The sequence below is a fragment of the Micromonospora sp. NPDC003241 genome, from assembly GCF_053589795.1.
Genome location: NZ_JBSFSO010000036.1, coordinates 1 through 57,333 on the forward strand (window position 1 = coordinate 1; position 57,333 = coordinate 57,333).

Sequence of the window (57,333 nt, forward strand, 5' to 3'; positions counted from 1 at the left end):
GCAGCTCCCACCCCGTCTCGGCGCGTACCTGCTCGACGGTGACCCCCTGGTGCAGTTGGGTGAGGGTCAGTTCGCGGACCGCCGCGTTGCGCCGGACGGTCGCCCCGGCGGGTCGGGTGGCGTCGGGCCGGACGGAACCGCTACCGCGGCGGGTCGGGTCGGGCGCCGTGGTCAGAGCCACGAACTGCTCCTCTCCGGGGTAGCGCGGCGGGTCAGGATGCGATCGCTGCCTTGCTGGCCTCGACGAACTGCGCCGCGGCCTCGGCGGGGGTGGCCCGCCCGTACTGGGCGTTCTCGGCAGCCTTCGTCAGTTCGGCGCGGAGCTTGCTGTGGCCCTTGATCGGCACCTGCGGCGCCTCACCGAACGTCTCGGCCAGCTTGTTCTCGACCTCGATGGACTGCTTCATCGCCGGGTCGGTGGTGTCGTCGCTGACCACCCGACGCAGGTCCATGTTGGACGGCAGACCCCGGTCGGTGCCGAGCAGCTTGACCACCTCCGGGTCGTTGGCCAGGAAGTTGATCACGTCCACCGCGACGTCGGCGTTCTTGCTGCCGCGGAAGACCGACCAGTACATCGAGGCGCGGGCCCACTGCGCGCTCGGGTCACCCGGGTACGCGATGACGCCCAGCTCGTCGGCGGTGTTCTTCTTCAGCTCCGGCATCTGGTTGACCCAGACCCAGGAGGTGCCCGACTTGCCGGTCACCACGAGCTGCTTGGTGATGTCGGTGGCGTTGCCCTCGTGGATGATGTCGGCGGTGGGGGTGGCGCCCCGGTCCCGGGCACCCTTCCACAGCTCGAACCACTTGGTCACGTCCTCGGCGGTGAAGCCCAGGTCGTTGCCGGAGTAGAGGTCCTTGCCCTGCTGGCGCAGCCAGACCCAGAACGCCTTGTAGTCGGCGCTGGGGTCCTGGGTGCCGGGGACGCCGGCCTTCTTGCTGACCTCTTCGGCCCAGGCGATGTGCTCCTCCCAGCTCATCCCGGTGGTCGGCTCGGGCAGCCCGTTCTTGGTCAACAGCGTCTTGTTGTAGACCAGGCCCTGGGTGTTCTCCCCGGCGGCCAGGCCGGCGAGCTTGCCGTCGACCTCGCCGTACTGGAGCAGGCTGGGCGGGAACTTGCTGGTGTCCAGGTCGCCGGAGTCCTGGTACTTCTTCAGGTCCAGGGTGGCGTTGCGGGCGGCGTACTCGGCGAGGAAGTTGTCGTCGATCTGGAAGATGTCCGGCGGGTTGCCGCCGGCGGTGAGCGTGGCCAGCTTGTCGAAGTAGCCCTGGTTGGCCTGCCACACCTTCTCGAACGTGACGTCCGGGTTCTTCTTGGTGTAGAGGTCGAGGGCCTGGTTGGTGAGATCGGCCCGGGCCTCGCCGCCCCACCAGAAGATGGAGAGCTTGACCTTGCCGTCGGAGCCGGCGTCGTCACCGCCGCAGGCGGCGGCCGCGCCGACCAGCGGCAGGGCCACGACCGCGGCGAGCATGCCGCGCAGCAACCGGCGGCGGAGCAGAGGGGTACGGTAGGTGCGCCCGTCGGACGCGTTCGCGGTGGGGTGCGTTGCGGGGTGCATGTGCGCTCACTCCTTGGCGTTAGGAGGCGACGACGTCACCGGCGGCCACGATCGGGTTGCCCGGGTCCGCACGGCGATGCGGGCCCGGGCCTACGGCAGCGGCGCCGGGACGTTCCCGGCCGGCGTATGGTCCCGGCGCGGTGGAGTCGCGGATGACCAACTCGGTCTGGAGCATTACCTGTGCGGTGGTACGACGGACGCCGACTGTCGCCCCGGCACCGCCGCCCCGCCCGGTGCGCGGGAGATCGGTGTCCTGTTGCAGCAACATGTCGACGGCCGTCCGGCCGGCGGCCGCGGTCGGCGTGGCCACCGTCGTCAGCTTGGGGCGGGTGAGCCGGCTCAGGCTGATGTCGTCGACCCCGACGACACTGACCTCCTGCGGCACCCCGACCCCGAGTGCGTCGAGCCCCTCCAGGAGCCCGATCGCGATCAGGTCGTTGTAGGCGAGCACGGCGGTGACACCGGCCCGGCGGACCTGCTCCGCCTGGGCGAGGCCGCCGTGTTCGGTGGGCGGGTTGGGGCCGAGCACGGTCAGGTCCGCGCCGGCGGTCCGGGCCGCCGCGCTGGCGGCGCGTCGGATCTCCCGGCTGGTCCATGAGCCGCGCGGCCCCCCAAGCAGGGCGATCTGCCGGTGGCCCAGGCCGGCGAGATGCTCGATGGCGGTACGCGCGCCCTGCCCGACGTCCATCAGGACGCAGGGCAGACCGGCCAGTTGGCGGTTGACCACGACCAGCGGCACCTCGCGGCTGAGCTGCTCGATCAGGCTGTTGCTCATCCGTGGGCTGCACAGCAGCACCCCGTCGACCTGCTTGGCCAGGGCGTGCACCAGTTCCTCCTCCGCGGCGGCGTCCTCGTTCGTGTCGGCGACGAAGACGTGGTAGTCGCGGTGGCGGGCCTGGCTCTCCGCCGCCTTGATCAGCGGCGGGAAGAACGGGTTGGCGATGTCGGCGATGATCAGGCCGATGTTGTGCGTCCGGCCGGTGATGAGGGCCCGGGCGGCGCGGTTGGGCCGGTAGCCCAGGTCCTCGGCGCAGGCCAACACCCGTACCCGGGTCTCCGGGTTGACCAGATGTGGTGCGGAGAAGGTGCGGGAGACGGTGGAGATGTGCACGCCGGAGGCCCGTGCGACGTCCCGGATGGTGACTGGCACTCAGGCCCCCTTCATCGATGTGTCGGCGGTCACGGTGCCGCCAATTAATGCAAACGGTTGCTCCACTGTCAACGGCGCATGGTTACAGCTCTGTTTCGGCCGGACTCCTGCCATGCACTCCAAGCCCCACGAATGCGGTCAAAAGACGCCGATTCTCGGCCGCTCGTTGACTCTGGCCGATCGATCGTGGTTACTTCACTGCAAAGGTTTGCACAAAGATCGAGGAGGATCGGTCTGTGTCACCGCAACCCGGCAAGCGCGCCCGGTACGCCGTGGTCGGCACCGGCGCCCGCGCCGAGATGTTCGTCCGGGCCCTGGTCCGCGACCACGCGGACACCGCCGAACTGGTCGCGTTCGCCGACGTCAACCAGGCCCGGATGGACGCCCACAACCGGTGGCTCGGCGAGCTGGGCCACGCTCGGCTGCCGACCTACCACGCCGACGACTTCACCACCATGCTGGCCAAGGAACGGGTCGACGTGGTCCTGGTGACCTCGGTCGACGTCACCCACGACGAGTACGTGGTGGCCGCGCTGGACGCCGGCTGTGACGTGGTCACCGAGAAGCCGATGACCACCGACGCGCCCCGCTGCCAACGCATCCTCGACGCGGTACGCCGCACCGGCCGACGGGTGACGGTGGCGTTCAACTACCGCTACAACCCGTTGCACGAACAGATGCGGCGGCTGCTCGCCGAGGGCGCGGTCGGCGAGATCGGCTCGGTGCACTTCGAGTGGCTGCTCGACGTCCGCCACGGCGCCGACTACTTCCGGCGCTGGCACCGCGACAAGGCCAGCTCCGGCGGGCTGATGGTGCACAAGGCCAGCCACCACTTCGACCTGGTCAACTGGTGGCTGGACGCCACTCCGGTGCAGGTGTACGCGGCCGGCCGGCTGTTCTTCTACGGCGACGACGGCCGCCGGCACGGCTACGCCCGCGACTACGACCGGGCGCACGCCGCCCCCGCCGCCGCCGACGACCCGTTCGCGCTGCGCCTGGCCGAGCACCCCCGGCTGCGCGAGCTGTACCTCGACGCCGAAGTCGAGGACGGCTACCACCGTGACCGCAACGTCTTCGCCCCCGGCGTGACCATCGAGGACGACATGGCGGTGCTGGCCACCTACTCCAGCGGCGCGACGATGACCTACCACCTCACCGCGTACGCGCCGTGGGAGGGCTACCGGGTGATGGTCAACGGCAGCCGGGGCCGGCTGGAGCTGGAGGTCACCGAGAGCGAGTTCGTCAGCCCGGCCGCCGCCGGTGCGCTCAAGGGCGCCGCCCTGCACGGCACCGAGGCCGCCGCCGAGGGCGGTCAGGCCACGTTGACCCTGCGCCCGTTCTGGTCCCCGCCCCAGCGCATCGAGGTCGACGGGTACACCCGGCACGGCCACGGCGGGGCGGACGCCCGGATGACCCAGGTGCTGTTCGGCGGCGTACCCGATCCGTTGGACCGCGCGGCGAGCGCCCGCGACGGCGCGCTGGCCCTGCTCACCGGCCTGGCCGCCAACCGGTCCTTCGACACCGGCGCCCCCGTGCGGGTCGCCGACCTGCTCACCCTCGACTGACCTCGACCCCAGGAGCCGAACCCCGTGCCCACCTCGACCCGTCCCGACCTGCTGTTACCCGCCGAGCCCGGCCAACGCGCCCTGGCCCGGGAGCTGTACGCGCTGGTGGCGCGGCTGCCCGTCATCTCGCCGCACGGGCACGTCGACCCGGGGCTGCTCGCCGACGACGAGCCGTTCCCCGACCCGTCCCGGCTGCTCATCGTGCCCGACCACTACCTGACCCGGATGCTGTTCAGCCAGGGGGTGCTCCCGGCCGAGCTGGGCGTGCCGACCCGCGACGGCAGCCCGGTGGAGACCGACGGGCGGCGGATCTGGCGGCGCTTCGCCGAGCACTGGCACCTGTTCCGGGGCACCCCGTCCCGGCTCTGGCTGGAGCAGACCCTCACCGAGGTCTTCGGCCTGGACGCCCGGCTGTCGCCGCAGACCGCCGACGAGGTGTACGACGCACTCGCCGCCCGCCTGGCCGAGCCGGACTTCCGCCCCCGGGCGCTGTTCGAGCGGTTCAACATCGAGGTGCTGGCCACCACCGAGTCGCCCCTGGACGACCTGAGCCGGCACGCCAAGCTCGCCGCCGACGGGTGGGGCGGCCCGGGCGGCCGGGTGGTCACCACCTTCCGGCCGGACAACGTGGTGGACCTGGAGTTCGAGGACTGGTCGGCCAACGTCGACCGGCTCGGCGAGATCACCGGTGCGGACACCGGCACGTACCAGGGCTACCTGGCCGCGCTGCGCGCCCGCCGGGAGGCGTTCATCGCCGCCGGTGCCACCTCGTCGGACCACGGGCACCTCACCGCCCGCACGCTGGACCTCGGCGCGGACGCGGCGGCGCTGTTCGACCGGGCCCGCCGGGGCCGGGCCGAGCCGGGCGACACCGAGGCGTTCCAGGCCCACATGCTGCTGGAGTTCGCCCGGATGTCGCTGGACGACGGGCTGGTCATGCAGTTGCACCCGGGCGCGGTGCGCAACCACAACCGGTGGCTGCACGCCCGGCACGGACGCGACGTGGGCGGCGACGTCCCGCAGGCCACCGAGTTCGTGCACGCGCTGGCCCCGCTGCTGGACGCGTACGGCAACGACCCCCGGCTGCGGGTGGTGCTCTACACGCTGGACGAGGACACCTTCACCCGGGAACTGGCACCGCTGGCCGGCGGGTACGCCGCCCTGGTGCTCGGCGCGCCCTGGTGGTTCCTGGACTCCCCCGAGGTGCTGCGCCGGTTCCGCGAGACGGTCACCGAGACCGCCGGCTTCTACAACACCGCCGGGTTCGTCGACGACACCCGCGCGTTCTGTTCCATCCCGGTCCGCCACGACGTGGCCCGCCGCGTCGACGCCGGTTTCCTGGCCCGGCTGGTCGCCGAGCGCCGACTGCCCATGGACGAGGCCGCCGAGACCATCGTCGACCTGGCGTACCGGCTGCCGAAGCAGGTCTTCAAATTCGGGGAGAAGCAATCATGACCACCATCACCGACGTCACCGTGCACGACGTGCGGTTCCCGACCGCCGCCAGCGGCGACGGCTCCGACGCGATCAACCGGGGCGACTACTCGGCCACCTACGTGGAGCTGCACACCGACGACGGGCCGACCGGCGCCGGGTTCACCTTCACCAACGGACGCGGCAACGAGATCACCTGCGCCGCCGTGCAGGCCCTCGCCCACCACGTGCGGGGACGCACGGTGGAGGAGATCACCGCCGAGCCGGTGGCGTTCTGGCGCTCGCTCGTCGCCGACGTGCAGTTGCGCTGGCTCGGCCCGGAGAAGGGGGTCATCCACATGGCCACCGGCGCGCTGGTCAACGCGGTGTGGGACCTGCGCGCCAAGCTCGCCGGCAAGCCGATGTGGCGCTACCTGGCCGAGCTGTCCACCGAGGAGCTGGTGGCCAACGTCGACTTCCGGCACATCACCGACGCGCTCACCCCGGACGACGCCGCCGCCATCCTGGACAAGGGACGCGACGGGCTCGCCGACCGGCTGGCCCTGCTGGAGCGGGACGGCTTCCCCTCGTACACCACCTCGGTGGGCTGGCTGGGCTACCCCGACGACAAGGTCCGGGCGCTGACCCGGGACGCGTACGCGCAGGGGTGGCGGGCGATGAAGATGAAGGTCGGCGGCCCGCCCGAGGACGACCTGCGGCGGGCCCGGATCATCCGGGCCGAGATCGGCCCGGACGCGCTGCTGATGATGGACGCCAACCAGGTGTGGGACGTCGACGAGGCGATCACCAACATGACGGCGCTGGCCGAGGTCGACCCGTACTGGATCGAGGAGCCGACGCACGCCGACGACGTCCTGGGTCACGCCCGCATCGCCCGCGCGGTGACCGAGCTGACCGGCGGCCGGTGTCGGGTCGCCACCGGCGAGGTGGCCGCCAACAAGGTCATCTTCAAGCAGTTGTTGCAGGCCGAGGCGATCGGCGTGATGCAGATCGACGCCTGCCGGGTGGCCGGGGTCAACGAGGTGCTCGCCGAGATCCTGCTGGCCGCCAAGTTCGGCGTCCCCATCTGCCCGCACGCGGGCGGCGTCGGACTCTGCGAGTACGTCCAGCACCTGGCGATCTTCGACTACCTGCGGGTGGGCACCAGCCTGGAGGGCCGGATGGTGGAGTACGTCGACCACCTGCACGAACACTTCGTCGACCCGGTACGCACCCGCGACGGGCGATACCTGCTGCCGACCGAGCCGGGCTACAGCGCCACCATGCGTCCGGAGTCGATCGCCACCTTCCGTTTCCCGGACGGCCCGACGTGGCGGTGACCGTGGGCGCGTCCCGGCTGGACCTGGGGGCCCTGCGCCGGCTGCCGGCGCAGTCCCGTCCGCTGGTCCGCCCGGGCACCGTGCCGGCCGGCGTGGTGCACCTCGGGCTCGGCGCGTTCCACCGCGCCCACCAGGCCGTCTACACCGAGCAGGCGCTCGCGGCGGCCGGCGGCGACTGGGGCATCGTCGGTGTCGCGCCGCGCAACGCCGACCTGGTGCGGACGCTGACCGCGCAGGACAACCTGTTCAGCGTGAGTACGCTCTCCGCCGCCGACGAGCACACCCGGGTGATCGGGGCGCTGGCCGACGTCCGGCTGGCCGCCGCCGACCCGGGCGCGATCGTGGCGTTGCTGGCCGACCCGGCGATCCGGGTGGTGACGCTGACGGTGACCGAGAAGGCGTACCAACTGGACCCGGCGGCCGGAACGCTGCGCCCCGATCCCGAGCTGGTCGCCGACCTGACCAGCGACCGGCCACCGGCCACCGTGCCGGGGCTGCTGGTGCGCGGCCTGCTGGCCCGGGCCGCCGCCGACGCCGGACCGATCGCGCTGGTCAGCTGTGACAACCTGCCCGCCAACGGTCGCCGGCTGCGCGGCCTGGTCACCCAGGCCCTGGTGTACGCGGGCGCCGGGCAGACCGCGCTGGACTGGGTCCAGGACCAGGTCGGCTTCCCCGGCACCATGGTCGACCGGATCGTGCCGGCCAGCACCGCGCAGACCCTGGAGGCGGCCCGCCGGGCACTCGGCGTCGAGGACCTGGCGGCGGTGGCGGCCGAGCCGTACACCCAGTGGGTGATCGAGGACGACTTCCCCGGCGGACGGCCGGCCTGGGACCGCGCCGGTGCGGTGCTCTGCGACGACGCCGGCCCGTGGGAGCGGCTGAAGCTGCGCGGGCTCAACGGGGTGCACTCGGCCGCCGCGTACCTCGGTGCGCTCGCCGGGTGCGAGACGATCGCCGACGCGCTCGCCCTGCCGCACCTGGCCACGGTGCTGCGTCGGCTGATCGCCGAGGACGTGGCGGCCAGCTTCACCCCGCCCGACGGCGTCGACGTGGTCGACTACGGCGAGCAGGTGCTGGCCCGCTTCGGCAACCCGGCGATCCGGCACCGCACCCTCCAGGTGGCGATGGACGGGTCGCAGAAGCTGCCGCAGCGGATCCTGCACACCATCGCCGACCTGCGCGCCTCCGGCCGGTCCGCCCGGTGGGCGGCGCTGGTCGTGGCCGCCTGGATCCGGTTCGCCCAGGGCACCGCCGACGACGGGCGCACGCTGCCGCTGGACGACCCGCTGGCGGAACGGATCCGTACCGCCCTGGCCGCCGCGCCGCAGACCCCGGCCGGCGCCGTCGACGCGGTCCTCGCCCTCGACGAGGTCGTCCCGCCCGAGGTGGCCGCCGACGCGCAGGTCCGCGCCGACGTCACCGCCTGGCTGACCGACCTGCACCGGCACGGCGTCCCCGCCACCCTGGCCGGCGCCGCATGAGTGAAAGGAAGGGCACCTTCTTAACGCCTGCGGTAGAGCAGGGGTCCCCTGCTAACACCCCGGCACCCGCCGCGACGACAGCCGTGCCACGGGTCGCGCTGATCGGGGCGAACGGGCACGGGCGCTGGCACCGGCGGGTGCTCGGCCCGCTGCACGAGGCCGGACGGCTGCGGCTGGTCGCGCTGGTGGACACCCGGCCGTTGGAGGACGAGCCGGCCGCGCCGGTACCCTCCGACGCCCGGGTCTTCACCGACCACCGCGCCATGCTCTCCGCCGTCACTCCGGACGTGGTGGTGATCTGTACTCCGCCGCACACCCACCTGCCGATCGCCCGGGACGCGCTGGCCGCCGGGGCCGACCTGCTGCTGGAGAAGCCGCCGGTGCTCTGCACCGCCGAGCACGAGGAGTTGGCCGGTGCGCTGGCCAGCACCGGCCGGGTGGCGCAGGTCGGCTTCCAGGCGCTCGGGTCGGCCGCACTGACCGCGCTGACCGACGCGGTGAGCGCCGGCCGAGTGGGTACGGTCACCGGCATCGCCACCGTCGCCGCCTGGCAGCGTCCGGACGCGTACTACGCCCGCTCCCCGTGGGCCGGTCGACGGACGCTGGACGGACGACCGGTGCTCGACGGCGCGCTGGCCAACCCGCTGGCGCACGCGGTGATGCAGTGCCTGGCGGTGGCCGAGGCGGTCACCGGTGGGCCGGTGGAGCCCGTCGCCATCGAGGTCGAGCGTTACCGGGTCCGGCCGATCGAGGTCGACGACACCGCCGTGCTGCGGGTACGCCTGCGGCACGGCCCGCCGATCGTGGCCGCGGTGACACTGGCCGGGGAGGACTTCGTACCCGGCGAGGTGATCGTGACCGGGGACGCCGGACGGGCCGTGCTGGAATACCCGACCGACCGCCTGCTGCTGCCCGGCGAGGCGCAGGCACGCGAGGTGCCGGGCCGGCGGGGCCTGTTGGAGAACCTGCTCGACCACCGGACCGATCCCCTGGTGCCGTTGATCGCGCCGCTGGCCCGGACCGCCCCGTTCACCGCGGTGCTGACCGCGCTCCAGGCGGCGCCCGAGCCGACGTTGCTCGGCGGCGGCTGGGTGGAGACGGTCGGTGATGGGCCGCAGCGGGTGCGAGTCGTTCCGGGCGTCAACGACGTGCTGCGTCGGGCCGCCGAGAGCGGCGCGTTGCCGACCGAGCTGGGTGTGCCGTGGGCGGCCGCCCCATGGCGGACCGATCCGACCGGAGCAAAATAGGAGGACACCGCAACGCCACTGCAACATCGCCGGTCCGATCAGGACCAAGCACCCCGCGATGACCAGCGGTTTCCCGACCGGGACAGGTCGGGACGATGTCGGCCGAAAGCATTTTCTGCAACAAAACTGCACATCATTAATATTGACCCCAATAAAAACACAACCGTAACCTTCGTCACATAGAGAAACAACGACGAGGGAACGGGACGAGCTGATGCGCAGAATTGCCGCCGGTGCGGCATTGATCATTCTCACCCTGACCGCCGCGCCCACCCCGGCGGCGGCACACCCCGGCCCGACGGGCGGCGCGGACACCCTGTCCGCACTGGCCCGGCAGATCGGCCGGCAGGCACTGCCGACGAACGACGGCTGGGCGGCGGCCGGGCCGGGCACCACCGGTGGCTCCACCGCCACCGCCGACCAGGTCCACGTGGTCGACAGTCGCCAGGGCCTGGTCGCCGCGCTCGGCGGGAACAACGCCACCAACGCGACCAACACCACCCCGAAGATCATTTACGTCAAGGGCGAGATCGACGGGTTCGAGGACGCCGTCGGACGGCTGCTCGACTGCACCGACCTGGCCGACCCCGGGTACTCGCTGGAGGCGTACCTGGCCGCGTACGACCCGGCGGTGTGGGGTCGGGTCGCGCCGAGCGGGCCGGTGGAGGAGGCCCGGGTCCGGTCGGTGACCAACCAGACCCGGCAGACCCAGATCAACGTCGGCCCGAACACCACCATCGTCGGGCTGCGCGGGGCGCGACTGACCGGCCTCACCCTGATGATCGACCGGGCGCCCAACGTCATCGTCCGCAACATCACCTTCGACGACGCCCGGGACTGCTTCCCCGCCTGGTCACCCACCGACGGCGAGACGGGCAACTGGAACTCCCAGTACGACCTGGTCTCGGTCCGCCGCAGCGAGAACGTCTGGATCGACCACAACACGTTCACCGACGGCGACAACCCCGACAGCAACCAGCCGATCCACTTCGGACGGCCGTACCAGGTGCACGACGGCGCGCTGGACATCACCCACACGGCCAGCCTGGTCACCGCCTCCTGGAACCGGTTCGACGGGCGGGACAAGCTGATGCTGATCGGCTCGTCCAACACCGTCGGCCCGGACGTCGGCCGGCTCAACGTCACCCTGCACCACAACCTGTTCGACGAGGGTCTCCAGCGGCTGCCCCGGGTCCGCTTCGGGCAGGTCGACCTCTACAACAACCAGTACCGGCTGGCCGGCGACGGTTTCGAGTACGCCATCGGAGTCGGCGTGCAGTCCGCCGTGTACGCGGAGAACAACCACTTCACCCTCGGCGCCGGCATCACCGCCGCCGACCTGCTCTACGACTGGAGCGGCACCGCGATCACCACCCGGGGCAACTGGGTGAAGGCGGCCGGCAAGCTACCCCGCCCGGTGGACCTGGTGGCCGCGTACAACGCCGCACACGACCCCGACCTGTCGCCCGACGCCGGCTGGACGCCGACGCTGCGGCACGGTCCGGTCCTCCCGGCACCGCTGGTGCCCCTCGTCGTCGGCCCGCTCGCCGGTGCCGACCGCCTGCCGCTCTGACCGTCCCTCAGGCGACCCGGCGACCACACCCGGCTGTAGCAGTACCACCACCGATAGCACGGAAGGTAGGCAAGGAATGAGACGAACAGTCGCACTGCGACTCCTCGCGGGGCTGTCCGCGACGGCCGTGGGCGCCGCGGTCTGCGTGACCCTGGTGACCCCCCAGGCATCGGCCGCCGTCGGCAGCGCCACCGGCTTCGCCACCCGCAACGGGGGCACCACCGGCGGCGCGGGCGGTCAGACGGTACGCGCCACCACCGGCACCCAGATCCACGCGGCCCTGTGCAACCGGGCCAGCAGCAGCACCCCGATCACCATCCAGGTGGAGGGGACCATCAACCACGGCAACACCACCAAGGTGTCCGGGTCGAGCTGCAACACCGCCGCCGACGTGATCGAGCTCAAGCAGATCAGCAACGTCACCATCCTCGGGGTGGGCAACGGTGCCGTCTTCGACCAACTCGGCATCCACATCCGCGAGGCCCGCAACATCATCATCCAGAACGTGACGGTGCGGAACGTCAAGAAGTCCGGCTCGCCCACCTCCAACGGCGGTGACGCGATCGGCATGGAGAGCGGCGTCCGCAACGTCTGGGTCGACCACGTCACCCTGGAGGCGTCCGGCGGCGAGTCGGAGGGCTTCGACGGCCTCTTCGACATGAAGAACGACACCCAGTACGTGACGCTGTCGTACAGCATCCTGCGCAACTCGGGTCGTGGCGGCCTGATCGGCTCCAGCGAGAGCGACCGCTCGAACGGCTTCGTCACGTACCACAACAACCTGTACGAGAACATCGACTCGCGGGTGCCCCTGCTGCGCGGCGGGCAGGCCCACATCTACAACAACCACTACCTGCGGATCAACGAGTCCGGCATCAACTCACGGGCCGGCGGCCAGGCCAAGGTGGAGAACAACTACTTCCAGAACGCCAAGGACGTGCTCGGCACGTTCTACACCAGCGAGGCCGGCTACTGGCAGGTCAGCGGCAACACCTTCGACAACGTCACCTGGTCGGCCCGCAGCGGCGACAACAACCCCGCCGGCCCCAACCCGACGTCCAACACCAGCGTCAGCATCCCCTACTCGTACCGGATGGATGCGGCGAGCTGCGTGCCGAACATCGTCCGGGACACGGCCGGCGCCAACAAGGGCATCCGGACGTCGAACGGCAACTGCACGCCGACGAACCCGACGACCGGCCCGACCCCCGGACCGACCACCCCCACCCCGGGACCGACCAACAGCCCCACCCCCGGGCCGACGAACCCGCCGAGCGGCACCAACCTGAGCATCGGTGCCGGCTCCGACGGTTCCAGCAAGGCCAGCGGCACCAGCTACGGCGACGTCCGGGACGGCAACATGAGCACCGCCTGGTCGCCGTCGGGCGCGACGGGTTCCATCTCGATCAAGTGGGACTCCGCCAAGACGATCTCCCGGGTGAACATCCGTGAGGCGTCCGGCTCCGTGGGCAACATCCGGGGCTGGCGTCTGATCAACCACGGCAACGGGGCGGTACTCGCCTCCGGCACCACCGCCGGTGTGATCAGCTTCGCCTCGACCTCGCTCAGCAAGGTCACCTTCGAGATCACCAGTTCCAGCGGTACCCCGAGGGTCGCCGAGTTCGAGACGTACGCCTGACAACCGACCGCCAGGTGGGCGGGAGCCGTCGACGGCTCCCGCCCACCGCCGTGTGCGTCGCCGATCGGTGGTGCGCGTCGGCGCGACCGTCGAGTTGCCGCAGATCGGGGCACGCGGGCGGCCGGGCGGGACGGCGTACGGCAGAATCGGCGGGCGATGCGCGCGGCGACGATCCTCACCGCTCTCGCCGACCTGGCTCCGGCCGGTGCGGAGCGGGTGTTCGACGTGTCCGGGACCGGGCGTCCGCTGATCTGGTTGCCCGAGCCGCACCGGGGTCCGCGTACCGCCCGACTGGACCGGCTGGCGGCGCTGGACGCACTGCACCGCGACGAGCGGATCCTGCGGCTGGGCCTGGCGTTCCTGGTCGGCGGCGTCGACGTGGCGGGGACACGGCGTCGGGTCCGGCTGCCGCTGCTGGCCCAACCGGTACGCCTGGAACGCGGGCGGCGCGCCTACCGGGTGCTTCCCGCCGGTGACCTCGAACTGACCTCGCTGATCGAGGATCGGGACCTCGCCGCCCGACTGGAGGCCGCGCCGGGGCTCGCCGGTCCCGGCTGGTTGACCACGCCCGGCACCGCCGCCTGGGTGACCACGGCGGCCCAAGCCGCCGGCCTGACGGTCGACCGGGTCGTGCCGAGGCCACCGCGTCGCCTCGACGAGACGACCCTGACCGGGGTGGCCGCAGCGGCGCTGTTCGTCACCCGGGACGTGTTCGCCGGCCGACTACGGGACACCCTACTGAACTGGGCGGGCCGCCCCGGACTGGCCGAGACGGCCCTGACCCGGATCTACCTCGGCCCGGCCGGAACGCCCGATGGCACGCCGGACGGCACCGGCACCGAGAGCAGCAGCGGCGGCGGCATCAGCAGCGACGGCGGCATCCGCAGCGGCAGCGGCAGGACCGACGAGCGCACCGGCGGTGGGGCGGACGGGGACGACGTACTGTCGCCGCTGGCGCTGAACGAGGCGCAGCGGGACGTGGTCCGGCGGACCCGGACCGAGGCGGTGGTGGTGGTCTCCGGCGCGCCCGGCAACGGCAAGAGTCACGCCCTGGTCGCCGCTGCCCTGGACACCGTGGGCCGGGGCGGGTCGGTGCTGGTGGCGACGCAGTCCGCGCACGCCGCAGAGGTGCTCGGCGAGCTGCTGCGGCGGCATCCCGGCCCGCCCCCGGTCCTCTTCGGCGACGCCGAGCGACGGGAGACCGTCGCCGCCGACCTCGCCGGTGGCATCGCGGTCGGAGTGGACGACGCCCAGTTGCGGGACGACGACGCCGCCGTGGCCGCCGCCCGGGACCGGGTGAGCGCCGTCCGGTCCGGCATCAGCGCGGCGTTGGAGCAGGAACGGCTCGCCGCCACCCTGCCCGGCTGGCAGCCGCTGCTGCCGGCGCTGGGCCACGACGCTCCGGGGGTCTTCACGCCGGACGCCGACCTCGCCGCGATCCGGAGGGCCCTGGCCGACACGGACCGGGCGGGTACCGGCTGGTGGTCCCGGCTGCGTCGGGCCCGGGCCGCCCGGCGGCTCCAGCGGCTGACCGGCGCCGGTCCCGAGCTACCCGCCGAACGGCTGCGGGCAGCGGTGGAGGCCGCCGAGGCGGTACGGGCGGCGGCGCGACTGCCGGCGGAGGGCGGCACCGACCTGTCGGCCGCCTGGTCGGTGCTGGCCGAGGCGGACGCCGCGCTCGCCGAGGCGGTCGGCACCGCGCTGCGACACCAGGTCACCAGCGCGCGACGGTGGACCGGCGACGCCCGTCGAGCCGCCGGTGCTCTCGGCACCGCGCTGCGGGCCGGTCGCAACCGTCGCCGCGAGATGCTCGCCGGGCTGGACGCCGAGGCACTGGTCCGGGCCCTGCCACTCTGGGTCGGCACGGTGGCCGACGTGGAGGATCTGCTGCCCCCGGTGTCCGGCATGTTCGATCTCATCGTGCTGGACGAGGCGGCGCACGTCGACCAGTTGCGGGCCGCCCCGGTGCTGGCCCGGGCCCGACACGCCCTGGTCGCCGGTGACCCGCGCCAGTTGCGGTTCGTCTCCTTCGTCTCCGACGAGGACGTGACCGCCACCCTGCACCGGCACGGGCTGGACCGCTTCGCCGACCGGTTGGACGTACGCCGGTCCAGCGCCTTCGACCTGGCGGCCGGTGCCGCACCGGTCACCTGGCTCGGCGAGCACTACCGGTCCACGCCGCACCTGATCGGCTTCTCCGCGCGGCGGTTCTATGCCGACCGGCTCAAGCTGGTCACCCGGCACCCCCGCACCGAGCGCACCGACGCCATCGACGTGCTGACCACCGCCGACGCCGCTGTGGTGGACGGCGTCAACCGGGCCGAGGTGGACGCCGTACTCGATCTGGTCGGGAAGCTCGCCACCCAGCCACCCGGCGGCGGCATCGCGGTGATCAGCCCGTTCCGCGCGCAGGCCGACGCGGTGGAGGCGGCGTTGCTCTCGGCGTACGACGTCGACGAGATCGAACGGCTCGGCCTGCGCTCCGGGACGGTGCACGCCTTCCAGGGCAGCGAGGCCGACGTGGTGATCGTCTCGCTGGGCCTGGTCGACGACGACCCGCCGGGCCGGCACCGCTTCCTGGCCGACCCGAACCTGTTCAACGTCATGGTCACCCGGGCCCGGAAGCAGCTCACGGTGGTCACCTCGCTGTGCTCCCCCGACGGCATCGTCGCCGACTACCTCCGGTACGCCGCCCAGCCGCCGGCGTCCACCATTGCCGACGCATCCGCGTCCGAGCCGTGGGCCCGCGCCCTCGCCGACGAACTCGACCGGATCGGCGTGCCGGTACGGCCCGGCTACCCGGTCGGCCGCTGGCGGATCGACCTCTGCGTCGGCGCCGACGCGGACGCGGTCGGGGTAATCTGCGGTGTGCACCCGGACGGAGTGGCCGCCCACGTGGAGCGGCACCGCACCCTGGCCCGTGCCGGGTGGCGCCTGCACGACGTGTTCGCCAGCCGCTGGTCCGACGACCCGATCCGCGCCGCCCTCGACCTCACCGCCCGAATCACGAAGGTTCGATAGCGCGAATCCCGTACGACGGAGCGACCGTAGACCGATTTCCGTCACCCCTTCGGCGCCCGGCGGGTGGTATTGATGTAGCTGGAAATCCTCGGAGCGAGGGGCATCAGCGTGAGCAACGAGTTCTCCTCTCGGCGGCAGACCATCACCGCTCTGGCACTCGGCCTGTTCCTGGCGCTGACCGGCGTGTTCCTGACGTACGCGTTCACGCCGTTGTTCAAGCAACGCGAGGATGACGCGACCGACCCGTTGGTGCTGGGCGAGGCACCGTTCCACGTCAATGTCCGGGAGGCATACCACGAGGCCGATGACGGTACGAGGTGGGTGTTCCCGGAGAAGCTGCCGATCCAGGCGTTCTCGTTCTACTACGAGCGACCTGTGGGGCAGCCGACTCCTGATCTCGAGCAGCGGCTCACCTGGACCAGCCAGGGCCTCACCAAGCTGGGTGGCATGCGGGTCGGCGAGAGCTGCAGCCCCGAGTGCGTCTCCGTGTCGCGCTACCGGATCACGTTGACCGGCAACCGGAAGCAACCAGTGCACATCGACTCGATGCGGGCCGTCATACGCGCGGAGCAGCCCGCGCCGAACGGCACGTTGCTGACGATTCCACCACAGGGCGGCGGGCCCGTCGACGTGGTCTACATCGACCTGGACTCGGCCGACCGGAATGCTGTCACCGTCGACAAGAGAGGCAAGCCAACCGACCGGAACTTCACCGACGTGGAGAACCGTTTCGCCGCCGAGGGGGAACCACTGGTCTTCGAGGTGATCGGCGCGACTGGTCGGCCAGTGCTCTACGAGTGGGAACTGGTGCTCGAGGTGACCCAGGACGGCCGCAGGGAGACGATGGTCGTGGACATGGGATCGGGGAAGGCACTGCGCACCATCGGCTGGCTCGAGGTGCCGGAGTACGGCGCCAGGTACGGCAGCGATCTCGGCGTGAATCCGAAGATCATCGAACTGAACTAGCCGTCACCGCTGTTACGGGCGGCCCGCGTAGTGCAGAAACGCGACCTCCTGCCGGAGTGGTTCGGCGTTGCCCTGCACGTCGAGAGGCCGGATGACCTGGACCGTCCAGAACGGATCTGCCTCGACGAACAGCGGCTCCTGCAGCCTCTGCACGAGGAGGCCATGGGTCCCGCAGTGATATCGCGCCGTGAACTCCTCGGGCAGCGGCGGGTGCGGGCCACCCCACCGCATGGTGCACCTGGTGCCGTCCCGAAGCTCGATCACCAGTGGTTGGCGCTGACCGGCCGGGAGCGGCTCGATCCGGCCAGGTGGCTCCCGCACCGTGTGTCGGCGCAGTTCGTTGCTACCGGGCAGTCCGCAGAGCACCGTCTCACGGCTCGCCTCGACCCAGCAGGCATGCGCACCGAGCACGAAGGGGTAGCAGGACACGATGTCCGGCGCGGTGGCCGAGTACGCGGGAAAGCAATCGTCCAGCTGGTGCCTCTCGCCGGCCTCGGTGACGTGAAAGCCGTCAGCAGCCGCGCCGTCGGCATCCACCGGCACGAACGTGACCATCGCGGTACGCTCAGCTGCCCTGGCGGTCGACGTACTCAACTCGGCGCATGCTGCTTTCCCGGTCGTATCCTCCAGGCTGGACGTGGTCACGCACACCACGTCGTCCGGCCCCTGCTCCAATGGTGTGCAGACCTCGACTCCGGCCCCCTCGCGGCAACCCCAGTACAACAGGACCACGCCGCTCGAGATCACCCCGGTCAGCGATATCGCCCGCAGCGGCTCGTCCGGCTCCTGTGTGACCCGGACGACGGGCAGGCACTCGCCCAGCGCCGCCGTCTTCACGCAGCGGTCCTCCTGCTTGCCCTGCACGGAGACCTCGGCGGCGACGGAACTGAACACCAGCCGCACGGTACGGCTCTCCGATCGCGAGCCGTCACGCAGAAACCACACACCGAGCGTGCCCGCGGCGCCGACGACAGCGGCGATGGCGAGCGGCAACATGAAGCGTCGAGCTTTGGCCATCTGGTACGCGACAGTCGAACTGCCGCCACCTCCCCTCGTCCGCCGGTCCGGAGGGTCCGTACGAGCATAGGACAACTCAGGCGTGCGGCGCGGGGGCCAGAAGTTCGAAGGTGCGTCGATCCGGGATTCACCGAAGTCGGCGGCTGGCCAGGATGGCGAGGGTTTCTCGGCGTACGGCCTCCGGCTCGAATACGAGCCGACGACGGGCGAAGCGGACGACCAGGATGCCGAGAGCTGCCAGTTGGGCGTCGCGACGCAGGTCGACCTCGCGCTGTCGTGGGTCACCGTGGGTGGTGGCGCCGTCGAGTTCGATGTTGACGCGTTCCGGTTCGGCGTAAAGGTCGAGGTAGACGTTGCGCCGACCGAGCCGGACGCGCACCTGCCGCTGGAACGCCGGCATTCCCGGGCCGGTGAAGACCCGCTCGTGTCCCCAGATCTCCAGCGGACTGCGGCAGCCATCGGCCAGGCGGGCGAGCAGCGTTTCGAGCACTGCTCGACCCGGCACCCGCGTCGTGTCGTCGAGTGTCCCTCGCAACCGCCCTGGCGTGGTCAGCCGTTCGTTGACCGCCCTGATCATCGGCGTCCGTTGCTCGCCCGGGGAGAGCATCGGCCAGGAGTCGACGAGGGCACGCTCGACGGTGGTCACCAGCAGTCCCCGTCGTACCAGCACCGACGGTGGGACGACGGTGAAGTGGCGTCGTCGGTGGACCTGGACTCCGGGCCAGTTTCGTAGGCCGCTGGAGGCTGGCGTGCTCACGTGCAGCAGGTCCCCGGGCAGTTGTGCACGCAACCCCCAGACGTCGAGGGCGGTGAGGTGGCTGAGCGCGCCACGTTCGCGTATCCAGGCAGCGACCGCTCGGCGGCCGAGGTCCGGGCCGATCCGGCCGAGCGGCGAGGTGTACGCCCGCCTGCCCTGCTCGTCGAGCAGGTGCGTTGCCGCGAACACCTCGGGCAGTACCCGCACCAGCTCACCGTTGGTGCACGCCCGTTGCAGGATCCACTCCGGCACGACCTGCTCGGCGACGGACCGGGTCACCAGGCCGCGCCCGCGCTCCACCAGTTCCGCCAGCACCACGTCCACGCCCCGACCGTGCCACCCAGCCCCCAGCTCACGCAGCCACGCCCCCCGGTACCTGTGGACGGATGCCCCCCTGTGGACAACCCCCACCCCCGGCCCTCCATCTGCTATGGCGGCCGGGAATGGGCCTCGGCTTATCGTGGCAGTGTGGCTGTTCCCGCAGCGGCGTGTCGAACAGCCACACTGCCACGATAAGAAGGCAGCGGCGGCGCGCCGGGGCGGGTCGGCGGACTGGTGGTCCCCTACCGGCCGGGGCGATCGGTTATAAGAGACGGATGGAATTGCCACCGTATCTGGTCACCATGCCGATGCACGCGATCACCGAGATGCACGGCGAGGCCGGTCTGCGGGAGCGGTTCCGGCTGGAGATCAAGGTCTTCGACGAGGATCATCAGCAGCGCCTCGACGAGGCGTTGGCACTGGCCTCGCGGCTGCACCGGGACGACCGACGATCCCGCGAGCCGTACGTCAACCACCTGCTCCGGGTGGCCATCCGGATGATGCACTACTACGAGGTACGCGACGTCGACGTGATCGTCGCCGGGCTGCTCCACGACGCCGTGGAGGACCACCCGGCCGAACTGGCCGGGTCCGAAGAACCGAACGGTTCCGAAGAACCGAACGGTTCCGAAGAACCGAACGGTTCTGAGCCAGGAGAACCGAGTGCGTCCGAGGCAGGAGGACCGAGGAAACCCGACGCGGACGAGCAGATCGGCGCAGCACTGGAGGTGCTCGCGAAGCGGTTCGGGTCCCGGGTGGCGCGGCTGGTGGCGGCGGTGACGAATCCGCCGTGGGATCCGGGGCGGGACCGCAACGAGCAGTACCACGAGCACGTCGCCGCCTGCCTGGAGCGGGAGCCGTGGGCGCGGGTCATCAAGATCTCCGACTTCACGGACAACGGTGTGGGCGTGATCCATTCGGTCGGGCCGAAGGTCGAGTCGTTGGCGCGGAAGTACCGGCCGCTGGTGCCGGTCTACCGTGATCTCGTCACCCGCACGGACACTCCGCTCTCCCCTGCCGTGCGGCGGCACATCCTCGATCAGCTAGACCTGGCCGAGGAGCGCTTCAGCGCCATCCTCGACCAACCTGCCCACCCGGCCTGACCGGGCACAACCAACCCGGGCAACCAACCCCGGGCGACCAACGCCGGTCAGGTGGCGCCGTCGGCCAAGTTTCGGGCCTCGGCGGCCTGGATCTCGGCGGCGCGGCGTTGGTACTCGGCGATCAGCGCCAGCTCCTCGGTGCGGTACTCGGCGTTCAGTTCGCCGAGTCGGGTCATCATGCCGATGAACAGGCGGCCGATCCGGGCGATGCCCTCCTCGGTGGCGACGATGGCGACCTTGCGGCCGTCGCGGGGGTGGGGTTCGCGGGTGACGAAGCCCTTGCTCTCCAGCCGGTCGAGGACGTCGCTGATCGAGTTCTTGGCCAGGCCGGTCTGCTCGGCCAGCTCGCTCACCGACGGATGACCGTGCCGCTGGACGAGTTCGAGGACCTTCTCCTCGGTCGGGCCGAGGCCGACCCGCCGGGACAGGTTCGTGTGGAACAGCACCATCGCCGTGCTGAGCAGGCGGCCGGAGTCGGCCAACGCGCCCAGCGCCTCGGCTCGGGCCGGCTCTTCCTGCGTTGACCCGCTCATGGCACCATGCTAACTTCCAATCGTTCGTTCGGTCGAACGAAACATTTTAACGGGGGCTTGATCATGAGAATTCTTGTCGTCGGCGGGGGGATCGCCGGTTCGACGCTTGCCGTCGCGCTGCGGCAGGCCGGGTTCGACCCACTGGTGGCGGAGGCTCGCCACAGCCGGGACGCGCTGGGCGGGGCGTTCCTGACGCTGGCGCCCAATGGGGTGAACGCGCTGCGGGCGATCGGGCTCGGCGACGTGCCCAGCGCCGCCGAGGGCTTCGAGGTGTCGGGGCTGGACATGCACAACGCCCGGGGCCGGCGCATCGCGGAGCTGGCCGGGGAGCACGACCTCGACCGGTACGGTGCGCGGGGGGTCGTGCTCCGGCGGGCCCGGCTGCACGCCGAACTCACCCGGCGCGCCCAGGCGGCCGGCGCCCGCTACCGTTTCGGCGCGCGCCTGGTCGACCTGCGCCACCACGCGGCCGGGGTCACCGCCGTCTTCGCCGATGACGAGGCCGTCGAGGTCGACGCGGTGATCGGTGCCGACGGGATCTGGTCCACGGTACGCCGGCTGACCTGGCCTGACGCGCCCCGACCGAGGTACACCGGCATCGTGGACTGCGGCGGCTGGACGACGGTCGACCTGCCCGACACCAGCCGCCAGCAGATGTACTTCGGCCACCGGGCGTTCTTCGGCTTCGTGGTGCGGGACTCGCTCGCCTACTGGTTCACCAACGTGCCCCGGCGCGACGAGCCGGAGCGCACCGAGTTCGACAACCTCGACCACCAGGACTGGATGACGAGGATCCGGGAGCTGCACGCCGAGGATCCGGCGCCGGTCCGGGCCGTGCTCGGCGCGGCGAACCGCTCGCTCGGCGCCTGGCCGCTCTACGACCTGCCGGACCTGCCTGCCTGGCACACGAGCACCGTCTGCCTGGTCGGTGACGCCGCGCACGCGGTCAGCCCGTCCACCGGCCAGGGGGCGAGCCTGGCCATCGAGGACGCGGTGGTGCTGGCCCGCCGCCTGGGCGAGGGGCATCGGCCGGAGACCGCCTTCGCCGGCTTCGTGGCCGAACGCAAGACCCGCGCCGAGAAGATCGTGCGGTTCGGCCGGCAGATCGGCGACCGCAAGGCCAGTTCCGCCGCCGGCAGCCTCTTCCGCGACCTCACCCTGGGCTTCTTCCTTCGGATGGGCGCCAAGGCCGCCCGCGAGCAGTACGCCTATCGCGTCCCGCAGCGGCCGGACTCCCCGTACGGTCCGGGGGCGACGCGTGCCTGAGCCCTCGACCCGCATGACCGTGTTCAACCGGATCGTGCGGGTGCTGCTCGTCGTCGGGGTCGTCGGGCACGCCGCCCTGGCCTGCCTGCAACCCTTCCTGGCCGGTTGGAGCCTGGACGGGGACGGCACGGCGCTGCTGCTGCACGGCGCGAACGGCGGCGTCATCGTCTCGTTGTCGATGGCGTTGATCCCGCTGGGTGTGCTGTGGTGGCGTCCGGGCGGCGGCACCCTCTGGGCACCCGTGCTGGCGCTGCTGCTCTTCGCCGCCGAGACCTTCCAGCTCGGCATGGGGTACGCCGACATCCTGGTGATCCACGTGCCACTCGGCGTCGGCATCCTCCTCGGTTCGCTGCTGCTCTGCGGCATCACCCTGTTCCGACGCCCGCGCCCCACCGCACGCGCCGCCGCCCTCACCGCCGATGTGTCCACGAACGCCCGACCCGCCGAGACCCGGCCGACCGAGGCCCGGCCCGCGAACGCCCACCCCGGCGACGTTCCGCACGCCACGACCCGGCCCACCCACGACCCACCGACCGTGATCCGAACCACCGACGGCCGGACAGAGCGAAAGGCGCTGTCGTGAGCCGCCCCTCCCCCGGCATGAGCCGCCGCGCGCTGTTGCGGCTCGGCGCGCTCGGGGTCGGTGCGGGCGCGATCGCCTCGGTCACCGGCTGCGACATCTTCGAGCCACGGGGGCCGATCGACACCTCCGGCACGGTCGACTTCCGCAACCCGCTGCGCATTCCCGAGTTGGCCCGACCGACCCGGCAGGGCGGCGTCACCGTCTTCGACCTCACCGCCCAGGCCGGTCGTACCGCCCTGGTGCCCGGCGGCGACGCGGAGACCTGGGGGATCAACGGGCCACTGCTCGGTCCCACGCTGCGGGCCCGGCGCGGCGAGACGGTGCGGATCGATTTCACCAACCGGCTCGACGAGGCGACCACGCTGCACTGGCACGGTATGCACCTGCCCGCCGCCGCCGACGGTGGACCGCACCAGATGGTGCCGCCCGGTGGTGTCTGGTCACCGTCGTGGCGGGTCGACCAGCCGGCCGCGACGCTGTGGTATCACCCGCATCCGCACGGGAAGACCGAACGGCACGTCTACCGGGGCATGGGTGGGCTGTTCATCGTGGACGACGACGAGGAGTCCGCGCTGGACCTGCCCCGGGAGTACGGAGTCGACGACATCCCGGTCATCGTTCAGGACAAGACCTTCGACGCGAAGGGTCGCCTCCTGGAGACGTCCCGGCGCGACAACGGCATGGTCGGCGACACGATCCTGGTCAACGGTACGGTCGGGCCGGTGCTCGACGTCACCGCCGAGCGCACCCGGTTGCGGCTGCTCAACGCCTCGACCGCGCGCAGCTACTCGCTCGGGTTCGCCGACGGTCGCGGCTTCGCCGTGATCGCCAGCGACGGCGGACTGCTCCGCGCGCCCGTCGAGAGGACGCGTGTCCTGCTCACTCCGGGTGAACGGGTGGAGGTCGTCGTCACGATGGCGGCGGGTGAGACGACGACGCTGCGGTCGTACCCGCAGCAGCTCGGTCTGGCGACGGGCCGGGAGCGCAGCGTCGGTGCGGCCGACATGTTGGACGTCCTGCTACTGCGGGCGGCGACCCGGCTGACGCCGGCGGCGGTGCTGCCGACGGGGCTGGCGCGCCTCGACGCGCTGGACGCGTCCTCGGCCGTCGCGACCCGGCAGTTCGAGCTGCGCAACAACCTGATCAACCGCCAGGCGATGGACATGAACCGGATCGACACCGTGGTCACGGTGGACACCACCGAGGTCTGGGAGGTCTGGAACGGCCACCACCAGCCGCACAACTTCCACGTGCACGACGTGCAGTTCCAGGTGCTCAGCGTGGACGGCCGTCCTCCCGCGCCGGAACTCTCGGGGTGGAAGGACACCATCTATCTCCCGCCGGAGGTGCGGTTCCGGCTGATCATGCGGTTCACCGAGTACGCGGACCCGACCGTGCCGTACATGTACCACTGTCACCTGTTGTGGCACGAGGACCAGGGAATGATGGGGCAGTTCGTGGTCGTCGAGCCCGGTCAGGCACCGGGCACGCTCCACCACGACCACGGGGGCTGACCCGGCCGCGTCACCGCGACCCGGCCGGGCGGTCGACGGGGGGTCGGGTCGTGGTGGACGGGAGGTCCCGGTCGCCCAGGCGGCCCTGCAACAGGGTGGCCTGGGCGACCGAGCCACCGCCGACGCCCAGGCCGTTGCGGGCCGCGTCGTAGAAGTGGTCGCGGGCCTCGTTGGCCCGGTGCAGCAGGTCCGGCAGGTCGTCGGTGGGCCTGCCCTGGGCGACGCGCTCGATCGCCCAGACCGCGTCGCGCCACGCCCGTGCCGCGGTCACCGTCGGGCCGTCGCCGAGCAGCAGTACGTTCTCCCAGGCGAGGGTGTGGCGGAAGTCGGCCTCGACGAGGTTGGCCAGCTCCCGCTCGCGGTCCACCGGCACCCCTCGCCATCCGGGCAACAGCCGGCCGGAGGTAGCGTGCACCTCCTTGAGCGCCCGCGCGAACTCGGCGTACGCGTCGAGTCGCCGTTCGTCCCAGCGCACCGTCTGGGTACGCCGCCAGCGCGACCGGTCCGCCAGCGAGGTGGCGACGATCGTGCCGACGGTGCCGATCAGCACACCGAGCAGAGCTGGCAGTTGCGCCATCAGGCTTCCCACCACCCGAAGACTGCCACCTGCGGGCAAGGTGGAGGGGCATGGGATTCCCGCCCGAGGCGGTATGTTCACCTTCGACAGTGGACGGAGCCTGGATACGATGATCCAATCGAGCACAGGTCCGTCACCCGATCCCGTCGACAGGAGCTAGGCATGGCCAGCCCGGATCCCGAACTCGCCGCGAAGCTCCAGCCCGAGGTGCCGCACGCCGCCCGGATCTGGAACTACTGGATGGGCGGGAAGGACAACTTCCAGTCCGACCGGGCCGCCGGTGACGCCGTGGCGGAGGTGTACCCCGAGATCGTGGTGATGGCCCAGCAGTCGCGCAAGTTCCTCATCCAGGCGGTGCGCTACCTGGCCGCCGAGGCGGGCGTCCGACAGTTCCTCGACATCGGCACCGGCCTGCCCACCATGCAGAACACCCACGAGGTCGCCCAGGCCATCGCGCCCGACTCGCGCATCGTCTACGTCGACAACGACCCGATGGTGCTGGTCCACGCACGCGCGCTGCTGTCCAGCACCACCTCCGAGGGCGTCACCACGTACGTACCCGCCGACTACCACGACCCCGAGAAGATCCTCGCCGAGGCCGCCAAGACGCTCGACTTCGACCAGCCCGTCGCGATCATGTACATGGGCGTGATGGGCTACGAGCCGGACCTGGACGTGATCCGTGCCATCGTCGGCCGGACCATGGAGGCCACCGCCTCCGGCAGTCACCTCGTGCTCTGGGACGGCACCGACACCAGCCCGGAGGTCGTCTCCGGCGCGGAACGGCTGGCTCAGAGCGGCGGTGTGCCGTACATCCTGCGCAGCCCCGAGCAGCTCGGCACCTGCTTCGAGGGGCTGACGCTGGTCGAGCCGGGCCTGGTGCCGATCCCGCTGTGGCGGCCGGCGGACCCGGACGCGGTGGCGATCGACGCGTACGGTGCGGTGGGCCGCAAGCCCTGAGCATCGCCCGCCGCCGGGGCTTCGGGATGGCCCGGTCGGGCACCGGTGCACAGACCGGTCAGGAATCGAGAAGCGCAGGTCAGCGGCCCGACCATAGCCTGACTTCCGGTCGAGCACCCACCGGCAGAGCGCCGGTGCGGCTGCTCGGTCCGGAGGGAGGCTCCGGTGAGGGGCAACGCGTGGGTTCGTCAGGTGCACCGGTGGACGTCGATCGTCTTCACGGTGGCCGTCGTCATCGTCACCGTCGTCGCGGTAGGGCAGCAGGAACCGGCCGAGTGGGTGTTCTTCCTGCCCCTGCCGCCACTGTTCCTGCTGCTCTTCACCGGCCTGTACCTGTTCGCGCTGCCGTACGTCACCAGACGTCGCGCCGCCCGCGCGAGCTGACCCGCACCGCCAGTCCACCGGCCAGCAGCGCCAGCGCGGCGACGTGCAACAGCCGGACGCCGGTCGGCGCGAGGAGGTCGGCACCGGGCAGCGCCGCCACGCACGCCGCACCGGCGACGGCGACCGCCCCGGCGACACCCCAGAACAGCGCCGGCCGGCGGGTCGGGACCGCACCGCCGTCCGCCTCCCGCCCGCCGCGCCGACCGATCCGAGCCACGAGTACGACCGCCAGCGCGCTGCCGACGACCGTGCTGGTCAGGTCCGACACGGTCCACCAGGCGACGCCGCTGACCCGGGACCAGTCGACCCCGAACAGCAGCCGCAGCCAGTCGTCGGTGTGCGTGAGCCAGTCCCAACCGAGGTGGCTCGCCGCGCCGAGCACCGCCGAACCGACCGTGATCCACAGGCGGTGCGGCAGCACCGGTCCCCGCAGCGCGTAGCGCCGCCAGCCGAACCACCGGTTCCCGGGCAGGTGGACCGCGACGTCGGGACCGGTGAACCGGACCACCGCCGCGTACGCCAACGCCACCGGCAGGCACCACCAGAACAGGGCGGGCCAGGAGTGGGGGTCGGCGAAGGTACGACCGTCCGCCCCCGCGGCCAGGTACGCGACGTCCGGGGCCACCGCACCGGTGCTCAGCGCCACGCCGTCACACCACCGTGGCCGCCAGACCTTCAGCGCCAGCACCGGCGCGAGATGCGCGGGAAAGGTCAACGGCACCGCCGCAGCCTAATCCTCTCGCCGCCCGGGCAGCGCCCCCTGATCGTGGCAGTGTGGCTGCCCGACACGCCGACGCGCGAACAGCCACACCGCCACGATAAGGCGGTCACCGCCACGATCAGCGGGGGCGGAGCCCGCCGGGCTCCGCCCCCGCACGATCAGGCGACGGTGCAGGCGGCGCCGTTGAGCGTGAACGCACCGGGTCGGGCCGTGTTGCCGGTGTGGTTGGCCTGGAACCCGATGCTGACCGACGCGTTGGGGGCGATGGTGCCGTTGTAGGAGACGTTCCTCGCGGTCACCTGCCCCGAGGTCGGCGAGTAGCTGGCGTTCCAGCCGCCGGTGATGGTCTGCCCGGAGGGCAGCGTGAAGACCAGCGACCATCCGTTCACCGCCGAGCTGCCGGTGTTGGTGATGGTGAGGTCCTCGGTCAGGCCGTTGTTCCAGGCGTTGATCGTGGCGGTGACCCGGCACGACGCACCACCCGGGGGCGGGGTGGTCGGCGGTGGGGTGGTCGGCGGGGTCGTGGTGGGCGGGGTGGTGGTCGGCGGCGGGGTGGTGCCGCCGAACTGGGTGAAGAAGCGCCACGTCTCGCCCGGCAGCCAGGTCCGCGAGCCACTGTCACCGGTCGCGCCGTCCTGCGGGGCGGCGATGTGTCCCTCGTCGAACGCCGCCCAGACGACCGGGTAGCCGGCCGCGCATCCGGAGTACGTGGTGGTCCGGTGGGTCAGGCTGCCCTGGCTCGGCTCCGGCGGGTTCTGTCGGGTACAGCCGTTGTTGGTGACGAACCGGTCGCGCAGCGTGCGACCCCCGGAGATGTTGAGCACGCCGTCCCGGATGCCGTGCGCTCCGAAGTAGGCGATCCGGCCGTTGCCGCCGCTGCATCCGCTGATCTGGCCACCGGCGTACACGGCGACCGCGCGGAACACGTTCGGCCGGGCGCAGGCGACCGCGTAGCTCATCCCGCCGCCCCAGCTGAAGCCGAGGGCGAAGCGCTGGGTGGTCTCCACGCAGAGATCCGTCTCGATCACCCGGAGCATGTCGTCGACGAAGGTGATGTCCTCACCGCCGGCGTTGCCCCACCCGTTGTTCAGCCCCTGGGGCGCGACGAAGATGGTGCTGTTGTTCGACAGGGGCAGCAGCCCGTAGTAGGCCCAGGCGTCCCGCTGCACGGTCTGGCCGGTGGCGACGTCGGTGGCCGTCCCGCCGCGCCAGTGGAAACCGAAGACCAGCCGGTACGGGTTGGTGTTCTGGTAGTTGTCGGGCACCCGCAGGATGAAGCTGCGGCTCTTGCCGTTGCTCTGGATGGTGTGCGTACCGCTGCGCAGGGTCGGGGACTTGCCGCACCCGGCGGTCGCGGCGAGCGTGCCGACCTCGGCTGCGGCGGCGGTGCGACCGAGGTTGCCGGTCACCGCCGTGGCGGCGGCGGCCACCAGGAGAAGGGCTGCGAGCAGCACAGGCCCGAAGAATGATCTACGCCTGGACATCGTGTTACTCCATTCCGCGTCGCGTGGACGCGCGGGCGGCGCGGGGCGCCATGGTGGTGGGTACGGCCGGGATGCCCGTCGACCGGCCTGGTGCCGTGCGCTCGGCCGCGTCGATTCGCGGGCGCGGCCGAGCGCTGGCGCGTGCCCCTCACTCCCGTAGGGACGGTAACCTGTGAGCGATAACATAGCAAGGAGTCGATGGCGTCCGGTGGAACCGTCCCGCCGGGTGCGACCGGCCGGCGCGTCAAGCCCACCTATCGGATCAGCGGCCGGTGGTCGTCGGGGCCGAGGCGCGCAGACCGTCCAGGGCGAAGTCGAGCGCGGCCTCGAGATGGTCGATCCTGCCGGTGGAGAGCATCAGCAGCACGCCGCCCTGGATGCTGGCCAGCAGCGCCGACCCGACCCGGTCGGCGTCGAGCCCGGCCGCGATCTGACCGGTCGCCTGCATCTGCCGGACGCCGGCCGTGATCCGCGCCTGCCAGCGGGTCATCAGCCCGGCGACCACCGCCTGTGAGCCGGGGCCACGCCGACCGGTCGGCCCGAGCAGGGTGCTGAGCGGACAGGACATGCCCTGGGCGCGGTAGCGCGCGACGAGCAGGTCACGCCACTCCTGCCAGGCCGGCCAGGTGGTCAGGTCGCTGAGCGCCGGCTCCTGGTCGGCGAGCACCTGGTCTGCCTCGTGCTGGGCGACGGCGAGCAGCAGTTCCTCCCTGCCGTCCGGGAAGTAGTGGAAGATCTGCCCCTTGCTGGTGCCGGTGCGCCCCATGACGTCGTCGAGGCGTACCTCGTCGACGCCACGCTCGCGCACCTCGGCGGCGGCACCGGCGACGATGCGGGCGCGGGTCTGCTCGCCCTTGCGGGTCAGCGCACGCGGCAACTCGTCCTCCCGAGGTCAGGCGGCTACCGGGCCATTGAACACCGGCGGCGCGTAGCCGGTCGGCTTGTCGCCGATGCCGAGGCCGGGACTGACGATCCAGGACTGGTACGTCGGGGTGAACATCGAGTACGGGGCGGCGAGCGGCCGGGCGCTGGCGGCGTCGAGCCGGTCGCGCAGCTCGCCGGGGATCTCGAAGTCGAGGGCCGCGAGATTGCCGTCGAGTTGGTCGGCACTGCTCGCGCCGACGACCACGGAACCCACGGCCGGTTGCGTGATCGCCCAGTTGAGGGCCACCTGCGCCATGGGCCGGTCCAGTTCACCGGCCACGCTCCGCAGGGCCTCCACCACGCGCCACTCGGCGTCGCCGACCGGCCGGTTCCCGTCGCCGAGGCGTCCCGTCCCGGACAGGCCGTCGCCGGTCCGGCGGTACTTGCCGGTCAGCAGGCCGCCGCCGAGCGGACTCCACGCGGTCAGGCCCAACCCCAGCGTTTGGGCCATCGGCACGAACTCGGGTTCGATGTCTCGCGCCACCAGCGAGTACGGCAGTTGCACGGTGACCATCGGGGTCATCGCGTGCGCCTCGGCGACGCTCTGCGCCCGGGCGGCGTACCAGGCGGGCACGTCGGACAGGCCGGCGTAGCGGATCTTGCCGGCGCGGACCAGGTCGTCGAAGGTCCGCACCACCTCCTCGACCGGGGTGATCCGGTCCCAGGTGTGCAGCAGGTACAGGTCGAGGTAGTCGGTGCCGAGCCGTCGCAGCGAGTCCTCCACGGCGCGGATCATGTGCTTGCGACCGTTGCCGCTGGCGTTGGGGTCGGTGGGGTCGACCGTGTTGGTGAACTTGCTGGTCAGCACCAGCCGGTCGCGGACCTTCGCGGAGTCGATCAGCCGGCCGAGGATCCGCTCGCTCTCCCCCGCCGTGTAGAAGTCCGCCGTGTCGATCAGGTTGCCGCCGGACTCCAGGTAGCGCCGGAAGATCGGCTCCGCCTGCGCCTCGGTGCGGCCGTACGCGGCGTGGAAGCCGCCGGTGCCGAAGTTCATCGTGCCCAGCGCCAGTCGACTCACCCGCAGCCCGGACCGGCCGAGCAGGTAGTAGTGATTCATGGCCTCACTGTGACGCGGCAAAATTGGACCGACAAGTCCAGAAGCCCCTGCCCGCCCCGAGGGCCGCGACCCGCGCCGCGCCGGGCAGCCGTGCGGCACCTCTCGGGCACCTCGGGTGGCGGACCGACCCCGTCTGCCACCCGCGACCCACCTCGGTACCAATCCGTAACATCCACAGACTTATATGTCAGTCCATGCCCCGCTAGCCTCCTGACATCGAAGATCATCCACGACGGGTGGTCTGCTTCCAAGGAGGCTCCGTGTCACAAGCACGCCTACCTCGTCGGCGTCGTGTCGTGCTCGCCGCCGGCATCACCGCGACCGCCGTCGTCACCAGCCTGCTCGCGCTGCCGCAACCCGCGATGGCCGCAGGCGGACCGTACCGGGCCACCGCCGTCCCGGTCACCACTCCGCAGGCCGCCGGTGACGTCGCGGTGATCCCCGGCGCGTACGTCGTCACCATGAAGCCCGGCGCCGACGCCACCGTGCCGGCCCGCGCGCTCAAGGCCGCCCCCTCGGCCTACTTCAGCCGCGCGGTGAACGGCTTCGCGGCCCGCCTCACCGCCGCGCAGGTCGCCGAGCTGGCGCACAACGCCAACGTGATGAGCATCGAGCGGGACGTGCTCCAGTACGACGTCGTCGACGCCACCCAGACCAACCCGCCGGCCTGGGGCATCGACCGGATCGACCAGACCACCCTGCCGCTGTCGCGCAGCTACACCTACAACTCGACCGGCAGCGGCGTGCACGCGTACGTGATCGACAGCGGCATCCAGGCCAACCACCCCGACTTCGGCGGCCGCGCCCAGTTCGCCTACAACGCCATCGACACCAACAACACCGACTGCAACGGCCACGGCACGCACGTCGCCGGCACCATCGGCGGCACCAGCCACGGCGTCGCCAAGAACGTCCGGTTGTACGGCGTGAAGTGGCTCAACTGCTCCGGCGGCGGCACGCTGTCGGCCGCCATCGGTGCGGTGGACTGGGTCACCCGCAACGCCAACAAGCCCGCGGTGGCCAACGCCTCCTGGAACTACACCTACAGCGCCAGCCTGGCGACCGCGTTGACGAACATGATGAACAGCGGCGTGTTCCTGGCCGCCTCCGCCGGCAACACCGGTGGCAACTCGTGCGACCGGTTGCCGCGCAACCTCACCGCCGCGCTGGTGGTCGCCGCCACCACCAACACCGACGCGCGGGCCAGCTACTCGTCCGTCGGGTCCTGCGTGGACATCTACGCCCCCGGCTCGGGCATCGTCTCGACGTACCCCACCTCGACCACCGCCTCGCTCAACGGCACGTCGATGGCGACGCCGCACGCCGCCGGGGTGGCTGCCCTCTGGAAGGCCACCAACGGTGACGCGAGCCAGGCGACGGTGCACAACTGGATCGTGGCCAACGGCACCAGCGGCGTGGTCACCGGCAGCCTCTCCGGCACCCCGAACCTGCTGCTGAACAAGAAGAACCTGTAACCGGACACCGGGTGTCCCCGCCGCTGTCCACGGCGGGGACACCCCGGGTCGGGGTGCGATCGTCCGGCGCTTCGCGCCCGCGAGTACCCCGACCGCTCAGGCCGCCGTCCCCTGCCCGGCCGACAGCAGCTTGTCGAGGGTGATCGGGAGGCTGCGGATCCGTATGCCGGTGGCGTCGTAGACGGCGTTGCCGATGGCGGCGGCCGAGCCGACGGTGCCGAGTTCGCCGACCCCCCGGGCTCCCAGGGTGTTGATGACCGGGTCGGGCCGGTCGAGCCAGTGGACATCGAGAGCGGGGACGTCGGCGTTGACGGGGACCATGTAGTCGGCCATGTTGCCGGCGGCCAACCGCCCTGTGTCGAGCTCCAGCGGGTTGTCCTCCAGCAGGGCGTGACCGATGCCGAAGATGATGCCGCCGACAATCTGGCTCCGGGTGGCCTGGGCGTTCACGACCCGACCGATGTCCACCACGGTGGTGAAGCGGGTGACGCGGGGTTCGCCGGTGTATCGGTTCACTCTGACCTCGCAGAAGTGCGCGCCGAAACTGTGGAACTCGTACTGGGAGGCCTCCGGGCCCGGCTGGGCCGTCGCGGTGGCCTCGACGGCCGGACGGCCGATCGTGCCGAGCAGGCGGCCGAAGGACATCGTGCGTCCCCTGCCGCGTAGTTGGCCGTTCCGGTAGGTCAGCTCATCGCTGCCGGCGCCGTACCAGGGTGATCCCGGGTCCGTCACCGCGACCTCGACGAGTGCGGCCAGCGCTGCCGAGACGGCGGCCTCGACCGCCGGCACGGTGGTGGACGTACCGGCCGATGCCACGGACGGGGCACCCGGCGGCAGCGCGCTGTCACCGATCTCGGACGTCACCCGGCGCAGCGGGACACCCAGCTCGTGCGCCGCGGTGATCGCCACCATGGTCATCGCGCCGGTGCCCGTGTCAGCGGTCGCGGTGGAGACCACGACGGTGTCGTCGTCGCGCAGCCGGACCCGGGCCTGGACGGGCTCCGGCCTGCGCGCTCCCGGATAGATGGCGGTGGCCATCCCGGTGCCGACCAGCCATTCCCCGTCGACCCGCCTGCGGGGCCCGGCGCGGCGGGACGACCACCCGAAGCGCCGGGCGCCCACGCGGTAGCACTCGTCGAGATGCTTGCTCGACCATCGCAGGCCCGTTCCGGGCACGGCGGTGGCGTAGTTGCGCAGTCGCAACTCGACCGGGTCGATGCCGGTGGCGACCGCGAGTTCGTCCATCGCGGTCTCCAGCGCGAAGGACCCGGGAGCCTCGGTGGGCGCCCGCATGGCGCAGGTCGGCGGCACGTCGAGCATGACGTGCCGCTGGTCGATGTGCAGGTTCGGCGTGCGGTAGAGCACGGCCGAGGTGTCCACGGCGGGCTGCATGTGCCGGTAGCCGACGAACGGCATCGAGGCGGCGGTCACGTGACTGACCGCGTTGAGGACTCCGTCCCGGGACGCGCCCAGCCTGATGGTCTGGTCGATCGCACTGCGGTGCCCGACGACGGTGAAAACCTGCTCCCGGGAGAGCACCAGCCGAATCGGACGACCCAGCTCACGGGCCGCGGCTGCGGCCAGCGCCGCGTCGTACCACGGCATCACCCGGCTCCCGAAACCACCGCCGACGTACGGGCTGATCAGCCGCACCGCAGCCGGTGGCACGCCGAGCCGCACGGCGGCCGCCATGGCGGAGAGGTGGGGCAGCTGTGCGCCGCTGTACAGGTTCAGCCGGGTGCGGTCGCTGTTCCACTCGGCGAGGACGGCATGGGGTTCCATCGCGACGGCATGCTGCAACGGCTGGTGGAAGGACGCCTCCACGACGACGTCGCTGGCGGCCAGGGCCGCCTCGATCGAGGCGACGCCGGGAGCCAGGACCGTGGCGCTCGGCGCGGGCCAGGTGGGTCCCCCGTCGGCCGGTACGCGAGGCTCGTCGGCCATCGAGGTACGCGGCCGCTGTTCGTCGTAGGTCGTGACGATCAGCCGGGCGGCGTCACGCGCCTGCTCGGCACTCTCGGCGACGACCAGGGCGATGATCTGCCCACGGAACCGGACCAGGGTGTCCTGCAGCGGTGCGTAGGTCTCCCCCACACCGGGCACCACCTGCATCCCGAGCGGGTGGTACGGGCTGTACACGGCGAGGACGCCCGGGGCGTTCCGCGCGGCGGCGGTGTCCATGGCAGCGATCGTGCCCCGGGCGATCGTGCTGGTGACCAGGTGGGCGTGGGCCAGCTTCGCGGCACTGTCCGAGGGCGGGTAGTCGGCGGAGTACCGGGCGGCACCGGTGACTTTCGCGCGGCCGTCGACGCGGTCGACGTCGCGGCCGAGTGGGGAGACGGTCATCGTCACTCCTGACTGCCAGAGAAGGACCGTGGTCGGGTGATGCCCACGCTGTGCTCGTGGTGTCCCGTCGGCCAGGCCGGGAAGCCGGGTGGGCCGACGCGACGGTGCAGCGGTACCCCACTGCGCAGCGGCAGCCCAGTGCCGCCGAGCCGGTGGGCGACGATCTCCGCCGCGATGGACAGCGCCGTTTCCTGCGGGGTGCGGGCGCCGATGTCGAGCCCGATCGGCGAGTGCAGCCGGCGGAGTTCGACCTCGCTCAGGCCGGCCTCGCGTAACCGCACCAGGCGCTGCTCGTGGGTACGCCGCGACCCCATCGCCCCCACGTAGCCGACCGGCAGCCGCAGGGCGGCGGTGAGCAGCGGTACGTCGATCTTCGGGTCGTGGGTGAGCACACAGACGACGGTGCTGCCGTCCACGCGCTGCGTACCCAGGTAGCGGTGTGGCCAGTCGACGACGACCTCGTCGGCGCATGGGAACCTGGTCGGCGTGGCGAAGGTGGCTCGTGGGTCGCAGACGGTGACCCGGTAGTGGAGGAAGGCACCCAGCCGGGCCAGGGCCGCGGCGTGGTCGACGGCACCGAAGATGAGCATCCGTGGTGCCGGACCGTGGCACTCGACCAGCATGGTCATCGGCTCCTGGCAGTAGCCGTCGGCTACCCCGATCTCCACGGTGCCGGTCGTCGCGGCGTGCAGGGCGCCGGTGACGTGCCGGACGGCCACCTCGTCGAGCTGCTCGTCGCCGAGTGTGCCCTCGGTGGGCCGCCCGGGTCGCACGACGATCGTCCGTCCGAGGTGGGCGTCCGGGCCACGCACGATCGTGGCCACGGCGACCGGCTCGTCACCCACGACGGCGGCGTACGCCGTCTCCAGACCGGGCTCGCCCCCGGCGCGGTGGTGGCGCAGGAAGATCTCGATCGTCCCGCCGCAGGTGAGACCGACACCGATCGCGTCGTCGTCGGTGTATCCGAACCGGAGGGTCCGAGGGCCGTGGTCGCCCTGAAGCATCTCCTGACATGCCTGGTGGACGGCGGCGTCGACGCAGCCGCCGGAGACGTTGCCGAGGACGGCGCCGTCCGCGTCGACGACCAGGGACGCGCCGGGCTGGCGCGGTGCGCTGCCCTGCACCGAGGTGACGGTGGCGGTCACGAACGGTGTCCGGCCGCGGACCCGTGCGAGAAGCTCGGCGGCGAGTTCAAGCATGGCCGCCGCCATGCCGGGTCGGGGTCGGGTCCGCGCCGCTCATCGGCTCTCCGCCAGGAGGGTGAGAGCCCGGAGGAGCGTACGTCGCAGCAGCGCCGGCTTGAACCCGTTGTGTGACAGGGGCCGGGCGCCGTCCGCGGCGGTGCGGACCGCCGCCTCGAACGTGTCGGCGGTGGCCGGCTGCCCGGCCAGGGCGCGTTCGACCGTCGGCAGCCGCCACGGCACGGATCCGACCCCACCGACCGCGATCCGCGCCTGCGCGACCGTACGAACACGGCCGCGACCGCGCCACTCGACGGCGACCGCTGCCGAGGCGAGGGCGAACTCGTACGACTGCCGGTCACGGATCTTCAGGTAGCGGGAGTTCGGCGCCCACATCGAACGGGGCACACTGATCCCGGTGATCAGTTCGCCGGGTCGCAGCACGGTCTCGACGTGGGGAGTGCTGCCGGGCAGCGCATAGAACGTGTCGAGTGGCACCGTACGGGTGCCTCGCGCGGTGGCCAGGTGCACGTCCGTACCGAGTGCCACCAGCGCGACCGCCAGGTCGCTGGGATGGGTCGCCACGCAGGCGTCGCTGGTGCCGAGGATCGCGTGCGTACGGTTGACGCCGGTCAGCGCCGGGCAACCGCTCCCGGGCTCCCGCTTGTTGCACGGGGTGGTCACGTCCCGGAAGTAGCCGCACCGGGTGCGCTGCAACAGGTTCCCGCCGATACTCGCCATGTTGCGGAGCTGGGCGGACGCACTCGACTCCAACGCCTGAGCGATCACCGGATAGTCCCGCCGGACCCGACGGTCGGTGGCGACGTCACTCATCCGTTCGAGCGCGCCGATGTGCAGTCCGTCGCGGTCGAGCGTGATGCCGCGCAGCGGAAGCCGGTTGATGTCCACGACCCGGGTCGGCGCCAGCACGTCGAGCTTCATCAGGTCGACCAGGGTGGTGCCGCCGGCGAGGAACTCGACCCCCGACCCGCCGTGTGCCACCGCCTCCGCGACGGAGCGCGGCTGCGTGAAGGTGTAGGCCCGCATCACCGCATCACCCGCTGCGCGTCGCGGATCGCGTCAACGATGTACGGATAACAACTGCACCGGCAGATGTTGCCCGACATGCGCTCACGGATCTCGTCATCGGTCGTCGCGTGCCCCTCGTGCACCATGGCGACGGCTGACATGATCTGCCCGGGCGTGCAGAAGCCGCACTGCAGACCGTCGCGCTCGATGAACGCCTGCTGCATCGGGTGCAGCCGCCCGCCCTGCGCCAGGCCCTCGATGGTGGTCACCGCGCGGCCGCCGACGGTGGCGGCCAGCGTCAGGCAGGACAGCACCCGCCGACCGTCCACGTGCACGGTGCAGGCTCCACACTGACCACGGTCGCAGCCCTTCTTCGTCCCGGTCAGCTCCAGTCCGTCGCGGAGCATGTCGAGCAGCGTTGCTCGCGGATCCACCTGCAGGGTGACCGGCTTGCCGTTGACCTCGGTCCGGACCGTAACGCGGGTGGGAGCTGCGGCCTCGGGCTCTGCCGGTGCGGCGACCGCCTCCGTCGGCACCAGCAGCGGCACCGCTGCGGCGGCAACCCCGCCACCCAGGACGCTTCGCCGGGACACACCCGTTCGGTCGCTGCCGGCGGTATCCGTTGAATCCATCGAGTCCCCTTGATCAGGTGTCGGGCGGGACACACCGGAGACCGGGTTCGGTCGACCGGTCCGGTGCTCCTCCCAGCCTCGCCAGGTAGGACGGTGGCTGCCAGGGACTGTCGATCCGAGGTTGGGCGCGCCGGCATGACCGGTGCCGGGTCCGGCGTCGGGACGGCCGGACGTCCCGGCTGCCCGGGACGGCCGTCCCGGACCGGCCGGGAACGTCCCAGTCGGTGGGCCGAGGTGACCCATGCGGACCGGGTCGGCTCGGCGGCAGTGTGCGGGATGACGTCGTAGACGGCCGAGAAGGAGACCACCATGCATCCCGCCACGTTGTCGGAGAACCCGCCGAGCGCTCCCCCGCCGGCACCCGTACGCCCGCCGCGCGCCTGGGCCCTGACCGGTGCCCTCGGTGGCCTGGTCGGCCTGGTCGGCATCTTCACCACCGCGAGCCTGACCGCCCCCGCCGAGCAGTACCGCGCCGACAACGCCGGCTACGTCGCCGCCCTGGCCGACCGCGCCGGGTACGTCTGGGCGCACCAGGTGGTGACCGTGGTCGCCATCGTCTGCCTGGCGGTCTTCGCGGCCGGGCTGCGGCGGTACCTCGGGGCGCAGGAGCCGGCCGGCAGCCTGGTGCCCGCGCTCGCCGCCGGCGGCGTCGGTCTGGTGCTGGTCGGACTGCTGATCGGCGGCGGCATCTCCACCGAGCTGTTCTTCTCGCTGAACGCGGCGACGGAGTACGACCCGGACGTGATCGCGCCGCAGCTCACCATCTACGCCACCATGGCCTGGCTCTGGGGCGGGATCGGGCTGACCGCCGCCGCGGTCGCGGTCGGCGGACTCCGGCACGGCTCGGTGAGTCGCTGGTTCGCGGTCTTCAGCGCGGTGATCGCCGTGCTGATCGCGGCCACGCAGCTCGCGCCGGTGCAGTACATCTCGCTGGTGCCCGGCGGGATCTGGCTGGTCGTCGCCGGGGTGGCGTTGGCGTTGCGCCCGCGTCCGGGCGGGCGGCCCTGACCGTGCGGGGGTCCCGGTCCGGCACCGGCGGGGCCACGCGCGGGCACCGGCCCACCGTGGCGACGACGGTGCCGGACCGGTCGCCCGATCCGCCGACCCGGACCCACGGTCTAGTCTCGGCGACGCCATGACCACCGAGGACACCGCCGTCGCGCCGGTCGCGCGCGCCGACCGCAGGCGAGCCGTACGCGGACCGCGTCCCGCCTGGGCGCGCCGCGCCGCGTGGTCGCTGTGCGGTGCGTCGCTGCAACTGGCCGCCGTCGCGGTGGGTCTGGCGGTGCTCAACGGCGGCTCGGTGGGCGACATGTCGCACCTGCTGCTGGTGACGTCGTGCGCGGTCGTCGGCGCGGCGATCGCCGCCCACCGTCCGGACAACCCGATCGGCTGGCTCGCCCTGACCAGCGGATTCTGCTTCTCGCTCCAGGAGGCGTGCGGCCAGTACGCCGCGTACGGGCTGGTGGTGGCGCCCGGCCGGGTGCCGTTCGCCGAGGCGCTGGCCTGGCCGCAGAACTGGCTCTGGGTGCCCGGCAACGCGGCCATGGCGCTGATCCTGGTCTTCTTCCCCGACGGTCGACTGCTGTCGCCCCGGTGGCGGCCGGCGGTGTGGGCGGTGGTGCTCCTCGGCGTCGTCGCCATGGTCGGCGGGGCACTGCGACCCGGCGCCAACGAACAGATCAGCCCGGTCAGCGTGGTCAACCCGCTCGGCGTGCCGGGCTGGCAGCCCGTCGCCGACCTGACCGCCGTCCTGGCCACCCTGGCCAGCGCGATCATCTATGTGGCCGCCGGCTGCACCATGGTGTGGCAGGCCCGCCGGGCCCGGGGCGTGCGCCGCCAACAGGTCAAGTGGCTCGGGTACGCGGTCGCGGTCGCGGTCGGTGTGGTGGTCGCCCGGCTCGTCGCCGGTCTGACCGACGCGCATCCGAACATCTGGCCGCACGGCAACCTGTTCTGGGACCTGGCCGGCGGCCTGAGCGGTGCGTTGATCATGGTGGCCGTCGGTATCGCCGTCCTGCGGCACCGGCTCATCGACATCGACCTGCTGATCAGCCGGACCGCCGTGTTCGTCGCCCTGTCGGTGGCGGTCGGCGGCGCGTACGTGCTGGTCGTCGGTCTGCTCGGGGCCGGCTTCGACGCCTCGGCGAGTCTGCCGGTCTCGTTCGTCGCGGCGGCCGTGGCTGCGCTGATCCTGGCGCCGCTGCGCGGCTGGCTGCAACGCCGCGTCAACCTGCTGGTGTACGGCGAGCGCGACGACCCGTACGCGGTCCTGGCCCGGCTGGGGCAGCGGCTGGACCAGACCCAGGACGCCGCCGCCGTACTCGCCACCAGCACCGCGACGGTCCGCGAGGCGCTGGAGCTGTCCTACGTGGAGATCGAGACGGTCGACGGCCGGTCGTACCGGCTGGGTGTCCCGCCACCGGACCCGGTGCGGCTGCCGCTGGCCGCCCACGACACCGTCGGTCACCTGCTGCTCGGCCCCCGGATCGGGGAGACCACGCTCGGCGCGTGGGAACTGCGCCTGCTACGCGACCTGGCCCGGCACATCGGTGTCGCGGTGCAGGCGGTCGGTGCCCTGGACCGCGCCCAGTCGCTCGCCGCCGACCTGCAACGCTCCCGCGAGCAGTTGGTGCTCGCCCGCGAGGAGGAACGGCGGCGGCTGCGTCGCGACCTGCACGACGGCCTCGGGCCGACGCTGGCCGGGTTGACCATGCGCGCCGAGGCGGCCCAGGAACTCGGCCCGGGTCCGCAGACCCAGCGGCTGCTGGAGGAGATCGTGGTGGACGCACAGACCGCCGTCGCCGACGTCCGGCGGCTGGTCAACGGGCTGCGGCCACCGGCGCTGGACACCATGGACGTCATCGCGGCGCTGCGGTCGCACATCGCCGGCTGGCCGGACGACGGGCCCCGGGTGGTCTTCGACGCCCCGCCGGTGCTGCCGGAACTCTCCGCGGCGGCCGAGGTGGCCGCCTACCGCATCGCGGTGGAGGCGCTGAACAACGCCCGCCGACACGCCCGGGCCACCCAGGTGCAGGTGCGGCTGCGGGTGTCCGGCGGGTGGCTGTGCCTTCAGGTCCACGACGACGGCCGGGGCCGCCGGCCCGACCGGCCGGACGGCGTGGGCATGCACTCGATGCGGGAACGGGCCGAGGAACTCGGCGGCTCCTGCGTCGTCACCTCGACACCGGACGCCGGCACGCTGGTGACCGCTACCCTGCTCACCGGCACGGAGGAGACCGATGGACCAGATCCGGACCCTGCTGGTTGACGACCACGCGCCGTTCCGGGCCGGATTGCGCGCGCTGCTCGCCACCAGTCCCGACATCGAGGTGTGCGGCGAGGCGGCCAGCGGCGAGGAGGCGCTGGCCGTACTCGCCCGGCTGCAACCCGACGTGGTGCTGCTCGACCTGACCATGCCGGGGATGGGCGGCATCGCGGCCACCGAGCGGATGGTCCGGATGAGCCCGCACGTCCGGGTGCTGATCCTGTCCATGGCCGACGACGACGATTCGGTCTTCGCCGCGCTGCGGGCCGGTGCCCGTGGCTACGTGCTCAAGGGCGCCCGTCGACTGGAGATCATCCGGTCGGTACGGGTGGTGGCCGACGGCGAGGCGATCTTCGGCCCGGCCATCGCCACCCGCCTGATGGGCTACTTCGCCGGGTTGGACCGCGCCGAACCGGCGTTCCCCGAACTCACCGCGCGGGAGCGGGAGATCCTCACGCTCATCGCCGCGCACCTGACCAACCCGCAGATCGCGACCCGGTTGGGCCTGAGCACGAAGACCGTCCGCAACCACGTCTCCAACATCTTCGCCAAGCTCCAGGTCGCCGACCGGGCCCAGGCCATCAGCGTGGCCCGCCGCCAGGGGCTCTGAGACAGCCGGGTCAGCGGGGCGGTGGGGCGGCGGACGGGTCAGCGCGGCGGTAGGGCGGCGAGCCAGGTCTCCAGCGCCTGCGGGGTGTCGAACAACAGCACCGGCGGCCCGGCCGGGTCACGCTGCCAGGCGCGCATCCGGGCGCGTTCGCGGGCGTACCCGGTGAGGTGCCAGACCAGGACGGAGTCCAGGGAGAGCACGCTGCCCAGCGACTCGCGGTTGCCGTTGCAGATCTCCTCCCGGGTCTTCAACCGATCCATCGTGCGGCGCAGCAGCCGCCGGAAGGAGAGCCCGCGCGGATAGTCGAGGCCGATCACCAGGTCGGCCCGGGCCAGTGGTACGTCCCGCCAGCCGTGGTAGGCACCGTCGAGGATCCACCGCTCCCGGCGGCAGATCGCCTCGATCCGGCTGCGCTGCACCGCGACCGGCACCTCCACCCAGCCGGGTTCCCAGAGCAGGTCGTCGACCGGATGCCAGGGCAGGCCGAGCCGGTGGGCCAACTGCTGCGCGAGGGTGGACTTGCCGGAGCCGTGCACCCCGTACACCAGGATGCGAGTCGGGCTGTTCATCGCGCGGCAGCCTACCGAGTGGTCCGCGCGCGATCGACCGGCCCCGTGACCCACATGCGATCTTGGTATGGGACCGCTCTATTCGCACCAAGATCCTGGTCGACGCGGACAGTCCGCCGGGCGGCCGGGTCGGGTGACCGGCCGCCCGGTCGGGATTCAGCGCTTGTTCGTGAGGTCGCCGCAGTCCGACTCGTCGGGCAGCAGCGGCCGCAGGGTGACCCGCCACTGCTTGCCGTCGGAGGTCCACGGCGTCGCCGCGTTGGCGCTCGCGGCGGCACCGAGCAGCGTGCGCACCTCGTCACCGGTGACCGTCACGCAGCCCAGCCCCAGGTCCTTGCTGAGGGCCGTGCCGGGCAGAGCCGGCCCGGGCCAGGCCACGTCGGGCTGCTCACCGGCCTCGCTGTCGGCCACCCACGGCTCGGCGACGGCCGCGACGGCGGTCGGCGCGTACGCCGTGGTGTCGCCCAGGGTGTCGCCGAGCGGGCCCGACGGGTCGGTCAACGACTCGGCGAAGGCGCGCAGCTTGTCCCGGGCCGACTGCTGCTCTGCGCTCAGGCCGCTGTCGGTGCCGGTGGCCTCGCCGAGCGCGTAGACCTCGGACTCCTCGACGCCCTTGTCCCCCAGCAGGGTGAACCGGGTCGAGGCGGCGTCCGCGACCGGCGGGGTGCCGAGATCGGAGACTCCCCCGACACCCGCCGCCCGGGCCTGCGCCACCAGCTTCTCGACCTCGTCGGCGCTGATCGTGCGCACCTGGAGGTTGGGCAGGGCCGGACCGGGATAGACGAGCGTGACCGGCCCTTCGGTGATCACCCGACCGTCGCCGTAGACGCTGATCGCGGGCAGGCGGGTGGCCAGCATGGCCGGCGTGACGAACCCGCCGACGTAGTCCATCCGGAACACCACGGAGTCCGCCGAGTAGGAGCGCTCGGGAGAACCGGCGTCGTCCGCGCCGCCGGCCCCCTGCTGGCCGCAGGCCGCCGAGGTCAGCAACAGCAGAGGAAGGACCGCCAGCCGCCCGCTTCGATGAATCTTCATGCCGATCGGACGTGCCCGGAGCCCGATCGGTTTCCACCGGAGGCAGATCCACCGCGAGCGGCTTCAGGACGAGCCTCGGGAGCCGTCGAAGCCGGGGTGGTGAAGCGGTACGCCGTGCCAGGATCGCCAGATGTCGATTCGCGGCGGATCCGCGTTGACCGCCGTCGCCGTGGCCTATGCGATCTCCTCGATGGGCGACCAGGTCGCGCTGGTGGCCTTGACGTTGCGGTTCTACGAGCAGGGCGCCTCAGCGGTCCTGATCTCCGCCCTCGTGGTGGCGGGAGTGCTGCCGATCGTGGTGATCGGGCCGTTGGCCGCGCCGTTGATCGACCGGGTGGAGAGCCGCCGTCTGGTCACGGCGGTCGCCCTGGTGCAGGCCGCCGTGGTGGTCGTCGTCGCGCTCACCGATCACGTCGGCGTCACGCTGCTGCTCGTGGCCGCGTTGGGGGCCGGTCTCGCCGTCGCCTCGCCGGCGCTGTTGCTCCTGGTGCCCGCAGTCGTCGGCGAGGAACGGGTCGCGCACGGCTACGGACGCCTCGAAGCCTTCCGGTCGGTCGGGAACGTCCTGGGACCGGCCCTGGCCGGGATACTCGTGGTCGCGTTCGGCAGCCGGGTCGCGCTGCTGGTCGACGCGGTGACGTTCGTGCTGATGGCGGTGGTCGTCACCGTCGTCGCGGTACGTCGCGAGCCGGTGTCGGCCGCCCGCCCACGCTGGTCGCAGCAGGTACGCGAGGGCGTCACCGTGCTGGGCCGCAACCGTCTGCTGGCCACGGCCATCTCCGCGCTGGCCGCCGCTGTGGTCTTCACCGCCACCATGAGCACCGCCCGGGTGTTCTTCGCCCGCGAGGACGTCGCTACCACCGACCTCGGCTACGGGCTGCTGCTCACCGCCCACGCCGTCGGCATGGTGGCCGCGTCGGTCCTCCTCGCGCCCCGCGTGCCGGTGGCCGCCCAGCCGCGCGTGCTCGCGGGAGCCGGACTCCTCATGGGTGTGGCGCTGACCGTCGTCGCCGTGCTCCCCGTCCTCGCCGTGGCCGTCGTCGGATTCGTGTTCACCGGTGTCGCCAACGCCCTGCAGAACCTCGCCGTCCGGAACCTCATCCACGCCGAGGTACCTGCCGACGTACGCGGCCGCGCCTTCGCCTGCGCCTCGGCGCTCCTCAACGGCGCCAACCTCTCCGGCACCGCCCTCGGCGGACCGGCCGTGGCGTTCCTCGGGGGTGCGACCAGCCTCCTCGTCGCCGGCCTCGGCGCGATCGCCGCCACCCTTGCGGCAACACCGGTCCTGCTCCGCAGACGTGACGCCACCTCGTAGGGTCCTTCGGCCGGCACCGTCATGCCACGGTGACGGTGTACGCCGCCGTGTGCACCTCGCCGTCGACCTGGAAGTCGAAGAACGCTCGGTACCGGCCGGGGCTGGGCGGGGTCAGCCAGAACGTCACCGCGCCGTCGACCAGTTCCGGCTCGGGGTGGACGTGCACGAGACCGAGATCTCCCTCCCGGATCAGCACCAGGTGCCCGTACGCGCCGAGGTAGCGTTCGAGTCGGGCCGGCTCGGTGCCACCGGTGCGGTTGACCCGCAGTGCCAGCGGCGTGGTCACGCCCACTGTGGGCGTGCCCTCCAGCGCGACCGCGTACGGCCCGGTGGTCGTCTCCCGCTGCGGCGGCGGCAGCCCGGCCGGGGTGTACGCCCCGGGCACGTGGTGGTCGACGCCGAGCACCAACGGCAGTTGTCGACCGTCGGTGGTGGTGACGGAGAAGTCGGCGTAGACGCGGTAGTCGCCGGCCTTCGCCACGGTCAGCGGGACGCTCCAGGTGCCGTCCGACGCCATCGTCGGGTGCAGGTGCTGGTAGCCGCCGAGGTCGTTGCCGACCACGATCAGGTGCAGCGGCTTCTCGTGCACCACCGCGAACCGGGTGGCGGGCTGCCCGTCGGGGCCGACGATCCGGAACCGGTAGTCGAGAGCCTTGCCGGCCTGCTGCGTACGCAGCACCGGTTGCAGGGTGTAGCCGCCCACGCTGACCTGGGTGCCGGTCGCCTGGCCGGTGCCGTCGCCCGGGTGGGTGTGCGGTCCGGTGCCCGGTGGGTGCTGGTGCCCGTCGCCCGCCATCGCTCCGGCGACCGGTGACCCGGCGGTGGCCGCCTGCTGGCCGCCGGTGCTGGTGGTCCGTGGCTCGCCGGTGTCGAGGCGACCCAGTCCGAACCCGGCCAGCAGGGCCACCACCAGCCCACCGACCAGCAGCACCAGCCGGGTGTCGCCGCGTCGGTTCCCCGGGCCGGTGCGGACCGGGTCCACGTCGTCCGGTGGGCCGACGACCGGCGTTTCCCGCTCGGTGGTGGCGAGCGCACCGACCGGGACGCCCGCCGAGGGCCTCCCATCGGCCGCCGACGTCGCGCTTGCGCGCGCCGAGGACTTCGCCACCACCGTCGAGGTCCGGCCGGCTTCCGCTGTGGAGGCGGTCACCGTGGACGTCTTGGCTCCGCCGCTGCCGGACTTCCGCCCCGACGCCAGTTTCTTCGCGGTGGTCGCTGGGACGGCCCTGGCGTCGGGTCGACGTCCGGTGCCGGTCCGACGGGTGTCACCCCGGGGGCGGGTGGGGCGCGATCGGCCGACGGGGACGCCGGTGGTGGGGCGGCGGCGCAGGACGAGCAGGGCCGCGAGCGCCGCCCCGAGCGCCACCGCGCCGGTGAGCCAGGCGAGCCATCCGGCACCGCCCCCGCCGTCGGAGGAGGAGGGCTCGGTCATCGCCGGTGCGGGGGCCGCCTCGGGTGAGGCGGCGGGTGTCGCGCCGGAACCGGACGTCTCGTGCTGTTGGGCGGCGGCGAGCAGCGCCGGGGCGGGCTGGTTCGTGGGCGGCTGCCATCCGGCCGGTGCGTCGGTGACCGGTCCGGTGTAGCGGAAGCTCATGGTGCCGCGTACGGTCTCGCCGTCGGAGGCCACCGAGAGGTAGCTGACCGAGTAGCGGCCGGTCGCGGGCAGGTGTGCGAGGGTCAGCACCGCGGGAAAGCCGGTGGCGTACTCGCGTGGCTCGAAGACGCCGTCGACCAGGAAGTACTCCCGGACCGGGCGGTCCAGTGGCTTGGGCGTCCCGTGCGTCCAGCCGTTGTCGACCCGGGCGCCGCCCGGCGCGGTGACGGTGAAGTACGCGTCGTCCCGGACCTGCTCGGTGAAGTACAGCTCCACCGTGGTCAGTGCGGTGTCGACGGTGGCGCCGTCCGCCGGTGTGGAGGTCGCCAGGGTGCCGTGGGCGGCGGCCGGTGGAGTGGACGCGAGGAGGACGGCGGCCGAGGCGAGGACGAGCGCGAGGAGGCCCGAGACCACGCGTCGGGGAGCCGCTGGGAGTCGACGCATCAGGTCATCGTTGCGACGGCGGGGCTTCCATCAATAGCCCGTCATCTTTTTATTCAGATAGCAAAAGTTATGCCCTCCCCGACTCAACCTGTTGGTGTCGGCGACGAAACGGCACGGGTCAGTGTCGGTCGCACGGGTGGAACAGCACCGCGTGCCACCGTTTCACCAGGTCCTGATGCCCGGTCAGGGGCGGAGTGAAGCAGAGCCGGTAGCAGGCGGTCCCGCCGCTGGGGGTGGGTATCGACACCAGCAGGCCGTACCGGTCCAGCCGCAGCGGGCACGGCAGGCAGTCGGCGGGCAGGTCGACACCGGCGGCGACCAGCTGCCGCCGCAGGAAGGGATAGAACTGCGTGCCGTGGTGGTCCACCAGGTCGACCAGGAGCGGTCGCTCCATCGCGGAGATCGGGTCGGGCGCGGCGGCGCGGTAGTCGGTGAGGCGTACCGGCAGGTCCCGGTCGCGGCCGGTGAGCGTGACGCGCTTGGGCACCACCTCCACGATGACCGTGTCCGTACCGACGTCGAGCAGGTCCGGATCGGGCAGAGTGGCCGCCACCGCGTCGGCGGCGGCGCGGGCGGCGGCCCCGGCCAGCGGGACGGCCCGGCCGCCGACCCGCAACCGGCCCCAGGTCGGCGAGAACGGCAACGGCGGTACGTCCGCGATGTGCACGAGCACCGAGCCGGTGATGCCGGCGAGCGGCTCGTCCCGGTGGCACAGCAGCAGGATGCGGCCGTCGGCGGCGGCACCGTGCCGCACGTCGGTCACGGTCGGTCCGCGGTACGCCACCACGGTGGCGAGCGTCGCGCTGCTGGCCAGCGTACGGGCGATCTCGGCGCTACTCGGTTGCATGGGCGGGCTCCGTTCGGGCGGGCGGCCGGGGTGCGGTCACGGGTGTGAGTGGACGCAGGTGGGGCAGCCGGGCGCGACGCCGAGCAGGCCGGCCAGCCCCGCGCCGACGTCGTCCGGGCCGGTGAGCGGCGCGGCGAAGGCGAGTCGGACGTCGCGGTGGCCCTCGGGCACCTCCAGGCGCAGCACGATCCCGTGCCGGTCCAGCCGCAGCGGGTGGACCCGGCCGGCACCGTCCCGCCGGTCGGCCGGCACCAGGCGGATCAGCCCACCGAGCGCCTCGGGGTGCGCGGCGTACAGGTGGCGCAGCAGCTCGGCCTCGTACGGGGCGAGCGGGTCGGGATCGGCGGCGGCCAGGTCGTCCGGGTCCACGGTGGCGTCGCCGTCGGCGTCGACGAGGTCGGCGGTGGCGAGCGTGAGGAAGGCGGTCACGTCACCGCCGTCGAGGTCGTCCAGGGTGAGCCAGCCGGTGAGCGTGGCCCGGGCCCGGACCCGGTGACGGGCCGGGAGCGGCGCGAGGTCGGTGATCTCGACCAGGGCCGGCACCTCGCCCGTGTCGAGCAGGTGTCGGGCCAGTTCGGCGTGGGCGGGTAGCGCCACCCGGAGCAGCCCTTCGGCGTCGAGGGTGTGTCGTCCGATCAGGTCCGCGCGGTGGCGGGTGGTCCGCAGGCGCAGCGAGTCCGCAGCGGCGAGCAGCGTACGCAGTCGCTCGGCCGGTGTGGCGCTGGTCGCCGCCAGGGGTGTCTTGCTCAATGCCCCACCTCCCATTAGGTTAGCCTTACCTTACTAGAGAGGTGATGATGAACCAGTCCCGCCCGAAGATCAAGCGCTCCCGCCGCCTCGGCATCCCACTCACCCCCAAGTGCGTGCGGTACTTCGAGCGCCGGCCCTACCCACCCGGCGTGCACGGTCGGGCGCGGACCAAGGAGAGCGACTACAAGGTCCGGCTGCTCGAGAAGCAGCGCCTCAAGGCGCAGTACGACCTGCGGGAGAAGCAGCTCCGACTGGCCTTCGAACGCGCCGTGGGCCGTCCGGGCAAGACCGGCGAGGAACTGGTCGTCGACCTGGAGACGCGACTGGACGCCCTGGTCCTGCGCGCCGGTCTGGCCCGCACCATCTACCAGGCCCGTCAGGCCGTCACCCACGGCCACGTCAACGTCAACGGACGGCGGGTGGACCGCCCCTCGGCCCGGCTGCGTCCCGGCGACGTGATCGCGGTCCGCGAGGGCAGCCGCGCCAAGACGCCGTTCGTGGTGGCCGCCGCCGGCGCGCACGCCCCCGAGCGGACCGCCCCCTATCTCGACGTCGACCTGGCCGGGCTGACCGCACGGCTGATCCGGTTGCCGCAGCGGGCCGAGGTGCCGGTGCTCTGCGACGAGCAACTGGTGGTCGAGTACTACTCCCGCTGACCGCAGCGGTCCGGCCGGCACCCCTCGCGGGCCCGGCCGGACCACCCGGCACCAGGGGTGGCCTGCGACGAGCTGGCACCGGTGCGCTAGACAGGTAGCCGTACCGACCCCCCTCGGATGGCGGGAGCACATGTCACCATCCCTGCTCACCTGGCTCTCCGGCGGCGTGCTGCTGCTGGGTGCCGGAGTCCTCACCACCCTGCTGCCACGCCTGCGTACGCGCCGGCAGGACCGCCTGGTGGCCTGGTCGACCGCGCGGGCCGCGATCGACAGCGCCACGGTCAGCCGCGACGCGACGAGCGCCCGCGTACCCGAGGCGGACGGCCTGCTGACCCAGGCCGAGCTGCTCGCCGCCGACCACGGCGGCGTCACGGCCGCCCGCGCCGCGGCCGACCTCGCCCGCCGCGCCGACGAGCTGTGGCAGGCGCAGCGGTGACCGCGCCCCGGAGCATCCGACGCACCGAACCGCTGCGCTGGGGGCTGCTCGCCGTCGCGGTGGTCGTGCTGGCGGTCTTCCTGCTCGCCCAGCAGCAGAGCATCGACGTCAGCTACGGCCAGTCCCCGGCGGTGTCGAGGCAGGTCGAGGAGGGCTCCGCCGGTGAGCTGAGCGACGCGACCGTGCCATCCACCGAGGAGATGACCGCCCTGGTCGACGCCGACCCGGTGGTCCGCCTGCCGGGCGCCGTCGCCCGGTGGGACGAGCAGCGGGTGCGGGAGGCGATCGGCGACGAGGACACCCGCATCCTGGTCGCACCGCCCGGCCTGGACGAGGAGGAACGCAAACGGGTACGGGACGTCGAGAGCGCCACGATCCGGGTGATCGGCACCCAGGTCAGCGGCGGCATGCTCCAGGCCACCCCGGACACCCTGCCCGGTTGGCGGGCCCAGTTCGCCACCGGTGACGTCACCGGCCAGTTGGTCACGCTGATCACCGCGCTGCGCAAGGTGCCGCGCCCCGCCGATGAGGACACGGTGCGCTGGCGCGACCCGAGTACGGCGGAACTCGACACGGTCACCGCCGACCTGCGCGCCGACGGGCTGCACATCGCCGAGGGCGCCACGCTGCGCCAGGTGCCGCGGGACGCGCCCACCGCCTTCCCCGACGGCGCCTGGTACGTCGCCCTGCCCGCCCAGCCGTACGGTGAACCGCTCCCGGCGTACGGTCCGGCGCTGCACCGGCTCTTCCCGGACCAGCCGCTGGTGGTGATGTACGGCAGTTGGATCGAGTACCACGGTCCGGGCGCGGCGGACTTCGCCGAGCTGACCGCGACCAGCTTCTACGCCCATTTCGGCGACCGGCTCAGCCGCTACGACTACCCGCAGCAGAACGTGCTCGGCGTCTACCTGGGCCGGGTGACCGACATCCGGTACGCGGGCCTGTTCGACCGCCCACTGCCCTACCGCCCGCTGGATCCGCTACGGGTGGCGCTGCCCGCCCTGCCCTGGATCTTCGCGGCCTGCGTGGCGGGCTTCCTGGTGCTGTCGATCCGGTCGCTGCGCCGCTCCGGCACCCGCCCCGGTGACCCGCAACGCGGTGGTGTGCGGGCCCGGCTGGCCGGGCTCACCGCGCTCGCGGTCGAGGCGTCGCTGCTCACCGACGCGCGCAGCAACCCCGCGTTGACCCGGGGCATCGGCAGGCTCGAAGCGGCCCGGAAGGCGCTCGACGAGGGACTGCCGGACCGGCACGTCCGCAGGTTGCTCGACGACGCGACGGCGGAGTTAAAGGACACCGCCCGCCTGACCGGCATCCCCGGTTACCGCCCCGACCTCTATCTCCAGGGGAGGCTGTCGTGACCGGCACGCTGCGACGCGGCCTCGTCGCCCTGGTCGGCAGCACCTTCGGCTGGGCGGTGCTGGCCTGCCTGGTGCTGGCCGGGTGGGCGCTGTGGTCGGGCGGGATCCTGGACGGCCCGATCGCCCGCGAGGTCCGCGCCTCGTCGACGTACGTCGCGCCCGGGGTGGACCTGGACCGGCCCGCCGCCGAACGGGTCATCGGCAACCGTCGGCTGGTGGTGCTGGTGATGGCGCCCGGGGACGACCTGCGGGACGCCTGCGACCAGACCCGGCAGGCCGCGAAGGGCACGCTGGTGCTGGCGATGAGCCGCGACGGCGACGAGTGGGACACCTACGGCTGCTCGCGCATCCGCCAGCGCGACAGCAAGGACTTCGGCCGGGCGATGGTCGCGGAGACGGTCATCAGTCGGGGCGTGGACTCGTTCGTGGACCAGCCGGTGGAGGCGCTCAAGGTCGTCGTGGTCAACTACGACCTGCTGGTACGGGCCGGCACGGTCCCCGACGGGGCACGCACGATCAGCCCGTCGCTGCCCCGGTACCTGCTGGCCGGCGCGGCGGTCGGCGGTGTGGTCGCCGGTGCCGCGTCGCTCTGGATCGCCGGGCGGCGGGCCGGGCGGCTGGCGTCCCAGCGGCGACGCCGACGCGACGAGCAGGCCGACGAGCGCAGCGCGCTCAGTGCCGCGGCGGCCGGGCTGGCGCAGCAGATCGTCGACCTCGACCAGCGGTACGGCCAGCTCTCCGCCCGCAGCACCGGCCGGGGATACGCGCGGCTGGTCAGCGACTACACCCGGCTGCTCGGCGAGCTGTCCGACGCCGGTGCGGGCGACGTCACCGTGCGGCGGTTGCGCGAACGGGTGGACGAGCTCGCCACGCGGGCGACCATGCTCGCGCGGGAGGCGGCGGCCCGGACCGGGAACGGTGCGGAATCCGACGACCGGTCCTCCACGGCCCGGCGGTCGGCGTCACGGCGTGGCGGTCGGCGGGGGCGTCGGCGCGACCGGCCCGGTTCCACCACCGGCTGACGGCGGGGCGACGGGGTCGGGCACGGTCGTGCCCGTGGTGTGCCGGGAGCGACCGTGCCCGACCACGGACAGCGCGACCACCCGCCGGGACCAGGGCCGTACCCGCAGGGTCACCACGTCGCCGTCGTGGCAGCGGGTCGCCCACTCGCTGGGCAGCCCCCACGCGGTGGTGCGGTCGGCGGTGCCGTCGTCCACGGCCAGGTAGTGCAGCCAGGGTCGGGGCGGGCGGTTCTCGCCCTGGGCGGCGCTGCGCCACACCTCGATCCAGAGCACCTCGCCGGTGACGGTGCGTTCGGTGGCGAGGTCCACCAGGGTGCGGACCACGGTGTGGACGCCGGCCAGCAGCACCAGGACGACCACCACGGTGACGCCGTTGCGCACCAGGTCGAAGATCCGTGCGGCCTGGTTCGCCGTGGACAGGGTGAGGTCGAAGGTGGGGCCGAAGGCGTCGAGCAGGAAGGCGCCGACGGCGATGCCGATCACGCCGCTGGCCAGCAGACGCGGCACCGACCGGCCGTAGCGTGGCAGCAGCCGGGGGTAGCGGACGCGGATCCGGTGCCACCTGCCGCCGTACGACGACCAGACCGAGGTGCGGTCGCCCAGGCCGAGGTCGAGCACCGCGCTGGCCAGGCGGGTGGCCCCGACGGCGGCACCGTAGCCCAGGTAGCGGTCCCAGATCGCCACCGCGGCCGGCGGCAGTTCGTCGAACTCCTCGTGCCCGCGCAGCCAGTCCCGGACACCGAGCCACCGCGCCGCCACCTGGCGACCGAGCGCCGTGTCACGTTCGCCCGGTGACGCCCCGGCCAGCGTGGAGAGCAGGACGAACACGGCGATCCCGGCGATGAACGCGTGGTTGCCCGACGTCGGATGCCAGCTCGCGTGGTGCAGCGCGGCCAGGCCGACCACCACGGCGGCGGCCAGCGCCGCGCCGACCAGCAGACCGGTCACGCGTGGACCGAAGCGCCGCCGGGACAGGCCGGCGGCACGGGCGTCGGCGATCACCTGCCCGCGCAGTCGCCTGTTCCACGCCCGGGCCCGGGTCTCGTCGCGGAAGGTCAGCGCGGTCAGCGGCAGGACGCCGTCCACCGCGAGTCCGCGTACCCGGTCCAGCACCAGACGCTCGTACGGACGCAGCCCGGTCTCGTCGGGCGAGGACGCCGGCAGGTGCAGCGTGCTCTGCATGGGGTCGGCACCGGGTTGGCGTACCTCGACGAAGCCTCGGGCGGCGAGGTCGAGCAGGGTCGCCTCGGCGGCGTCCTCCGTCAGCGACCAGCGGTTGACCAGCAGGTTGACCACGGCGGGCGGCTCGGCGCCGAGATCCGGGGTGGCAGGTGCGGGCGACACGGTGGCGGGCCGGGTGACCCACCGGACGACACCGTAGAGCAGGAGCCAGCCGGCGAGGGCGCCCAGGCCCACCGCCAGGTCGAGCAGGAGACGGGGGTCCATCAGGTGTCGCCGCCCGGGAAGCGGACTCCGACGGCGCCACGCTCGCCCGTCCCGGCCTCGAAGTAGTCCCGCGTGCGGAAGCCGGCCGCACCGGCGATCAGGTTGGTGGGCACGGACTGCACGGTGGTGTTGTACGTCTGCACCGCGCTGTTGTAGAACTGCCGGGCGTAGGCGATCCGGTCCTCGGTGCGGGCGAGTTCGGCCTGCAACGCCGCGAAGTTCTGGTCGGCGCGCAGGTCCGGGTACGCCTCGGCGAGCGCGAGCAGTCGACCGACCGCCTCGGTCAGCTCGGTCTCGGCACCGGCCCGACCGGTGGGGCCGGGCGTGGTGGCGGCGGCCAGCGCACCGCTGCGGGCGGCGGACACCGCCGTCAACGCGTCGCGCTCGTGCGACGCGTACCCCCTGACGGTCTCGACCAGGTTGGGGATCAGGTCGTGCCGGCGGCTGAGCTGCACGTCGATCTGGGCCCAGGAGGCCTGCACCTGGTTGCGGCGGCGGACCAGACGGTTGTAGGCGATCGTCGCCCACCCGAGCACGGCGGCCGTCAGCAGGCAGAGCAGCCCGCCGACGAGACTCGCCACGACGCCGTTGCCCATTCCCCGACCCTCCGCACCTGTGCGCCGCGATCTGCGGTGACCGACGCGAACGCGACGGACCCCGGTGTCGGCGGCCCGGCCGATCCGATCATGAGGATCGGACCCGGCGGGTGCAATCAGGCGAACGGTTGGTGACCGGCGCAGACGCGTCGACTGCGTCACAGCGGGCGCGGCGATGTCCGGCAGCGTCGGGTCCCGGCCGGGGCCGGCACGGGTTCGGCGATGATGGTGCGGTGAACTTCCGCTCCGTCTACCAGCACGGGTTCGTCCGGGTCGCCGCCTGCACCGGGCGTACCCGTATCGCCGAGCCCACCGCCAACGCCGAGGCCGTCCTGCGGCAGGCCCGCCGGTGCGCCGCCGAGGGGGTGGCCGTGGCGGTCTTCCCGGAACTGGGCCTGTGCGGCTACTCGATCGAGGATCTCCTGCTCCAGGACGCGGTGCTGGACGAGGTGGAGACGGCGCTGGCGCACCTGGTGGCGGAGTCGGCGGAGCTGCTGCCGGTGCTCGTCGTCGGTGCCCCGCTGCGGCACCGGGGCCGGGTCTACAACTGCGCGGTGCTGGTCCACCGGGGGCGGGTGCTGGGCGTGGCGCCGAAGTCGTACGTCCCGAACTACCGGGAGTTCTACGAGGCCCGGCAGATCGGCGCGGGGGTCGACGAGCGCGGCGGGACGATCCGGCTCGGCGGTGCCGAGGTGCCGTTCGGGGTGGACCTGCTGTTCACCGCCGAGGACGTGCCCGGCCTGGTGCTCTACGCCGAGGTCTGCGAGGACCTGTGGGTGCCGGTGCCGCCCAGCGCCGAGGCGGCGTTGGCGGGCGCGACCGTGCTGCTCAACCTCTCCGGCAGCCCGATCACCGTGGGGCGGGCCGAGGACCGTCGACTGCTGTGCCGGTCGGCGTCGGCCCGCTGCCTGGCCGCGTACGTCTACGCGGCGGCGGGTCTGGGCGAGTCCACCACGGACCTGTCCTGGGACGGCCAGACGATGATCTACGAGAACGGCGTCCTGCTCGCCGAGACCGACCGGTTCCCGGCCGACGAGCGGCATGCGGTGGCCGACGTCGACCTGGACCTGTTGCGGCAGGAACGGCTCCGGATGGGCACCTTCGACGACAACCGGCGGGCACACGCGGAACGCACCGGCGGCTTCCGCGAGGTGCGGTTCCGGTTGGACCCGCCGACCCGGGACCTCGGGCTGCGGCGTCGGGTCGAGCGGTACCCGTTCGTGCCGTCCGACGCCGCGCGCCTGGCGCAGGACTGCTACGAGGCGTACCACATCCAGGTCGCCGGCCTGCACCAGCGGCTGGCGGCGACCGGCGACCCGAAGGTCGTCATCGGGGTCTCCGGCGGCCTGGACTCGACCCACGCGTTGATCGTCGCGGCGCGGGCGATGGACCGGGCGGGCCGCCCGCGCAGCGACATCCTCGGGTTCACCATGCCGGGCTTCGCGACCAGCGCGCACACCCGGGACAACGCGCACAAGCTGATGCGCTCGCTCGGGATCACCGCGGCCGAGCTGGACATCACCGCCACCGCGCGGCTGATGCTCCAGGAACTCGGCCATCCGTTCGGTGCCGGCGAGCCGGTCTACGACGTGACGTTCGAGAACGTACAGGCCGGGCTGCGCACCGACTATCTGTTCCGGCTGGCCAACCAGCGCGGCGGCATCGTGCTCGGCACCGGTGACCTGTCCGAGTTGGCGCTGGGTTGGTGCACGTACGGCGTCGGCGACCAGATGAGCCACTACAACGTCAACGCGGGCCTGCCGAAGACCCTCATCCAGCACCTGATCCGGTGGGTGATCGGCAGCGGCCAGTTCGACGAGGAGGTGGCCGAGACGCTGCGCGCGGTGCTGGACACCGAGATCAGCCCGGAGCTGGTGCCGGGCGCGGAGCTCCAGTCCACCGAGAGCACCATCGGCCCGTACGCGTTGCAGGACTTCACCCTCTTTCACGTGCTGCGCTACGGCTTCCGGCCGTCGAAGATCGCCTTCCTGGCCTGGCACGCGTGGCACGACCCGGCGGCGGGGAGTTGGCCGCCCAACTTCCCCGAGCACAAGCGGGTCGGCTACGACCTGCCGGAGATCCGCCGCTGGCTGGAGGTCTTCTGTCGCCGGTTCTTCGGCTTCGCCCAGTTCAAGCGCTCGGCGATGCCGAACGGCCCGAAGGTCGTCGCGGGTGGTTCGCTGTCCCCGCGCGGCGACTGGCGGGCGCCGTCGGACAGTTCGGCGCAGGTGTGGCTGCGCGATCTCGCCCGCTGGGACGCGCACTGAGTGGACGGTGTGGACCCCGGCCCGGACGATGGTTCGGACCGGCCACCGGACGTAGGCTGCACTCACCGAGGGCTTCCGCTCCACCGCCGCCGGTGAGCGGCGGCGGGCCGGCACGGGGGCGGGGCGCGGGGTACGACGGCGGGTGGCGGTTCAGCGGAGGGAAAGTGCTGTGGCGGTAGGGCGCGTGGTGCGGTTCGACGAGGTGAAGGGGTACGGCTTCATCGCCCCGGAGGAGGGCGGCGAGGACGTCTTCGTCCACGCCAACGACCTGATGGAGGGCAAGCAGGCCATCACACCGGGCACCCGGGTGGAGTTCCAGATCAAGGAGGGCGAGCGGGGCCTCAAGGGCTACGACGTCCGGGTCGTCGCGTCGGAGCGTCGTCCGGTCGCCGCCCCGGTCGCGACCGCCGGCACCGAGGAGTACGACGAGGACGCCACCTGTGACGTGCTCTCCGCCGCGGCGCTGCGCGCCGAGGTGACGGAGGCGTTCATCCAGGCCGCTCCGGATCTCACCGCGGGTCAGATCGTCCGGCTGCGGGACCAGGTGATCCGGATCGCCACCCGGCACGGGTGGACCGAGGGCTGAGGGTCAGCCGGCAGGCCCGCTGCCGACCTCCGGCGTAGGGGTCGTGGGCGCGCCGCCGAACACCACCGTGCGCGGCAACTCGGGTCGGCCGCCCCGTGGCTGCCACTCGCGCGGGTAGCCCAGCGACACCTCCTGGAACGGCACCTCGTCGTGCCAGGTCGTCCGGGGGATGTGCAGGTGGCCATAGACCACCGCCGCCGCCCGGTAGCGGACGTGCCAGTCGGCGGTCAGCTCCGTCCCGCACCACTGGGCGAACTCCGGGTGGCGCAGCACGTCGGTCGGCTCGCGGACCAGCGGATAGTGGTTGACCAGGACGGTCGGCAGACTCGGGTCGCAGGCGTCCAGCCGCCGTCGGGTGTACGCCACCCGGTCCCAGCACCACGCCTCGCGGCTCGGGTGCGGATCCGGGTGCAGCATGAACTCGTCGGTGCAGACGATCCCGGTGGCGTACGCCCGTGCCAGCGACTCCTCCTTGGTGGTGGTGCCGGGTGCCCGGAACGAGTAGTCGTAGCCGACGAAGAGCGGGGCGACGACCACCGGCCCGCCGGCGCCCCGCCAGAGGGGGTACTCGTCCTCCGGGGTGTGCACGCCGAGCGTGCGGCACAGCTCGACGAGGTGGTGGTACCGCTGCTCGCCGCGCAGGTCCACCGGGTCGTGCCGGGGGGTCCACAGCTCGTGGTTGCCCGGTGCCCAGAGCACGGTGTGGAAGCGCTCGGTGAGTGTCCGCAGCGTCCACTCCACATCGGCGTACGCGTCGCCGACGTCCCCGGCCACGAGCAGCCAGTCCTGGTCGGAGCCCGGTCGCAGCTCCGCCGCGATCTGCCGGTTCTCGGCGTAGCCCACGTGCAGGTCGCTGACCGCGAGAAGCGTGCCGGCACCCATGTCCTCGTCCACCCCCGGTCTGCGGCCCGTCGCCGCCCGCAACGGTAGTCGTCGCGGGGGCGGGCGCACAGCCCGTCAGCCGCCGGTGCCCTCCGCGGCGCCGTCGGGCGTGAGGGCGCCGTCGGCCTCACCGGCGTCGAGGTGCACGTGCTGGTGGCCGTTGCCGGCGTCGATGTTGATCTGGTCGAGTTGGGTCGCGGCCACCGACCAGGTGGTGGCGGCGAGCGTGGCCTGCCGGGCGGCCAGCGCCAGGTGCTCGGGCCGCAGGGCGTCGGGGGCGGACGCCGCCAGGGCCACCGAGTCGACCGCGACGGTGGCCTGGGCCACCGCGCTGCGCAGGCCGCCCCGGGCGACGTTGGTGGCGGTGGTGCCCGAGGGCGGGTCGGCGTACTGCTCGGTGAGTTGGCGCATGGTCTGCCGCCACTGGTCGAGCTGCGCCGCTTCGGGAGCCCGGCCGGACTCTCCGTTCTCCCGCACGGCGACCAGGATCGGGGCCATCTGTTGGCCGGTCCGCCGCGCCAGGTCGGTCAGTTCGACGATCTGGCGCGCGTCCCGTTCGACCTCCGCCGCCTGCATCTCGGCGATCCGCGAGTCGGTGTCGTCCGGCCGTCCCAGGGTGTACCCGACCAGCCCGCCCACCAGGGCCACCACTAGCACGGCCGTGACGGCACCGAGGATCGACCAGCCGGAGGTCCGCGCTGCCGAGGCCCGCGGGGTCGCCAGGTAGGAGGGCCTTCCGGTACGACGGGACATGGCCACCCCTCGGATCGACGACGATTCGCTCGGAGCGTAGCTCGTATATCACAAGTCGTCGATACTTCTGTGCACTGTGGCGTC

Annotated in this window: 50 protein-coding genes; 26 read left to right on the forward strand and 24 right to left on the reverse strand. The window is 72.4% G+C overall.

Translation table 11 applies throughout. From position 1 onward, the window contains the following. From ACWDVW_RS23980 to ACWDVW_RS23990, 3 genes are all read right to left on the reverse strand, one after another. A partial coding sequence (locus ACWDVW_RS23980) for a hypothetical protein (protein WP_449952740.1) occupies positions 1-181 on the reverse strand: 181 nt, incomplete at its 3' end. A gap of 31 nt (positions 182-212) precedes the next feature. Beyond that, complete coding sequence (locus ACWDVW_RS23985) at positions 213-1,556, reverse strand: ABC transporter substrate-binding protein (protein ID WP_449952743.1); 1,344 nt, start codon at positions 1,554-1,556, stop codon at positions 213-215. A 19-nt stretch (positions 1,557-1,575) separates the two neighbouring features. Beyond that, positions 1,576-2,706 (reverse strand): LacI family DNA-binding transcriptional regulator, encoded by a 1,131-nt coding sequence (locus tag ACWDVW_RS23990; protein WP_396750149.1) that lies wholly within the window; start codon positions 2,704-2,706, stop codon positions 1,576-1,578. A gap of 236 nt (positions 2,707-2,942) precedes the next feature. Between ACWDVW_RS23990 and ACWDVW_RS23995 the strand changes: the two genes are divergently transcribed. From ACWDVW_RS23995 to ACWDVW_RS24035, 9 genes are all read left to right on the forward strand, one after another. Further along, positions 2,943-4,271, forward strand: coding sequence for a Gfo/Idh/MocA family protein (locus tag ACWDVW_RS23995; RefSeq protein ID WP_449952746.1), 1,329 nt, complete (start codon positions 2,943-2,945; stop codon positions 4,269-4,271). A gap of 24 nt (positions 4,272-4,295) precedes the next feature. Next, on the forward strand, positions 4,296-5,726 hold the full coding sequence (uxaC, locus tag ACWDVW_RS24000) for a glucuronate isomerase (RefSeq protein ID WP_449952749.1): 1,431 nt from the start codon (positions 4,296-4,298) through the stop codon (positions 5,724-5,726). Then, positions 5,723-7,024: an enolase C-terminal domain-like protein gene (locus tag ACWDVW_RS24005; protein WP_449952752.1), complete on the forward strand. Its 1,302-nt coding sequence runs from the start codon at positions 5,723-5,725 to the stop codon at positions 7,022-7,024. The genes uxaC and ACWDVW_RS24005 overlap by 4 nt, the downstream gene beginning before the upstream one ends. After that, on the forward strand, positions 7,015-8,505 hold the full coding sequence (locus ACWDVW_RS24010; RefSeq protein WP_449952755.1) for a mannitol dehydrogenase family protein: 1,491 nt from the start codon (positions 7,015-7,017) through the stop codon (positions 8,503-8,505). Before ACWDVW_RS24005 ends, ACWDVW_RS24010 begins: the two co-directional genes overlap by 10 nt. Positions 8,506-8,588: 83 nt before the next feature. After that, positions 8,589-9,752: a Gfo/Idh/MocA family protein gene (locus ACWDVW_RS24015; protein WP_449952758.1), complete on the forward strand. Its 1,164-nt coding sequence runs from the start codon at positions 8,589-8,591 to the stop codon at positions 9,750-9,752. A 214-nt stretch (positions 9,753-9,966) separates the two neighbouring features. Then, a complete protein-coding gene (locus ACWDVW_RS24020; protein WP_449952761.1) occupies positions 9,967-11,325 on the forward strand; it encodes a pectate lyase family protein in 1,359 nt (452 codons plus the stop codon). A gap of 76 nt (positions 11,326-11,401) precedes the next feature. Beyond that, positions 11,402-12,964, forward strand: coding sequence for a pectate lyase family protein (locus tag ACWDVW_RS24025; RefSeq protein ID WP_449952764.1), 1,563 nt, complete (start codon positions 11,402-11,404; stop codon positions 12,962-12,964). Positions 12,965-13,120: 156 nt separating this feature from the next. After that, positions 13,121-15,985 carry an AAA domain-containing protein gene (locus ACWDVW_RS24030; protein ID WP_449952767.1) on the forward strand — a complete coding sequence of 955 codons (2,865 nt, stop codon included), beginning with the start codon at positions 13,121-13,123 and terminating at the stop codon, positions 15,983-15,985. 108 nt (positions 15,986-16,093) lie between these two features. After that, a complete protein-coding gene (locus ACWDVW_RS24035) occupies positions 16,094-16,951 on the forward strand; it encodes a hypothetical protein (protein ID WP_449952769.1) in 858 nt (285 codons plus the stop codon). A 12-nt stretch (positions 16,952-16,963) separates the two neighbouring features. On the opposite strand, the gene ACWDVW_RS24040 is transcribed toward ACWDVW_RS24035, so the two are convergent. Next, positions 16,964-17,968: a hypothetical protein gene (locus ACWDVW_RS24040; protein WP_449952772.1), complete on the reverse strand. Its 1,005-nt coding sequence runs from the start codon at positions 17,966-17,968 to the stop codon at positions 16,964-16,966. A gap of 127 nt (positions 17,969-18,095) precedes the next feature. Next, the gene (locus ACWDVW_RS24045; RefSeq protein WP_449952775.1) at positions 18,096-19,049 is read right to left on the reverse strand and encodes a DUF559 domain-containing protein; all 954 of its coding nucleotides are present in this window, start codon (positions 19,047-19,049) and stop codon (positions 18,096-18,098) included. Positions 19,050-19,321: 272 nt separating this feature from the next. On the opposite strand from ACWDVW_RS24045, the gene ACWDVW_RS24050 reads away from it, so the two are divergent. Next, a complete protein-coding gene (locus tag ACWDVW_RS24050) occupies positions 19,322-20,149 on the forward strand; it encodes an HD domain-containing protein (RefSeq protein ID WP_449952780.1) in 828 nt (275 codons plus the stop codon). A gap of 47 nt (positions 20,150-20,196) precedes the next feature. Here the strand turns inward: ACWDVW_RS24050 and ACWDVW_RS24055 are convergent, their stop codons facing one another. Then, positions 20,197-20,682 (reverse strand): MarR family transcriptional regulator, encoded by a 486-nt coding sequence (locus ACWDVW_RS24055; RefSeq protein ID WP_449952782.1) that lies wholly within the window; start codon positions 20,680-20,682, stop codon positions 20,197-20,199. 63 nt (positions 20,683-20,745) lie between these two features. On the opposite strand from ACWDVW_RS24055, the gene ACWDVW_RS24060 reads away from it, so the two are divergent. From ACWDVW_RS24060 to ACWDVW_RS24070, 3 genes are read left to right on the forward strand one after another with little or no spacing between them, the layout of a single operon-like run. Continuing rightward, positions 20,746-21,948 (forward strand): FAD-dependent monooxygenase, encoded by a 1,203-nt coding sequence (locus tag ACWDVW_RS24060; protein ID WP_449952785.1) that lies wholly within the window; start codon positions 20,746-20,748, stop codon positions 21,946-21,948. After that, entirely contained in the window at positions 21,941-22,531 is a 591-nt protein-coding gene (locus tag ACWDVW_RS24065; protein ID WP_449952788.1) for a hypothetical protein, read from the forward strand. Before ACWDVW_RS24060 ends, ACWDVW_RS24065 begins: the two co-directional genes overlap by 8 nt. Continuing rightward, the gene (locus ACWDVW_RS24070) at positions 22,528-24,045 is read left to right on the forward strand and encodes a multicopper oxidase family protein (RefSeq protein ID WP_449952790.1); all 1,518 of its coding nucleotides are present in this window, start codon (positions 22,528-22,530) and stop codon (positions 24,043-24,045) included. The genes ACWDVW_RS24065 and ACWDVW_RS24070 overlap by 4 nt, the downstream gene beginning before the upstream one ends. A gap of 10 nt (positions 24,046-24,055) precedes the next feature. Here the strand turns inward: ACWDVW_RS24070 and ACWDVW_RS24075 are convergent, their stop codons facing one another. Next, entirely contained in the window at positions 24,056-24,622 is a 567-nt protein-coding gene (locus tag ACWDVW_RS24075) for a hypothetical protein (protein ID WP_449952793.1), read from the reverse strand. A 162-nt stretch (positions 24,623-24,784) separates the two neighbouring features. Here ACWDVW_RS24075 and ACWDVW_RS24080 point away from each other — a divergent pair, with 162 nt between their 5' ends. After that, entirely contained in the window at positions 24,785-25,582 is a 798-nt protein-coding gene (locus tag ACWDVW_RS24080; protein ID WP_449952796.1) for an SAM-dependent methyltransferase, read from the forward strand. A 165-nt stretch (positions 25,583-25,747) separates the two neighbouring features. Beyond that, on the forward strand, positions 25,748-25,966 hold the full coding sequence (locus ACWDVW_RS24085) for a hypothetical protein (RefSeq protein ID WP_449952799.1): 219 nt from the start codon (positions 25,748-25,750) through the stop codon (positions 25,964-25,966). On the opposite strand, the gene ACWDVW_RS24090 is transcribed toward ACWDVW_RS24085, so the two are convergent. The 4 genes from ACWDVW_RS24090 to ACWDVW_RS24105 all read right to left on the reverse strand — a co-directional run bounded on the left by ACWDVW_RS24090 (position 25,935) and on the right by ACWDVW_RS24105 (position 30,152). Then, entirely contained in the window at positions 25,935-26,687 is a 753-nt protein-coding gene (locus tag ACWDVW_RS24090) for a DUF4184 family protein (protein ID WP_449952801.1), read from the reverse strand. The two genes, ACWDVW_RS24085 and ACWDVW_RS24090, sit on opposite strands and share 32 nt — an antisense overlap. Before the next feature lie 158 nt (positions 26,688-26,845). Further along, complete coding sequence (locus ACWDVW_RS24095; protein ID WP_449952804.1) at positions 26,846-28,171, reverse strand: cellulose binding domain-containing protein; 1,326 nt, start codon at positions 28,169-28,171, stop codon at positions 26,846-26,848. Between the two features lie 262 nt (positions 28,172-28,433). Next, the gene (locus ACWDVW_RS24100; RefSeq protein ID WP_131054963.1) at positions 28,434-29,048 is read right to left on the reverse strand and encodes a TetR/AcrR family transcriptional regulator; all 615 of its coding nucleotides are present in this window, start codon (positions 29,046-29,048) and stop codon (positions 28,434-28,436) included. Positions 29,049-29,063: 15 nt separating this feature from the next. Further along, the gene (locus ACWDVW_RS24105; RefSeq protein WP_449952808.1) at positions 29,064-30,152 is read right to left on the reverse strand and encodes an aldo/keto reductase; all 1,089 of its coding nucleotides are present in this window, start codon (positions 30,150-30,152) and stop codon (positions 29,064-29,066) included. Between the two features lie 260 nt (positions 30,153-30,412). Between ACWDVW_RS24105 and ACWDVW_RS24110 the strand changes: the two genes are divergently transcribed. Further along, a complete protein-coding gene (locus ACWDVW_RS24110; RefSeq protein ID WP_449952810.1) occupies positions 30,413-31,627 on the forward strand; it encodes a S8 family peptidase in 1,215 nt (404 codons plus the stop codon). Positions 31,628-31,723: 96 nt separating this feature from the next. Here ACWDVW_RS24110 and ACWDVW_RS24115 read toward each other — a convergent pair whose 3' ends face one another. Genes ACWDVW_RS24115 through ACWDVW_RS24130 form a run of 4 tightly spaced genes read right to left on the reverse strand, consistent with a single transcriptional unit; the run spans position 31,724 to position 36,719 of the window. Beyond that, positions 31,724-33,973, reverse strand: coding sequence for a xanthine dehydrogenase family protein molybdopterin-binding subunit (locus ACWDVW_RS24115; protein WP_449952813.1), 2,250 nt, complete (start codon positions 33,971-33,973; stop codon positions 31,724-31,726). A gap of 2 nt (positions 33,974-33,975) precedes the next feature. Next, a complete protein-coding gene (locus ACWDVW_RS24120) occupies positions 33,976-35,172 on the reverse strand; it encodes an XdhC family protein (protein WP_449952816.1) in 1,197 nt (398 codons plus the stop codon). A 39-nt stretch (positions 35,173-35,211) separates the two neighbouring features. Then, on the reverse strand, positions 35,212-36,201 hold the full coding sequence (locus ACWDVW_RS24125) for an FAD binding domain-containing protein (protein ID WP_449952818.1): 990 nt from the start codon (positions 36,199-36,201) through the stop codon (positions 35,212-35,214). Continuing rightward, positions 36,201-36,719 carry a (2Fe-2S)-binding protein gene (locus ACWDVW_RS24130; RefSeq protein WP_449952892.1) on the reverse strand — a complete coding sequence of 173 codons (519 nt, stop codon included), beginning with the start codon at positions 36,717-36,719 and terminating at the stop codon, positions 36,201-36,203. The genes ACWDVW_RS24125 and ACWDVW_RS24130 overlap by 1 nt, the downstream gene beginning before the upstream one ends. A gap of 405 nt (positions 36,720-37,124) precedes the next feature. On the opposite strand from ACWDVW_RS24130, the gene ACWDVW_RS24135 reads away from it, so the two are divergent. The 3 genes from ACWDVW_RS24135 (at position 37,125) to ACWDVW_RS24145 (ending at position 40,693) form a co-directional block, all read left to right on the forward strand. Then, positions 37,125-37,823, forward strand: coding sequence for a hypothetical protein (locus ACWDVW_RS24135; RefSeq protein WP_449952821.1), 699 nt, complete (start codon positions 37,125-37,127; stop codon positions 37,821-37,823). A 127-nt stretch (positions 37,824-37,950) separates the two neighbouring features. Beyond that, positions 37,951-40,086 carry a histidine kinase gene (locus ACWDVW_RS24140; protein WP_449952824.1) on the forward strand — a complete coding sequence of 712 codons (2,136 nt, stop codon included), beginning with the start codon at positions 37,951-37,953 and terminating at the stop codon, positions 40,084-40,086. After that, the gene (locus tag ACWDVW_RS24145; protein WP_176094472.1) at positions 40,058-40,693 is read left to right on the forward strand and encodes a response regulator; all 636 of its coding nucleotides are present in this window, start codon (positions 40,058-40,060) and stop codon (positions 40,691-40,693) included. The genes ACWDVW_RS24140 and ACWDVW_RS24145 overlap by 29 nt, the downstream gene beginning before the upstream one ends. 38 nt (positions 40,694-40,731) lie before the next feature. Here the strand turns inward: ACWDVW_RS24145 and ACWDVW_RS24150 are convergent, their stop codons facing one another. Together ACWDVW_RS24150 and ACWDVW_RS24155 are read right to left on the reverse strand one after the other, a co-directional pair. Then, on the reverse strand, positions 40,732-41,262 hold the full coding sequence (locus ACWDVW_RS24150) for an AAA family ATPase (RefSeq protein WP_449952829.1): 531 nt from the start codon (positions 41,260-41,262) through the stop codon (positions 40,732-40,734). 156 nt (positions 41,263-41,418) lie between these two features. After that, positions 41,419-42,297, reverse strand: coding sequence for a hypothetical protein (locus ACWDVW_RS24155; protein WP_449952831.1), 879 nt, complete (start codon positions 42,295-42,297; stop codon positions 41,419-41,421). Positions 42,298-42,427: 130 nt separating this feature from the next. On the opposite strand from ACWDVW_RS24155, the gene ACWDVW_RS24160 reads away from it, so the two are divergent. Beyond that, complete coding sequence (locus ACWDVW_RS24160) at positions 42,428-43,612, forward strand: MFS transporter (RefSeq protein ID WP_449952834.1); 1,185 nt, start codon at positions 42,428-42,430, stop codon at positions 43,610-43,612. Between the two features lie 19 nt (positions 43,613-43,631). Here ACWDVW_RS24160 and ACWDVW_RS24165 read toward each other — a convergent pair whose 3' ends face one another. The 3 genes from ACWDVW_RS24165 to ACWDVW_RS24175 form a co-directional block, all read right to left on the reverse strand. After that, on the reverse strand, positions 43,632-45,650 hold the full coding sequence (locus ACWDVW_RS24165; RefSeq protein ID WP_449952837.1) for a copper resistance CopC family protein: 2,019 nt from the start codon (positions 45,648-45,650) through the stop codon (positions 43,632-43,634). Positions 45,651-45,768: 118 nt separating this feature from the next. After that, entirely contained in the window at positions 45,769-46,497 is a 729-nt protein-coding gene (locus tag ACWDVW_RS24170) for a DUF2470 domain-containing protein (protein ID WP_449952840.1), read from the reverse strand. Between the two features lie 36 nt (positions 46,498-46,533). Then, positions 46,534-47,262, reverse strand: a complete 729-nt coding sequence (locus ACWDVW_RS24175) for a DUF2470 domain-containing protein (protein WP_449952842.1) — start codon at positions 47,260-47,262, stop codon at positions 46,534-46,536. Between the two features lie 32 nt (positions 47,263-47,294). Here ACWDVW_RS24175 and rpsD point away from each other — a divergent pair, with 32 nt between their 5' ends. From rpsD to ACWDVW_RS24195, 4 genes are all read left to right on the forward strand, one after another. Then, a complete protein-coding gene (gene rpsD / locus ACWDVW_RS24180; RefSeq protein ID WP_449952845.1) occupies positions 47,295-47,903 on the forward strand; it encodes a 30S ribosomal protein S4 in 609 nt (202 codons plus the stop codon). 130 nt (positions 47,904-48,033) lie between these two features. Then, positions 48,034-48,339: a DUF6403 family protein gene (locus ACWDVW_RS24185; protein ID WP_396750056.1), complete on the forward strand. Its 306-nt coding sequence runs from the start codon at positions 48,034-48,036 to the stop codon at positions 48,337-48,339. Further along, on the forward strand, positions 48,336-49,697 hold the full coding sequence (locus tag ACWDVW_RS24190; protein ID WP_449952849.1) for a hypothetical protein: 1,362 nt from the start codon (positions 48,336-48,338) through the stop codon (positions 49,695-49,697). Before ACWDVW_RS24185 ends, ACWDVW_RS24190 begins: the two co-directional genes overlap by 4 nt. Continuing rightward, on the forward strand, positions 49,694-50,719 hold the full coding sequence (locus ACWDVW_RS24195; protein WP_449952852.1) for a hypothetical protein: 1,026 nt from the start codon (positions 49,694-49,696) through the stop codon (positions 50,717-50,719). Before ACWDVW_RS24190 ends, ACWDVW_RS24195 begins: the two co-directional genes overlap by 4 nt. Here the strand turns inward: ACWDVW_RS24195 and ACWDVW_RS24200 are convergent. Both ACWDVW_RS24200 and ACWDVW_RS24205 read right to left on the reverse strand, forming a co-directional pair. After that, a complete protein-coding gene (locus ACWDVW_RS24200) occupies positions 50,660-52,165 on the reverse strand; it encodes a DUF2207 family protein (RefSeq protein WP_449952854.1) in 1,506 nt (501 codons plus the stop codon). The two genes, ACWDVW_RS24195 and ACWDVW_RS24200, sit on opposite strands and share 60 nt — an antisense overlap. Then, positions 52,165-52,761: a LemA family protein gene (locus tag ACWDVW_RS24205; protein ID WP_449952857.1), complete on the reverse strand. Its 597-nt coding sequence runs from the start codon at positions 52,759-52,761 to the stop codon at positions 52,165-52,167. Before ACWDVW_RS24205 ends, ACWDVW_RS24200 begins: the two co-directional genes overlap by 1 nt. Positions 52,762-52,994: 233 nt before the next feature. Here ACWDVW_RS24205 and ACWDVW_RS24210 point away from each other — a divergent pair, with 233 nt between their 5' ends. Then, positions 52,995-55,028 carry an NAD(+) synthase gene (locus tag ACWDVW_RS24210; protein ID WP_449952860.1) on the forward strand — a complete coding sequence of 678 codons (2,034 nt, stop codon included), beginning with the start codon at positions 52,995-52,997 and terminating at the stop codon, positions 55,026-55,028. Between the two features lie 169 nt (positions 55,029-55,197). Continuing rightward, positions 55,198-55,614 carry a cold-shock protein gene (locus tag ACWDVW_RS24215; protein WP_449952863.1) on the forward strand — a complete coding sequence of 139 codons (417 nt, stop codon included), beginning with the start codon at positions 55,198-55,200 and terminating at the stop codon, positions 55,612-55,614. 3 nt (positions 55,615-55,617) lie between these two features. On the opposite strand, the gene ACWDVW_RS24220 is transcribed toward ACWDVW_RS24215, so the two are convergent. Both ACWDVW_RS24220 and ACWDVW_RS24225 read right to left on the reverse strand, forming a co-directional pair. Continuing rightward, on the reverse strand, positions 55,618-56,496 hold the full coding sequence (locus ACWDVW_RS24220) for a metallophosphoesterase family protein (RefSeq protein ID WP_449952866.1): 879 nt from the start codon (positions 56,494-56,496) through the stop codon (positions 55,618-55,620). A 75-nt stretch (positions 56,497-56,571) separates the two neighbouring features. Further along, positions 56,572-57,249 (reverse strand): hypothetical protein, encoded by a 678-nt coding sequence (locus ACWDVW_RS24225; RefSeq protein WP_449952869.1) that lies wholly within the window; start codon positions 57,247-57,249, stop codon positions 56,572-56,574. Positions 57,250-57,333: the final 84 nt, after the last annotated feature.

Bases quoted from the DNA above. Each gene is read 5' to 3' on its own strand.
- ACWDVW_RS23985 (WP_449952743.1), bottom strand. From the start codon at position 1,556: ATGCACCCCGCAACGCACCCCACCGCGAACGCGTCCGACGGGCGCACC.
- ACWDVW_RS24005 (WP_449952752.1), top strand. From the start codon at position 5,723: ATGACCACCATCACCGACGTCACCGTGCACGACGTGCGGTTCCCGACC.
- ACWDVW_RS24020 (WP_449952761.1), top strand. From the start codon at position 9,967: ATGCGCAGAATTGCCGCCGGTGCGGCATTGATCATTCTCACCCTGACC.
- ACWDVW_RS24025 (WP_449952764.1), top strand. From the start codon at position 11,402: ATGAGACGAACAGTCGCACTGCGACTCCTCGCGGGGCTGTCCGCGACG.
- ACWDVW_RS24030 (WP_449952767.1), top strand. From the start codon at position 13,121: ATGCGCGCGGCGACGATCCTCACCGCTCTCGCCGACCTGGCTCCGGCC.
- ACWDVW_RS24040 (WP_449952772.1), bottom strand. From the start codon at position 17,968: ATGGCCAAAGCTCGACGCTTCATGTTGCCGCTCGCCATCGCCGCTGTC.
- ACWDVW_RS24050 (WP_449952780.1), top strand. From the start codon at position 19,322: ATGGAATTGCCACCGTATCTGGTCACCATGCCGATGCACGCGATCACC.
- ACWDVW_RS24055 (WP_449952782.1), bottom strand. From the start codon at position 20,682: ATGAGCGGGTCAACGCAGGAAGAGCCGGCCCGAGCCGAGGCGCTGGGC.
- ACWDVW_RS24060 (WP_449952785.1), top strand. From the start codon at position 20,746: ATGAGAATTCTTGTCGTCGGCGGGGGGATCGCCGGTTCGACGCTTGCC.
- ACWDVW_RS24075 (WP_449952793.1), bottom strand. From the start codon at position 24,622: ATGGCGCAACTGCCAGCTCTGCTCGGTGTGCTGATCGGCACCGTCGGC.
- ACWDVW_RS24080 (WP_449952796.1), top strand. From the start codon at position 24,785: ATGGCCAGCCCGGATCCCGAACTCGCCGCGAAGCTCCAGCCCGAGGTG.
- ACWDVW_RS24095 (WP_449952804.1), bottom strand. From the start codon at position 28,171: ATGTCCAGGCGTAGATCATTCTTCGGGCCTGTGCTGCTCGCAGCCCTT.
- ACWDVW_RS24105 (WP_449952808.1), bottom strand. From the start codon at position 30,152: ATGAATCACTACTACCTGCTCGGCCGGTCCGGGCTGCGGGTGAGTCGA.
- ACWDVW_RS24115 (WP_449952813.1), bottom strand. From the start codon at position 33,973: ATGACCGTCTCCCCACTCGGCCGCGACGTCGACCGCGTCGACGGCCGC.
- ACWDVW_RS24120 (WP_449952816.1), bottom strand. From the start codon at position 35,172: ATGCTTGAACTCGCCGCCGAGCTTCTCGCACGGGTCCGCGGCCGGACA.
- ACWDVW_RS24125 (WP_449952818.1), bottom strand. From the start codon at position 36,201: ATGCGGGCCTACACCTTCACGCAGCCGCGCTCCGTCGCGGAGGCGGTG.
- ACWDVW_RS24135 (WP_449952821.1), top strand. From the start codon at position 37,125: ATGCATCCCGCCACGTTGTCGGAGAACCCGCCGAGCGCTCCCCCGCCG.
- ACWDVW_RS24140 (WP_449952824.1), top strand. From the start codon at position 37,951: ATGACCACCGAGGACACCGCCGTCGCGCCGGTCGCGCGCGCCGACCGC.
- ACWDVW_RS24145 (WP_176094472.1), top strand. From the start codon at position 40,058: ATGGACCAGATCCGGACCCTGCTGGTTGACGACCACGCGCCGTTCCGG.
- ACWDVW_RS24150 (WP_449952829.1), bottom strand. From the start codon at position 41,262: ATGAACAGCCCGACTCGCATCCTGGTGTACGGGGTGCACGGCTCCGGC.
- ACWDVW_RS24155 (WP_449952831.1), bottom strand. From the start codon at position 42,297: ATGAAGATTCATCGAAGCGGGCGGCTGGCGGTCCTTCCTCTGCTGTTG.
- ACWDVW_RS24160 (WP_449952834.1), top strand. From the start codon at position 42,428: ATGTCGATTCGCGGCGGATCCGCGTTGACCGCCGTCGCCGTGGCCTAT.
- ACWDVW_RS24165 (WP_449952837.1), bottom strand. From the start codon at position 45,650: ATGCGTCGACTCCCAGCGGCTCCCCGACGCGTGGTCTCGGGCCTCCTC.
- ACWDVW_RS24170 (WP_449952840.1), bottom strand. From the start codon at position 46,497: ATGCAACCGAGTAGCGCCGAGATCGCCCGTACGCTGGCCAGCAGCGCG.
- ACWDVW_RS24175 (WP_449952842.1), bottom strand. From the start codon at position 47,262: ATGGGAGGTGGGGCATTGAGCAAGACACCCCTGGCGGCGACCAGCGCC.
- rpsD (WP_449952845.1), top strand. From the start codon at position 47,295: ATGAACCAGTCCCGCCCGAAGATCAAGCGCTCCCGCCGCCTCGGCATC.
- ACWDVW_RS24185 (WP_396750056.1), top strand. From the start codon at position 48,034: ATGTCACCATCCCTGCTCACCTGGCTCTCCGGCGGCGTGCTGCTGCTG.
- ACWDVW_RS24200 (WP_449952854.1), bottom strand. From the start codon at position 52,165: ATGGACCCCCGTCTCCTGCTCGACCTGGCGGTGGGCCTGGGCGCCCTC.
- ACWDVW_RS24205 (WP_449952857.1), bottom strand. From the start codon at position 52,761: ATGGGCAACGGCGTCGTGGCGAGTCTCGTCGGCGGGCTGCTCTGCCTG.
- ACWDVW_RS24220 (WP_449952866.1), bottom strand. From the start codon at position 56,496: ATGGGTGCCGGCACGCTTCTCGCGGTCAGCGACCTGCACGTGGGCTAC.
- ACWDVW_RS24225 (WP_449952869.1), bottom strand. From the start codon at position 57,249: ATGTCCCGTCGTACCGGAAGGCCCTCCTACCTGGCGACCCCGCGGGCC.